The sequence below is a fragment of the Micromonospora sp. NPDC049047 genome, assembly GCF_040649135.1.
GTDB lineage: Bacteria > Actinomycetota > Actinomycetes > Mycobacteriales > Micromonosporaceae > Micromonospora.
Genome location: NZ_JBEZEY010000020.1, coordinates 64677 through 122347, shown reverse-complemented (window position 1 = coordinate 122347; position 57671 = coordinate 64677). Strand labels below are relative to the sequence as shown.

Below are 57671 nucleotides of genomic sequence, written 5' to 3'. Positions count from 1 at the left end.
TGCGGGCGGAGTGGAAGATGTCGAGCGCGCCGAGGCTGACCATGTCGTCCTTGGCGCCCATCCCGACCACTGTCACCACTCCCCCACGTCGGGTCAGCCGCCAGGCGGCGCGGATGGTGGCGGCGCGGCCGACGCACTCGAAGGCGTGGTCCACGCCCCGGCCCTCGGTGCGCGCCCGCACCTCCTTGGAGAGCCGGTCGTCGGAGAGCAGGAAGTCGGTCGCCCCGGCGGCGAGCGCCAGGTCCCGTTTGGCCTCGGCGACGTCGACGGCGAGGATCGTGGTGGCGCCGGCCCGGCGGGCGGCGGTGAGCACGGCGAGCCCGACCCCGCCGAGCCCGATCACCGCCACCGAGTCGCCGGACGCCACCCGGGCCGTGTTGTGGACCGCGCCGACACCGGTGAGCACCGCGCAGCCCAGCAGCGCGGCCCGCTCCGGTGGCAGACCTGCGGGGATCGGGATGACGGCGTTCTCGGGCACCACCACCGCCTCGGCAAGCGCGCCGAGGCCGAGGGTCAGGTGCAGCGGGAGGCCGTCGTCGGTCTCGCCGCGCGGCACCGTCGGCGCGGTGGTGTCGGCGCAGAGCCACGGCTCGCCGTTGCGGCACCACCAGCAGGCCCGACAGGCCGGTGCCCAGTTGAGCACCACCGGGGTGCCGACCCGCAGGGCACTGCCCGGCCCGACCTCGGCGATCACGCCGGTCGCCTCGTGCCCGAGCACCAACGGGAACCTCGCGGCGATGGTGCCGTTCACCATGGACAGGTCGGAGTGGCAGACGCCGGCGGCCCGGATCGTCACCCGGACCTCGCCGGGGCCGGGCGCGGACAGCCGGATCCGCTCGATTCGCAGCTCGGCGCCGGCCCCACGCGCGACAAGCGCGCGGACCGTGACCGGCTCCCCGCCGCCCGGCCCGGCCGGGTTCGGCGCGGCGGGGCGCGGCGGCCCGGCCGGGAACGACCCGGGGGCGCTCATCGCTGGATCGCCTTCAGCTCGCAGAACTCGGCGAGCCCGTGCACGCCCAGCTCCCGGCCCAGGCCGGACTGCTTGTAGCCGCCGAACGGGGCGAGCGGATTGAACGGGGCGCCGTTGATGTCGACAGCGCCGGTGCGCAGCCGCCGGGCCACCGCGAGCGCGGCCTCGGTGTCGGCGGACCAGACCGCCCCGGCCAGCCCGTAGCGCGAGTTGTTGGCGATGGCGACCGCCTCGTCGGTGTCGTCGAACGGTAAGACGGCGAGGACCGGGCCGAAGACCTCCTCCTGGGCGAGCGCGCTGTCGGGGTGCACGTCGGCGAAGACGGTCGGGGCGACGAAGTGCCCCTGGGCCGGCACCGGGGCCTCGGGCCCGCCGACGACCAGCCGGGCGCCGTCGGCGAGGGCTCGGTCGATGTGGCCGCGTACCCGCTCGGCCTGCGCGGCGGAGACCAACGGGCCGAGGCGGGTGACGGGGTCGAACGGGTCGCCGAGCCGGTAGCCGGCCACCGCCGCGGCGACCAGGTCGAGTGCTTCGGCGTACCGGTCGCGGTGCACGAGCATCCGGGTCCACGCGGTGCAGGTCTGCCCGGAGTTGAGCAGGGCGTTGCCGACGCCCACCTTGACCGCGGTGGCCAGGTCGGCGTCGGCGAGGATCACGTTCGCGGACTTGCCGCCCAGCTCCAGCGCGACCCGGGCGATCCGGTCGGCGGCGACCCGCATGATCCGCGCGCCGGTGGCGGTGGACCCGGTGAACGAGACGAGGTCGACGTCGGGGTGTGCGGCCAGGGCCTCGCCGACCACCGGCCCGGTGCCGGGGACCAGGTTGAGCACCCCCGGCGGCAGCCCGGCCTCGGTGACCGCGTCGAAGAGCAGGTACGCGGTCAACGGGGTCAGCTCGCTGGGCTTGAGCACCACAGTGCAGCCGGCGGCCAGCGCGGGGGCCAGCTTCGCCAGCACCTGGTGCAGGGGGTAGTTCCACGGGGTGATCGCGCCGACCACGCCGATCGGCTCGCGGACCACGAGGGAGTTGCCGATGCTCTCCTCGACCGGCGGGCGCGCCGCGAGCGTGACGTGGTCGCGCAGGACGGTCAGTGGCAGCCCGACCTGCACCCGGGTGGCGAGCTTGAGCGGTGCGCCCAGCTCGACGGCGATGGTGCGGGCCAGGTCGTCGGCGCGGGCGGCGAGCGCGGTGTGCAGCCGGTCGAGGTGCGCGGAACGCTCGGCGGGAGCGGTAGCGGCCCAGCCGGGGAAGGCGGCGCGGGCCGCGGCGACGGCACGATCCACGTCGGCCGGGGTGCCGGCCGGCACCTGCCCGACAGGTGCGCCGGTGCTCGGATTCTCCACATCGAGCAACTCGGTCCCGGCGGGAGAGGTCCACTCGCCGCCGATGTGCAGGTGACGCCGGAGGCGCAGGGTGTCGGGCAACTGCGACGGCGGGGCGGCGAGGTCCATGGCGTCCCTTCGGGGGTGGGCGACGGGTGGGGGCGACGGGTGGGGGCGACGGATCGCGGCGGACGATGAAACTAGCGCTGGGAGTTTGGACGCTACCCGCTCGGCCGGGCGGACTCCACCGGCTCGACGGTGCGGGCGTACTCGGCGGCCAGGCCGTGCAGCAACGCGTCCAGGCCGAGGGCGAAGGCGCCCTCGTCCACGCTCTGCTGGTGCTCGGCGAGCCGGTGCGCGTCACGCAGGTGCGGGTAGTGCGCGGCGTACAGCTCGGGGTCCTCCACGAAACCGCGCGCGAACGAGCCGAGCGCCGACCCGGCCACGAAGTAACGCAGGGCGGCGCCGATGTGGGTGGCCCGGGCGGGCGGCCAACCGGCGCGGACCAGGCCGCCGTAGACCGCGTCGGCCATGGCGAGGGCGGCCGGCCGACGGCCCGGTCCCTGCGCCAGGTACGGCACGATGTTCGGGTGCGCGGTGAGCGCCCGCCGGTACGACCAGGCCCAGTCGCGCAGCGCGGTGGCCCAGTCCCGGCCGGCGAAGCCACTGGTGTCGACCGCGCCGGTGACAGTGTCGGCGACCGCGTCGAGGATCTCGTCCTTGGTGGCGAAGTGGTTGTAGAGCGAAGGGCCCTGCACACCCAGGGCGGCGGCGAGTCGGCGGGTGGAGAGCGCGCCGAGCCCGTCGGCGTCGATCAGCGCGAGCGCCGTCTCGACGATCCGGTCGCGGTTGAGCAGAGCCCGTCGGGGGCGCGGCACGGTCAGCCCTCCCCGGTCGATGGTGTCACAGTGACGCCCGCACCCGGGACCCCCGCCTCGGCGAGGATCCCCTCGATCATTTCGATGGGCAGCTTGCGGTTACCGGCTGCCGCGCCGGCTGTGGCGGGATCATCCAGCAACTCGGCCACCCGGTCGGGGCCGAGGCGGGGATCGGCGGCTGTCCAGGCCCGAACCCCGTCGTCTGGATCGCGGCTGAGTCGGTCGATGAGTTCCGCAGGGGCGTCCGGGTCGTACCTGACGAGCCTGCGTGCCCGAGGGTCGGCCGAGTCGGCCAGCCGGGCCAGCCCGACACGCGGGAAGTTCGGCCGCTGGATCAGCATGCCCGCGGTGATCACCCGTGCTTGCAGGTAGGTGGCGAGCAGCACCTCCCCCGGAACCGCGTCGTGGTTCTCGCAGAGCAGCAGCCGGACCGCGAAGTCCTCGTCGGCGGCGAGTCGCGCGACCTGATCCGGCCGCAGGTGCCGGCTGTACGCGGCGCTGCGCCGCAGCCCGACGTGGGCCGAGCGGACGGCCTCGTCGAGCGCCTCGGGGTCGTCGAGGTGGGCGAGCACCCAGCGGGCCGGGGAGATCCGGTCGGTGGGACGCACGCGGTAGTCGATGGCTCCACGTTCGGCCTCGGTCAACCCCGGACGCACTGACAGCCGCAGCCGGACCTTCGGCTCGGGATCGACGGCCAGGGCGTCGACGAGGTCCGGGGGGAGGTGCGGGTTCTCGGCCACCGCCGCGCGCACCATCGGGTCCTCGTGGCGGGCCAGCCGTTCGGCCGACGCCCGGTCCAGGGGCGCGTCGACGGCCACGGCGGCCAGGTGCCAGCCATCGGACCACGTGGTGTCGAGCACACCGGGCAGCAGGCCGGGCCGCCGCCGGCAGGCGTGCCGGGCCACCACCCGGCGGACGCCCTCGTCCGGGTCGGCGAGCAGCCGGTCGGTGACCTCCTCCGGCGGGTCGGCCCACCGGGCGTACGCGGTGCTCCGCACCACCGGGTCGGGGTCGTCGGCCAGCCGGGCCCGGACCTGCTCCGGGCACTGCCGGGAGTCAGCCAGCGCCTCCCGGACCCGCCGAACGGGATCCGCGGCGAGGCGGGCGTACGCCGCTTCGGGCAGCGGGTCGGGCGTGCCGCGGAAGAGATCCGGACCGGCGGCGAGCGAGGTGCGGATCGTCGGCTCGGGGTCGTCGACCAGCAGGGCACGCTGCTCCCCGGTGGCGGATCCACAGTCCGCCAGGGTCAGCCGGAGCTGCCTGTCCGGATGCGCCGCCACCGCGCGGCAGACCTCGTCGGGCAACGCCCCGCGGAAGATCAGGACTGCCAGACCGGCCGGGCGGTGATCAAGCATCCGCACCAGCAGGTCCGGCGGCGTCGCCGGGTTGCCGGCGATGCCGCGTACCCGTTCCCGGACCAGCTCCAACAAGCCGTCCTCCCTCGTCGGAATCACCTGTTCGCGCACCCTATCCGGAACCACCTGCGGTCACCGCCTCACCACGGGTGGCGGAGAAGGGTCTGGACGGATGAAAACTTACACCGCTAGTTTATGAATGACCGCTGTGCCCGCAGCGGCGCACCGTCACGCACAACCAAGGGGGAACCGTGGACTTCGCACTGTCCGACGAGGAACGCGCCGTCCGGGACACCGTGCGCGCGTTCGTGACCCGCGAGGTGATGCCCCTGGAAGCCGAGGTGCTCCGCCGGGAACGGGCGCACCAACCGGGCCTGGACCACTCCGAGGTACGCGAACTGCAACGCAAGGCGCGCAAGTTCGGCTTCTGGGGCCTGGCCACCCCCGAGGAGTACGGCGGGATGAACCTGCCGGCCGTACTCCAGTCGTTGATCTGGACCGAGCTGGGCCGCACGTTCGTGCCGTTCCGCTTCGGCGGCGAGGCGGACAACATCCTGTTCCACGCCACCGAGGAGCAGAAACAGGAGTTCCTCATCCCGACGATCGAGGGCGAGCGGCGGTCCTGTTTCGCGATCACCGAACCGGGCGCCGGCTCGGACGCGGCCAACATCCGGCTCTCCGCCCGCCGCGACGGCGACGACTGGATCCTCGACGGCGAGAAGACCTTCATCACCGGTGGCCACGACGCCGACTTCGCCATCGTGGTCGCGGTGACCGACCGGGAGAAGGGCGCCCGCAACGGCGGGGCCACCGCGTTCCTGGTGGACCGGTCGATGGGTTGGCGGTCGGAGTTCATCCAGACCATGGGTGAGGGCGGGCCGGCGTCGCTCATCTTCGACGGCGTACGCGTGCCGCACCGCAACATCCTCGGCGAGGTCGGGCAGGGCTTCACGCTGGGCATGGAGTGGATCGGCAAGGGCCGATACACCATCCCGTCACACGCCATCGGCATCGCCGAGCGGGTCCTGCAGATGGCCATCGACCACGCCAACACCCGGGAGACGTTCGGCACGAAGATCGGCACCAACCAGGCCATCCAGTGGATGATCGCCGACTCGGAGACCGAGCTGGAGGCGGCCCGCTGGCTGGTGCTGCGCTCGGCGTGGACCGTCGATCAGGGCCTCGACCCGCGGCACGCGTCGTCGATGGGCAAGCTCTACGGCGCCGGGATGGTCAACCGGGTGGTCGACCGGGCGCTCCAGATCCACGGCGGCATGGGCTACACCCGGGAGCTGCCCATCGAGCGCTGGTACCGGCAGGTCCGGCTCTACCGGATCTTCGAGGGCACCGACGAGATGCAGCGGCTGATCATCTCGCGGGACCTGCTGCGCGGCTACACGAAGATCGGTGGTCACCTCGCCTGATCGGGGGTCACCCCGTCAACGCCGTCAACGCGTCGTCCACGTCGGCCTCGGTGGAGTAGACGTGGAACGAGGCGCGGACCCGCCCGGCGCGGACCGCCGCGCGGATGCCGGCCGCCGCCAGGCGCTGCTCCGCGTCCGGCACGTCCACGCTGACGATGGCGCTCTCCCCCGGCGGCCGGCCCAGCCCGGTCAGGAACCGGTTGGCAAGTGCCACGTTGTGCGCCCGGATCGCCGGCACGCCGATCTCGGCGACCACCTCCATCGCGGGCGCCGCGCCGACCCAGCTGAACCAGGCCGGTGAGATGTCGAACCGGCGGGCGTCGTCGGCCAGCCGCAACGGCGGGCCGTAGTAGGAGGCGTGCGGGTCGCGGCCCGCGTACCAGCCGGCGGCGTCCGGGCGCAGCCGGTCGCGCAGCGCCGGGGCCAGATAGGCGTACGCGGTGCCGCGCGGGTTCATCAGCCACTTGTAGCCCCCGACGGCCACCACGTCGGCCCGGCTCCCGTCGAACGGCAGCCAGCCGCACGCCTGGGTCGCGTCCACCACCACCAACGCGCCGTGTGCACGGGCCGCGGTCACGATCTCGTCGTACGCCGCCACCGCCCCGTCGGCCGACTGCACAAGGCTGAACGCGACAACGTCGGTGTCGGAGTCGATCGCGTCGACCACGCCGCCCACCGGCACCGTCCGGACCTTGACCCCGCGCTCCTCCTGCACCAGCCACGGGAACAGGTTCGAGGTGAACTCGACCTCGGGCACCACCACCGTCGCCCCGGCCGGCAGGGCCGCCGCGACCGGCGCGAGGATCTGCGACACGGCAGCGCCGACCGCGACGTCACCGGCCGGCACCCCGATCAGGTCGGCGAACGCGGTACGGGACCTGTGCACCGCCTCGCCCCAGCCCTCCCACGACGTGCGGCCGACCCGCCACGCCCCCAGGGCATCCTGTAGTGCCGTCCACGCCGGCTCGGGCGGCAACCCGTAGGAGGCGGTGTTCAACCAGCCGGGCTCCGGCTGCCACAACTTCTGCGCCTGCTCGATCTCCATTACGCCGACGCTAGGCGAGGCGGCGTCGAACGGGCACTACCAATCCGCGAGCGGCGGCCTGTCAGATCCGGACACAGTCCTGGCCGAGCGCCGCCGCAACCTGGTAGACGCACGGGCGTCCGGCGTCTCGACAACGGAGACGTCCAGGGCGCCGCGTCGACCGCCTTTCGTCACCGCACCCCGCGCCGGTCGCCCGGCTCGCTGTCGCCGGGCGGGTGGATCCGCCCAACACTGTTCGCGAGACCGGTGAGCCACCTGTCGACCTCCACGAGGTGCCGGACCGACCGGGAGTCCTTCTCCCCGAGCAGCGGACGGATCCGGACCAGGTCCTCGGCGCAGCCCGTCGGGTCGGGCCTCGGGCCCGCGGCACGGTCGTGCGCCACCTCGCGGGCGACGTCGTCGTACGCCGAACGCAGGCGCGCGGTGGAGTCGGTCAGCACTGCCGCTGCCGCCGGCCAGCCGGCGAGGCAGCCGGGCGGGTTACGACGCAGCAGCGACTCCGCGCCGGGCAGCACGTGGTGCCCGGCGCTCAGCACGGCGTCCCAGTTCACCTGCTGTCGGTGCGGATGGTGCCGCTCCGCGTGGTACTGCCCGTACGACGAGGCGACCAGGGCCATTCGACGCCGGACCCGGTCGAAGGCCCGCTCGGGAGGCGCCCCGCCGCCGAGGATCGCCTGCACGGTCTGCTCGACGGCGTCCGCGCTGGCCGCCAGGTAGCAGGTCGCGTTGTGCCGCAGATCGTGGCTCGCGCCGCTCGGCCACATCGCCACCCCGGCGAGCACGCCGATCACCGCGCCCAGCAGCACGTCGATGAGGCGGGTCTCGGCGAGCCGCCACCCTTCAGGGTTGAGCTGGGCGAAGACGACAGTCAGCAGCACGGTGAACAGCGCCTGCTGCCACACCGGACCGAGCAGCTGACCGACGCCGAAGGCCAGCATCAGGGTCAGCGGCAGGACGATCGCGTACACGATCGGCTTGTCGATGACGAGCATCAGCGCACCGCTGACGACGGCACCGGCGATCGTGCCGAGCACGGCCGGCCGCAGGGCGGTGCGCGTGTCGGCGGCCGAGGTACGCAGGACGGTGAGGGTGGCAAGCAGCACCCAGAAGCCGTGGTTCAGGTGCAGCAACCCGGCGGCGACGCGGGCGATGGCGAGCGCCACGGCCACCCGGAGCGAGCTGTGCAGGTGGGCCGAGCGGGGTGCCAGGTGCGAGCGGAACTGCCACCAGTACAGCCGCCACGGGCCGTGCCGCGCGTACTCGAAGAGTCCGGTGCGGGCGTCCTCGGTGCCGGGCCGCGACCCGGTGGCCACCCGGACGCCGACGGCGAAGGCCCGGGTGTGGTCGGCGAGGGCCAACGCCGTCGCGTCCCGGCACAACCGGGGCACGTCCGGCGGGTCGTGGCCGTCGCCCGTTCCGGCGTGGTACGCCGTCTCGGCCCGCTCGATCGCGGCGTCCAGGTCGTCGAGACCCACCTGCGGGGCACCCGATGTCAGGGTCCGGCCGGCGGCCCGGGTGGTGTCCGCGCAGGAGCGCAGCAGACCCGCCGCCGCCAGGTCTCCCAGCGGTTCGGGTGGCGCGTCCGTCGCCAACCGGTCCGCCTCGGCGAGTGCCTCGCGGAGCGCGGCGGCGCAGATTCGCAGCGCCCGGTCCTGGACGCCCGCCGCGCTCGGTGCCCACTCCGGCGGGTTGCGGCCCAGTTCGGCGGCGGCCACCAGCTCGTAGGCCCGCTCCCGCCGCGGGTCCCGACCGGCCGGGGCGGCGTGTGGGTCGGTCAACCGCTGGGCGGCGACATCGAGGAACGCCGCGACGCCGTCCGCCGCGGCAGTGAGGCGTTGCCGGTAGGTGACCGGTACCGGATCGGGCCAGAGGAGCACCTCCGTCGCGGCGAGCAGCACGATGGCGAATGTGACGCCGCCGAGTCGCTCCGGCAGGGTGCCCGGCTCGTACGGTGGGAAGGACGCCAGGATGTAGAAGAGTTGGAACGCGCTGGCCAACCCCACCAGACGTGGGTTGCCAACCCCGGCGAACGCCACCACGAACCCGATGACCAACATGCCGCCGGCCGCCGACCACGTGCTCCCCGCCAGCAGGGTGCCGGCGGCGATCAGCACCCAGACCGCCGGCAGTGCCGTGACGAGGATCCGCGCCCGTTGCGGCGCCGGGCCGGGCAGCTGCGCGAACGCCCCGGCGGCGATCGTGCCGAACAGGCCGTAGGTGGCAAGCGTCGAACTGCCCGCACCGTAGCGGCAGACGTAGAAGACGACGGACGCGACAAGTGTCAGCCGGGCCGCCCGCCGCAGCACGGCATCTCCCGGGTCCCGGCGCCGGAGGCGGGCGAGGATGCTGGTTGCGGGCACGCCTGCACCCCCGGTTCGTCGCAGCACCCCTTCCCGACCAACCATTCTCGCCCGGAGCCCGCTGGTGGTGGTGGGTTTCGCGGTGAATCACCGCGGCGAGGGCCGACCGGACATAGACGCTGCCCCCTACTGTCTAGTCAGGGTTCTGTCGGGAGGTCAACGCCATGCTGAACGTCGAGGATCTTCCACCGTTCCAGCGGGCCGTGTCCGACGAGTCGCAGCGCGGGCAGCGGATGTCCGCATGGCTGATGGCCCTGCGGCTGTCCCTGCTGCTGCTGGCCGCTGTCGCGGGAGTCGCCACCTGGACACTCGACGACCTCGTCCTGGGTCCGGCGCTGGCGGCCGGCGCCTTCGCCGCCACCTCGATCGTCGAGGTCTTCCTGCTCACCAACCGTCCCACCGAGCGGTGGTACGTCGGAAGGGCCCTCTCAGAGTCCATCAAGTCCCTGACGTGGCGGTTCGCCACCGCCGCGCATCCGTTTCCGCAGTCGCGCGGCGACGCGGAATGTGTTGACGACTTCACCAGTCGCCTGTTGGGCCTGACCGGGGACATGTCCGCCGCCGGGCTGGCGGCCCCCGCCGTCTCCGGCCGGCAGGTCACCGACGGCATGCTGGCACTGCGCGCCGCCTCGCTCGCGGACCGCCGGGCCGCGTACCTCACCGGTCGGCTGGAGGGGCAGCGGGCCTGGTACGCCGAACGGGCACTGTCGAACCGGGCCCGCGCGTCACGGTGGTCGGTAGGCATGCTCGTGCTGGAGATCGTGGGCGTGACCCTGGCGACGTCGAAGGCCGCCGGGCTCATCGATGTCGACCTGCTGGGCATAGCCGCGGCGGCGGTCGCCGCCGGTGCGGCCTGGACCCAGCTGCGCCAACATGGTGCGGTGGCGACGGCGTACGCCCTGGCCAGCCAGGAACTCGCCGCCATCGGGTCACTCGCCAGCCGGATCGCTTCGGACGCCGACCTGTCGCAGTTCGTCAACGACACCGAGACAGCGATCTCGCGGGAGCACACGATGTGGCGGGCCCGCCGCCGCTGAGCCCTACGCGGTGGTGCGTCGCCATTGTTGGCTGGTGCCGGTGCCGCAGGTCCACTGCACGGTCTGAGCCCCGTCCGCGGTGGCGGCGTTCAGCACGTCGAGGCACTTCCCGCTGTGGCGGGCGACGAGCCTGACGTAGCCGGTGCCGAGGTCCTCGACGCGCCACTGCTGGTTGGTGCCGCCGTTGCAGGCCCACTGGATGACCCGGACGCCGTCGGCGGTGGCACCCGCGCCGCCGTACACGTCGAGGCACTTGCCGCTGCTGATGCTTGTCACGGTGGCGTAGCCGTCACCGGTCTCCTGGAACCGCCAGCGCTGGTTGGGCTGGCCGTTCGCGCCCCACTGCACCACGTTGGCACCGTCCGCGGTGGACGCGTTGAAGACGTCGAGCAGCTTGCCACTGTGCCGCGCGGCCACCGTGTAGGTGGTCGGCGTGGGGGTGGTGGTGAGCGGCGCCAGCCGGTACAGCCCGCTGCCGTGGGCCGGGAGGGACCGGGTGAGCGTGCCGGTGGCGGTGCCGAGGCCGGTGCCGGACCACAGGTCGGTGACGGTGGCCGAGCCGATGCCCAGATTGGCCAGGTTCACCGAGACGTTGGCGGTGGCGCTCTCGCGGTTGAACAGGGCCACGTACCGGTGGTCGCTGCCGGGCACGTCGGCGGTCCACACCTGCCGGGTGCCGCCGACGAGCTGGCGGTTGTTGGCGCTGTTCTGGTCGACGGCGAGCACCGCCGGGTTCGTCATCAACGCCAGCTCGGCGGCGCGGTTCTCGACCAGGTTGCCGCCCCACATCAGCGGTGCCCGGTTGATCGCCCACAGGGTCATGAGCGTGCGCTGCTCGTCGGCGGTGAGCGCGGAGTAGCGGGGTGAACCGACCGGGCCGTACTTGGACAGCCGCCCGATCGGAATCATGTCTGGATCGGGCCAGGCGCCCGTCGTCCGGTACGGCGTCCAGTTGCGCAACTGGTCGAAGAGCGCGTCGAGCGACGACCAGTTGTCCCACAGGTCGTTGACGATCCGCCACATGTGCGCGTTGTCCCGCACGTGCCCGCCGCTGGCCAGCGGCGTCGCGCCGGGCGAGAGGCTCAGCACCATCGGCCGACCGCTGCGCTGGATCGCCGTCCGGTAACCCTCGACCTCGGCCTGCCGGTAGGTGGGCGCCGCGATGTCGTCCACCTTGACGTAGTCGACACCCCAGCCGGCCAGGAGTTGGAAGACCGAGTCGAGGTACGCCTGCGCGCAGGCGTTTGACATGTTCAGGCCCCACATCAGGTTGAGCCAGGCCGCGGTCGTGCTGTTGTTGATCTGGTTGGCTCGGCAGTTGGTGCCGAGGATGGGCACGTTGTCGGCGACCGCCTGCCGTGGGATGCCGCGCATCAGGTGGACGCCGAACTTCAACCCCTGGGCGTGCACGTAGTCGGCGAGCGGCTTGAACCCGTTGCTGCCCGCCGCCGAGGGGAACCGGGTGGTGTCCGGCAGCAACCGACCGTTGGCGTCCATCCGCAGTCGGGGGTTGAGGTTGGCGTCCTGGTTGGGGCTGTTGTTGTGCTGGCCGGGGTAGTACCAGGCCCAGTCGATGACGACGTACTGCCAGCCGTGCTGGCGCAGGTTGTCGCGCATGTAGTCGGCGTTGGCCCGCACGTCCGCCTCGGTGACCCGCCAGTTGAACGAGTCGTAGCTGTTCCACCCCATCGGTGGGGTGTCCGCCGTGCCGTTGTCCCAGGCCGCCGCCGGCTTCGGGGAGATGGCCGAGAGGCCGACGCTGAGCACCACGATCAGAGCCGTGAGCCCGGCTATCCGCCGTACGGTGCAACGCGCGAGGACGAGCGTCATCGGACCTCCAACGGGAGCGCCGACCAGTGCGGCAGGTAGTGGTGGTTGTCGATGTTAACGCTCACACATCGCCTGTCAAGTACAGCCGACACCCGGGCTCCGCCGGTCAGCCGTGGAGGGCCGACCGGCCGAGCCGTGGATCACGATGAGTCGGTGCTCACCGGCGCTCGACCGGATCGCGTCATGCTCGGGTAGACGCGAACGGCCGACCGCTTCCTACCATTCGATCCACCCGAAGTTGTAAACGGCGTAGTAGTAAATCGATGCGTTGGATTTGCACTTCCCTACATCCCGCGCACGCTGGGAACAGAGTGCGTTCATGTCATAGCGGAAGGTGCTGTCGATGGCCTCCTTGTTGCCCCAGGTGGAGTGGTTGCGGTACCCGAAGTCATGCCGCTGGCAAGCCTGGAAGAAGAAGTCGTCCCCATACGTCAGGTCCGGGAGCCGATCCGGGCTGCTGCAGCCGTTGTCTTCCCAGTCGAACCCGTACGGCATCTCTGGGCCCGGGTTCGCGTTCGCCTTGTGGAATTCGCTGGAGGATTCGACGGTCGGCTGGGTGAAGTAGTGATATTGATCAGCCTTGTGACGTTTGGGGACGACCCCCACCACCGCACTCGACGTCTGACCGGTGAAGTTCAGCGCTATCACCCGGAGGTCGTATCGGTCACCACCCTTGAGCCGAATGGTGTTGTGGAACAGATCGGTTCCCGAGTAGAGCTTCGTCCACGAACCCGACGCCGACACGTTGCGATAGTGGACCTCGTACCAGACCGCGGTGTTTGTCACCTTGCTCCAGGACAGGCCGACCCAGCTGTACTCGCCACCGTCGGTCACCCAGGTATTGACAGCGAGGTTCGTCGGCGCGTTCGGAAGCGGCGCCATGGGCTTGGCGGAGGCGATGTTGCTGCCCGACGCGGTGCCGGCCACATTTGTCGCCAGCACCCTGAAGTCGTATGTCGCCCCGTTGGTGAGCAGGTTGAGCGTGAAGGAGCAACATCCGACCGGGTAGGGCAGTCGCTGCCAACCGCCACCGTTGGCGCGCATCTCGATGTAGTACTGCACGCCACTCGTCGCGCTCGCGGTCCACCTCAGGCTGACCTTGGCGTCACCTGCGGTGGCGGTGAGACCCGACGCGTTCGACGGGAACGGCGGCATCGGCCGGGCCGACGCGACGTTCGTGGTCCCGGACTCCCCGGCCAGGTTGGTGGCCCGGACCCGGAACTCGTACGTGGTGCCGTTTGTCAGCAGCGTCTGGGTGAACGTGCAGCAGGTGGTCACCGGGTACGGCAGCCGCTGCCAGGAGCCCCCGACCGGCCGGTACTCGATCAGGTACCAGACATTGCCGGTGTTACTGGCCCCCCAGTACAGCGAGACCTTTCCGTCGCCGGCGACGGCCTGGAGGCTGGTCGGCGCCTGCGGCACCGGCGGCATCGGTTTCGCCGAGACCACGTTGGAGGGGGAGCTGTCTCCGGTCAGGTTGTTCGCCCGGACCCGGAACTCGTAGGTGTGTCCGTTGTTCAGATAGCTGATGGGCATGGCCGTCGCGTCGACCGGGTCCTTCAGCCTGGTCCAGCCCTGCCCCGCAGTGACGTCACGCATCTCGATCCAGTACCACACGTTGGCCGTGGCGCTGGCCGTCCACCTGAGATTGACCTTGCCGTCTCCGGCGGTGGCGGTCAGCCCGGAGGGAGCCTGCGGTGACGGCGGCATGGGCTTCGCCGACGCCGTGGCGGTGGGTGCGCTCTCGGCACCGGCGTTCGAGGCCGCCACCCGGAACTGGTACGTGTGCCCGTTGGTCAGGTATTCCATCGCCTGCGACGTCGCGGTGGTGGGATACGGCGTCCGCTGCCAGGACTGACCGTTCGTGGCGTCGCGGTAGTACACGACGTACTCCACGTTCGCCGTCGGGCTGGCGGCCCAGGCCAGGGTGGCCCGACCGTTGCCGGCCGTGGCGGTCAGGTTGGTCGGCGGCGCGGGCACGCTGTATCGCGCCGTGACCTGGATCGATGCCGAGGTCGGCCCCTCACCGCCGGCGGTGAGCCCGGCCACCTTGTACTCGTAGACGTGGGCGTGCTGGAGGTACTCCATGGTGATCGACGTCTCGGCGGTCAGGTATTCCACCCTGGTGAAGGTGGTCTGGCCGGCGGTGACGTCACGCCAGTAGATCGCGGAGTAGGCACCCGCCGCGGGTGCGTCCCAGCTGAGTCCGATCTTGCCGTCGCCCGCGGTGGCACCCCGGAGGTTGGTGGGTGCCGAGGGCGCCGCGATCCTGGCAGTGGCCCGAGCCGCCGCACTGGACGGGCCCTCGCCGCCGGCATTCGTCGCGGCCACCTTGAACTCGTACACGTGCCCGTTGGTCAGGTACTGGGCAAGCGCGGTGGTGCCCTCGGTGACCGGCAGCGGCCACTTGGTGAAGGTCGACTCGCCGGCGGTCACGTCCCGCTGGTAGATCACGAACCACACATTCGGGCCCGGCGCCTGCCAACTCAGCCCGATAGTGCCGTCGGCCCGCGCGGTGGCGGTGAGGTTGTTCGTCACTGCCGGCTTCGGCGGTACGGGGGTGACCCGGACGGTGTTGCTTGCCGTGCCCTCACCGGCCTGGTTCGTCGCGGCGACCTTGAACTCGTACTCGTGCCCGTTCACCAGGAGGGTGGCCGTCGCGCTGGTGCCCGTGGTCACCGGGTAGGGCCACGCGGTGAACGTCGTCTCCCCTGCCGTCACGTCCCGCTGGTACACCCGGTGCCAGACGTTCGGCTCGCCGGCGGTCCAGTTGAGGGTCACCTGGGCGTCACCTGCGGTCGCGGTCAGCCCGGACGGCGCCCGCGGCAACTGGTAGCCGGCGGTCGCACGGGCGGTGTTCGATGCGCTGGACTTGCCCGCGTAGTTGCTGGCGACCACCCGGAACTCGTACTCGTGCGCATGGGTCAGGTATTCGGCCACCGCACTGGTGCCCTCGGTGACCGGGTACGGCCAGGCGGTGAACGTCTGCTCTCCGGCGGTCACGTCCCGCTGGTAGATCTCGTGCCATACCGGGCTGGCGGGCGACGCCCAGGCCAGCTTGACCGTTCCGTCGGACTGCGCGGTGGCGCTCAGGCCACTCGGGGCCGCCGGCACCGGGTGTGTCGACGTCGCACGGGCCAGGCCGGAGGCCGCGGACTCGCCTCCCTGGTTGGTGGCGGTCACCTTGAACTCGTACTCGTGCCCGTGGGTGAGGTACTGAGCCACCGCGGTCGTGCCCTCGGCCACCGGCAACGGCCACGCGGTGAACTGCGTCTCCGCGGCGGTGACATCCCGCTGGTACACCCGGTACCAGACCTGACCGGCCTGGCCGGTCGGAGCTGTCCAGGACAGCTTGATCGAGCCGTCGGCCTGGGCCACAGCGGTCAAACCGGACGGCGCACCCGGCAGGGCGTAGCTGGCGGTGGCGCGCGCCAGGTTCGACGGAGGCGACTCCCCACCCAGGTTGGTGGCAACGACCTTGAACTCGTACTCGTGGCCCGAATCGAGGTACTGAGCCACCACTGAGGTGCCTGCGGAGACCGGGAACGGCCAGACGGTGAACTGCGCCTCGCCGGCCGTGACATCCCGCTGGTACACCCGATGCCAGACCTGACCGGCAGGGGCCGTCCAGGACAGCTTGATGGTGCCGTCGGCCTGGGCGAGGGCGGTCAGGCCGGTCGGCGCAGCCGGCACGGCGTAGACCGCAGTCGCGCGGACCAGGCTCGATGTCGCACCTGGCCCCGCACCGCCCACCGCCCGGACCCGGAACTCGTACACATCTCCGTTGACCAGTTGTGTAACGGTGAGGTTGGTCTTCGACCCGTTCGGGTGGGCGACCGGGGAGAACTCGGTCTCTCCGGCCGTGACGTTGCGCTTTTCCACCTCGTAGTACCAGGCCAGATCGACGGCACCCCAGGTCAGGCGCACGTCGCCGACCGTGCCGGCGGTCGCGGTCAGGTTGCCGGGCGCTGCGGGCGGTGGCACCGAGGCCGTCGCCGAGGCCACCGCCGAGGCAGTGCCTTCGCCAACCGCGTTCTCTGCCCTGATCTGGTACTGGTACACACGCTGATTCCGCAGCCCGGTCAGATCTATCGAGGTCTGGGCCGTCGACTGCGGCAACCGCGCCCACTGCATCTGCCCGGCCGTCGTGTCCTTCTGGTAGACCCAGTACTTGAGGTTGGCCCCCGACGGGGCGGTCCAGGAGAGCCGGACGCCGCCCACCTGGTTCGCGACAGCCGCCAGGTTGCCGGGTGCCGACGGAAGTTGGGACTGGTCCGGTTGCGGGCGCGGCCAGTCCACCTCGATGAACCGCGGGCGGTAGATCGAGGCGTCATCCAGATTGTCCTGGAAGTTCAGGCTGTTGACGTTGTAGGAGATCAGCAGCTTTCCGTCACGCGCCAACTCCTGGTGCAGGTCCGCGTCATAGACCATGATCGGCCGGCTGTCGTTGACCTCGGGCGCGCGGGCCAACTCGATCGGCCCGCCGAAGGGCCCGGTCAGGGCACTCGCCGTGTAGGCGACCACAGCGGAGTTGAAGGGCAGGTGCCCCTCGACAGTGACCAGGAGGTAACGCCCATCGATCTTGTGTACGGCGAAGGCCGTGCCGACACCGCTGGCGATCCGCGTCGAGGCGCCCTCCTGGCTGGACCAGCCCGAGCCCGTCCAGAATTGCCACTGCCCGGCCAGGCCACCCTCGGGCACCCTGGCCAGGTGCACGAACTTCATGTCCTGCGCGTGCTCTGATCCGTAGATGTAGGTGAACCCGCCCTCATTGACGAGCTCCTGCCCCCAGGTGATCGACGCGCCCAGCGGCAGTTGCTGGACGCTCTGCACGGACAGCGCGGGAAGGGACAACGTGACAAGCGCGGAGCCGGTGGGCTTGACATCCAACGCACCCGGGCCGGTCGACGCGTAGTTGTTGACCAGGACCCGCACGGTGGAGCCGTCGACTATCGCGTCGGCCACCCAGCAGCCGAGCCCCACGCTGTCGTCACACATGAACGATGTGGGCTCCGTCGGCGTGCCGCCGTAGCGGGTTTCGACAAGCCCGCTGTCGTCCTGCACCACCAGAGCGTTGTGGATCATCGCGCTGGGCGGGCGGGAGCCATCCCCGTTCACAGTGCCGAGGTAGGTGTCCGAGAAGAGCCAGGCCACCCGCCCGTCGGGCAGTGCCACGGAAACGGTGCGGTCACCACCGGTCCAGTGGCGGCCCGCCGAGTTGCCGTAGGCAGTCCACATCGCGTTGGCCCCGGCTGCCGACATCGGCGCGACGGTCGACACGGCCCGGGCCGGCGCCGCTGCCGTCAGCATCAGCACGAGGCTCGCCACCACCGACGCGGCGGACACCCCTCGCCCCAGGCCACCGCGCGTCCAGCCGCGGCGTCGACGACCGGTCAACCGACGACGCCAGGCTTGGGAACCACGTCCGGATGCGAAGGGCGGCATCAGGTCTCCTAGATCAGGGCACGGCAGTGCGACCGCTCCCGGGATGGGAGACGACGTGAGGCGGGAACAGGAAGACGTTGGTCCATGATGGACAGTGATCTTTCTAGGGCCATCGTAACTGTCGACGCCGGACGTAGCTGCCCCGTTTACCTGGCTCTTTTGCGGACACCTGGGCAACGCGCCCGGGATTGACGGGGATCGGCTACTTGCCTCGTTAGCCGGAAGTGGACGGCTTGCAGCCGACATAAGCCGGCGAACGGGACGCTCAGGTCACAGCGCGCCCCATGACAATTCGTGTGCCACCAATCCGTCCGGGTCCGGCTGTTGTGGTCGATAAATGGCACCCGCCCTCCTGCTGGGCTATCCGCGCGGTGTGGCGCTCTCCGTGCCGGCGGGGTGGTGGGTCGGTTCGCCAACGAGTCGCCCCCTGCCCCGCGACAGGGGGCAGGGGGCTCGGCGTATCCCCGGCTCGGTCGCCGCCGTACCTCAGGCGGACGACCCGGCCGGCGCGGGCGTCTGCGCACCCGAACGCGGCGCGTCCGCCTCACTCTCGTCGCCGTGCTCGTCCAGCATGGTGGCCTCGTCGAACGGGTCGTCGCCGCGCATGACGCCGAGCGCCCGATCCCTGTCGAACTCGCCGGTCCACGTGCCGACCAACACGGTCGCCACCGCGTTGCCGGCGAAGTTGGTAAGCGCCCGCGCCTCCGACATGAACCGGTCGATGCCCACGATCAGCCCGACCCCGTCCACCAGGTCCGGCCGGTGCGACTGAAGGCCACCGGCCAGGGTCGCGATGCCGGCGCCGGTCACGCCCGCCGCACCCTTCGACGCGATGATCATGAACAGCAGCAGCGAGATCTGCTCGCCGATGGAGAGCGGGTTGCCGAGCGCGTCGGCGATGAACAGCGACGCCATGGTCAGGTAGATCGCCGTGCCGTCCAGGTTGAACGAGTAGCCGGTCGGCACCGTGATGCCCACCACCGGCTTGCTCACCCCGAAGTGTTCCATCTTCGCGATCAGCCGGGGCAGCGCCGACTCCGACGACGAGGTCGACAGGATCAGCAGGAACTCCCGGCCCAGGTAACGCAGCAGCGAGAAGATCGAGATCCGGGCCACGAACCAGAGCAGCGCGCCGAGGAACACCAGCACGAAGATCAGGCAGGTCGCGTAGAAGCCCAGCATGATCTGCGCGAGGCTCTTGAGGGCGTCCACGCCGGTCGCCCCGACCACGGCGGCCATCGCACCGAACGCGCCGACCGGCGCCAGCCACATGATCATGGCGAGGACCTTGAACACCACCCGCTGGATGACGGCGATCGCGCCGAGCACCGGCTCACCGCGCCGGCCCATGGCCTGCACCGCGAAGCCGACAAGCAGGGCCACCAGCAGCGTCTGGAGCACCTCGCCCTCGGTGAGCGCGGAGAGCATCGTGGTCGGGATGATGCCGAGCAGGAACTCCGCCGTACCGGCGGCTTCGTCGCCGGCGGCGGCCTTGCCCGCGCCCGCGAGGTCCGCGCCCAGGTTCAGGCCGGAGCCGGGGTGGATGAGGTTGCCGACCACCAGGCCGATGGCGAGCGCGACTGTCGACATGGTGAGGAAGTAGCCGAGGGCGAGGCCGCCGACCTTGCCGACCTTCGCGGCCTGCCGGACGGAGCCGACGCCGAGCACGATAGTGCAGAAGATGACCGGGCTGATCATCATCTTGATCAGGTTGACGAAGCCGGTGCCGATCGGCTTGAGTTCCTTGCCGAAATCGGGGGCGACCAGGCCAACCACGATGCCGGCGAGCACGGCCACGATGACGGCCAGGTAGAGGTAACGGGTACGGTCCCGGCGGACCGCCGGTGCCGGTGTGGTGGCGGATGCGGTGGTGTCCATGCCGACAATGTGAAGCGCATCTCACCCGTTGACAGCCTTGCGGTCATTCTGTTCACCGCGAACGACAACGGCAGCGACGCACGAAGGAGGTGGTGGAAGGTGGCCCGACGGCAGTGGAGCATCGCGGGGCAGCTCTTCGCCCTCCAGGCGATGGTGGTGACGCTGCTCGTGCTGGCCGGAGCGGCGGGCGCGTTCTGGCTGGCCCGCAGCGACTCCCGCCAGGCCGCCCAGGAGGAGGTACTCGCTGTCGCGCAGACCGTGGCCGGCTCCCCCGACGTCCGCGCGGCCCTCACCACAGCCGACCCGACCAGCATCCTGCAGCCGTACGCCGAATCGACCCGCGAGGCGACGGGCACCGACTTCGTGGTGGTGATGGCCCCCGACCGCACCCGGTACTCCCACCCCACTCGGGAGCGGATCGGCGAGCCGTTCGTCGGCGACATCGGGCCCGCCCTGGCCGGCCGTCCGTTCACCACCACGAACGTCGGGACGCTCGGCGAGTCGGTGCGCGCTGTCGTTCCCGTGTACGACGAGCAGCGGCGGATCGTCGGCCTGGTCTCGGTGGGCATCAGGACCCGCGCGATCGACCGTAAGTTGCTCGGCCAGCTGCCGGTGCTGCTGGGCGTCGCCGCACCGGCGCTCGCGCTCGCCGCCACCGGCTCCTGGCTACTCAGCCGCCGCCTGCGCCGCCAGACACACGGTCTCGGTCCGGCGCAGATGACCCGGATGTACGAGTACTACGACGCGGTCCTGCACTCGGTGCGCGAGGGTCTGGTGGTGCTGACCACCGACCGGCAGGTGGCGCTTGTCAACGACGAGGGCCGCCGCCTGCTGGGGCTCGACGCGGACGCGCCGGTCATCGACCAGCCGGTCGCCGGGATCGACCTGCCGCCCGCGGTGGCCGAGCTGCTCGACTCCGGGCGCGACGCCCGCGACGAGCCGATCCTCGCCGGTGACCGGGTGCTTGTCGCCAATCAGCGGACCACCCGTTTCGAGGGCGCGGTGCTCGGCACCGTGTTGACCCTGCGCGACCAGACCGAGCTGCGCACCCTGGCCAGCGAGCTGGACTCGGTGCGCGCGCTGACCGAGGCGTTGCAGGCGCAGACCCACGAGTCGGCCAACCGGCTGCACACGGTGCTGACGCTCGTGGAGTTGGGCCGCCCCGACGAGGCCGTCCGGCTCGGCACCCGGGACCTGGCCCTCGCCCAGCAACTGACCGACCAGGTGGTCGGCGCGGTGACCGAACCGGCCCTCGCCGCGCTGCTGCTCGGCAAGTCGGCACAGGCCGGCGAGCGTGGGGTGGACCTGGTCGTCGAGCCGGACTGCCGCCTCGACGACAGTCCACTGCCGACCAGCGACCTGCTCACCGTCGTCGGCAACCTGGTCGACAACGCCCTGGAGGCGGTGGCGGGCACGCCCGCGCCACGGCAGGTACGGGTCTTCGTCGGCGAGGTCGACGACGAGTTGCTGGTCCGGGTGGCCGACAGCGGCCCCGGGCTGGCCCCGGAACGGGTGGCCGACGCGTTCCGGCGCGGCTGGTCCACCAAGAGCACCGGCCGGGGCCTCGGGCTGGCGCTGGTCGGGCAGGTGGTCCGGCGGCACGGCGGCAGCTACGACGTGAGCCGCTCGGACGACGGCGGCAGCCTGTTCACAGTCCGTCTGCCGAGTGGAGGTGAGCGCTAGTGACCGGAATCCGGGTGCTCGTCGTCGAGGACGAGCCGCTGCTCGCCGAGGCGCATGCCGCGTACACCGAGCGGGTTCCCGGTTTCGTGGTGGTCGGGATGGCGCACACCGCGCGGGCGGCGATGGCGGCCCTGCGCGCCAACGACGGCGGCGACGTGGACCTCGTACTCCTTGATTTTCGGCTGCCCGACCTGCCCGGCCTGGACGTCTGCCGGGCGCTGCGGGCGGCCGGCAGCAGCGTCGACGTGCTGGCGGTGACCTCCGCCCGGGACCTGGCGGTGGTGCGTACCGCGGTGTCCCTCGGGGTGACCCACTACCTGCTCAAACCGTTCACGTTCGCGGCGTTCCGCGACAAGCTGGAACGCTACGCCGACTACCGCGCCCAGGCGCTCGCCGACGGTGAGGTGGCCGCCCAGCACGACGTGGACCGGATGTTCGCCACCCTGCGCGGCACCGCCGGAAACAGCCTGCCCAAGGGGCTCGACGCGCAGACCCTCAATCGGGTACGCGGGGCGCTGGCCGACGGATCCGACCCGCGGGCGGGGTTGTCCGCGACCGAGGTGAGCGCGGCGACCGGCATCTCCCGGGTGACCGCCCGCCGCTACCTGGAGTATCTGGTCACCATCGACCGCGCCGTCCGCACCCCCCGCTACGGCACCCCCGGCCGCCCCGAGGTCGAGTACCGTCCGCGCTGAGCCCCCTACCCCGTCGATCATGGAGTTGTGGTGCCTGACGAATGGTGCGTTCAGGAACTTATCGACCGCCACAACTCCATGATCGACGGCGTGGGCCGGGAACCCGGTGGCGGGGTGAAGATCCGTTGTTAGACTTGGCGCGTTGGGTTAGCGGTACGACAAGGGAGACCAGACATGGCGGGTGACGACGACATCTCCGGGTGAGACCGGACATGTTCGGCCATCGGTTCGGCGCGTGTAGGCGCCGCCACCGTGGCCATGCCGTCGTTCCCCAGGTCCCCGTGTCGTCGGGCGGCTTAGGCACGCCCACCCCACCCTCTGAGGTCACTCGCATGTCTGATGCGTTCATTGTCTGCTCGAACCTGTCCTTCTCCTGGCCGGACGACACCCCGGTCTTCTCGGAGCTGTCCTTCACCGTCCCGGGCGGTCGCACCGGGCTCGTCGCGCCCAACGGCGCCGGCAAGAGCACCCTGCTGCGGCTGATCGCCGGGGAACTGCGACCCACCGGCGGCAGCGTCACCGTCGACGGACTGCTCGGCAACCTCCCGCAGACCCTCCCGCTCGCCGGCGACCTGACCGTGGCGCAGGTGCTCGGCGTCGCCGAGCGGATCGCGGCGCTGCACGCCATCGAGGCCGGCGACGCCAGCGAGGCGCACTTCGCCACCATCGGCGACGACTGGGACATCGAGGAGCGCACCGGCGCCGAACTGGACCGGCTCGGCCTCGGCGACCTGGAACTCGACAGACGACTGCACACCCTCAGCGGCGGCCAGGTGGTCTCCCTCGGGCTGGCGGCGCAGCTGCTGCGCCGCCCGGACGTACTGCTGCTGGACGAGCCGACGAACAACCTGGACCTGGCGGCCCGGCACAAGCTCTACGACGTGCTCACCGACTGGTCGGGGTGCCTGCTGCTGGTCAGCCACGACCGGGAGCTGCTGGACCGGATGGACCGCATCGCCGAGCTGGAACGAGGCGAGATCAACTGGTACGGGGGCAACTTCACCGCGTACACCGAGGCGGTGCAGGCGGCGCGGGAGGTGGCCGAGAGCAACCTGCGCAACGCCGAGCAGGAGGTCAAGCGGGAGAAGCGGGAGATGCAGCAGGCTCGCGAGCGTGCCGACCGGCGGGCCAGCAACGCCGCCAAGAATCTGAAGAACGCCGGTCTGGCCCGGATCGTCGCCGGTGGGCTCAAGCGCAGCGCGCAGGAGTCGGCGGGAAAGGCGCAGGAAACGCACGCCGGCCGGCTCGGTCAGGCCAGGGCCCGACTCGACGAGGCCGGGCGGGCGGTCCGCGACGAGGACCGGATCACAGTGGATCTGCCGGACACCACCGTCCCGGGCGGGCGCACTGTCTTCTCCGGCCAGGGGATGCGGGCCCGCTTCGACGACCGGGAGCTGTTCGGCGGCGACGGCGCTGACCTGGTGATCCGAGGGCCGGAACGGATCGCGCTCACCGGGGCGAACGGCGCCGGCAAGTCGACACTGCTGCGCCTGATCAACGGCGACCTCGAACCGTCCGGTGGCGAGCTGAAGCGCGGCGACGGGCGGATCGCGTACCTGTCGCAGCGGCTGGACCTGCTGGACCTCGACCGCTCGGTGGCGGAGAACTTCGCCGCGTACGCGCCGAGCCTGCCGGACGCCAAGCGGATGAACCTGCTGGCCCGGTTCCTGTTCCGGGGCAGCCGGGTCAACCTGCCGGTCGGGGTGCTCTCCGGCGGGGAGCGGCTGCGCGCCACGCTCGCGTGTGTGCTCTGCGCCGAGCCGGCGCCGCAACTGCTGCTGCTCGACGAGCCGACGAACAACCTGGACCTGGTCAGCGTCGCCCAACTGGAGAGCGCGCTGTCCGCGTACCAGGGTGCGTTCGTGGTGGTCAGCCACGACGAACGGTTCCTCGCCGAGATCGGCGTGCAGCGCTGGCTGCGGTTGGCCGACGGCCAACTGCGGGAGATCAGCGCCCCCGACCGGGCCTGAGCCGCAAGCCCCCCACCAGCTCCGTCGATCATGGAGTTGTGGTGCCCGTTAAGCGCAACGATGGGCGCTTTGTCACCCACCACAACTCCATGATCGACGAGGCGCGCCGGCGGCGACGGGCCGGGGCCGTGGCCTGGTCAGCCCACGTTGGCAGGGCCGAGGACGCTCTTGAGGTCGCCCATGAGCGCTGTGGTCGCCGCCACCCGGAACGGACCCAGCCGCAGGGTGGTGGTACGGCCGCCGTTGAGCAGCTTGACGTGCACCTCGGTGTCGCCGGGGTGCAGCACAAGCGTTTCCTTGAGCTTCTCCATCAGCGGCGGCGTGCAGCGGTGCACCGGGATGGTGAGGGTGACCGGCTTGTTGGTGGCGCTGGTGCTGACGTCCGGCATGGACATGTCCATCGCCATGATGCGCGGGGTGTCGTCGCGGCGGTCCACCCGGCCCTTGACCACCACGATGGCGTCCTCGGCGATGTACTGCCCGATCACCTCGTAGGTGTTGGGGAAGAACAGCGTCTCCACACCACCGGCCAGGTCCTCCAGGGTGGCCGACGCCCAGGCGCGGCCCTGCTTGGTGACCCGGCGCTGCACCCCGGAGAGGATGCCGGCCAGGGTGACGACAGCCCCGTCGGGCACCGCGCCGTCCTCGGCGAGGGACGCGATGGTGGTGTCGGCCGCCGCGCCGAGGATGTGCTCCAGGCCGAACAGCGGGTGGTCGGAGACGTACAGGCCGAGCATCTCCCGCTCGAACGCCAACTTGTCGCGCTTGTCCCACTCGCTGTCGCCGATGGTCGGCATCACCGTGGTGCTGCCGGTGTCGGCGTCACCGAAGCCCGCGCCGAACAGGTCGTACTGGCCGACCGCCTCCTTGCGCTTGACATCGGCGTACGCGTCGATGGCGTCGGCGTGCACCGCGAGCAGCCCCTTGCGGGGATGGTTGAGCGAGTCGAACGCGCCCGCCTTGATCAGCGATTCGATCGTCTTCTTGTTGCAGACCACCGCGTCCACCTTGGACAGGAAGTCGTAGAAGTCGGTGTAGTCGCCCTTCTCCTGGCGGCACCGCATGATCGAGGCGACCACGTTCGCGCCGACGTTGCGCACAGCGGCCAGGCCGAAGCGGATGTCCTTACCGACCGGGGTGAACGGCCCGGCCGAGGTGTTCACGTCCGGTGGCAGCACCTGGATGCGCATCCGGCGGCACTCGGACAGGTAGAGCGCCATCTTGTCCTTGTCGTCGCCGACACTGGTGAGCAGCCCGGCCATGTACTCCGCCGGGTAGTGCGCCTTCAGGTACGCCGTCCAGTAGGAGACCAGACCGTACGCGGCGGAGTGCGCCTTGTTGAAGGCGTAGCCGGCGAAGGGCACCAGGACGTCCCACACCGCCTGGATCGCCTCGTCGGAGTAGCCGCGCTCGCGGCAGCCGTCCCGGAACGGGATGAACTCCTTGTCGAGGATCTCCTTCTTCTTCTTACCCATGGCCCGACGCAGCAGGTCCGCCTGACCGAGGGTGTAACCGGCGAGGATCTGCGCGGCGCGCTGCACCTGCTCCTGGTAGACGATCAGGCCGTGGGTGGGTGCCAGGATCTCCCGCAGCGGCTCCTCCAGCTCCGGGTGGATCGGGGTGATCTCCTGGAGGCCGTTCTTGCGCAGCGCGTAGTTGGTGTGCGAGTCGACGCCCATCGGACCGGGCCGGTACAGGGCCAGGACGGCGGAGATGTCCTCGAAGTTGTCAGGCTTCATCAACCGCAGCAGCGAGCGCATCGGCCCACCGTCGAGCTGGAACACGCCAAGGGTGTCACCGCGGGCCAGCAGCTCGTACGCGGCCGGGTCGTCCAGCGGTAGGGCCAGCAGGTCGAGCTTCAAACCGTGGTTCAGCTCGATGTTCTTGACGGCGTCGTCGATGATCGTCAGGTTGCGCAGGCCGAGGAAGTCCATCTTCAACAGCCCGAGCGACTCGCACGTCGGGTAGTCGAACTGCGTGATGATCGCCCCGTCGGCGTCCCGGCGCATCAACGGGATGTGCTCGATGATCGGCTCGGCGGACATGATGACGCCGGCGGCGTGCACACCTGTCTGCCGGATCAGCCCCTCGATGCCCTTCGCGGTGTCGATCACCTTGCGGACGTCCGGGTCGGAGTCGTACAGGCCGCGGATCTCGCCGGCCTCGGCGTAGCGGGGGTGCTTGGCGTCGAAGATGCCGGTGAGCGGGATGTCCTTGCCCATCACCGCCGGCGGCATCGCCTTGGTGATCCGGTCGCCGACCGCGTACGGGAAACCGAGCACCCGAGCCGAGTCCTTGATCGCGGCCTTCGCCTTGATCGTGCCGAAGGTGGCGATCTGGGCGACCTTGTCCTCACCCCACTTGTCGGTGACGTACTTGATCACCTCACCGCGCCGACGCTCGTCGAAGTCGATGTCGACATCCGGCATCGAGACCCGCTCGGGATTCAGGAACCGCTCGAAGATCAGACCGTGCTGGATCGGGTCGAGGTCGGTGATGCCCAGCGCGTACGCGACGAGCGAGCCGGCGGCCGAACCACGGCCCGGACCCACCGAGATGCCCTGGCTCTTGGCCCACTGGATGAAGTCGGCGACCACGAGGAAGTACGACGGGAAGCCCATCTGGTTGATGACGCCCAGCTCGTACTCGGCCTGGACGACGTGCCCCTCCGGGATGCCGTTCGGGTAGCGGCGGCCCAGCCCGGCGAAGGTCTCCTTGCGGAACCAGGACTCCTCGGTCTCCCCCTCGGGCACCGGGAAGCGCGGCATCAGGTTGTGGAACTCGAACATGCCCTTCGGGTCGACCTTCTCGGCGACCAGCAGGGTGTTGCGGCAGCCCTGCTGCCACAGCTCGGAGGAGTCGACAGCGCGCATCTGGTCGGCGCTCTTGACGAAGTAGCCGCCACCCTCGAACCGGAACCGGTTGGGGTCGTCGATGTTGCTGCCGGTCTGCACGCAGAGCAGCACGTCGTGCGCGGTGGCCTGCGCCTCGTGGGTGTAGTGCGAGTCGTTGGTGACGACCGGTGGGATGTCCAGCTTGCGGGCGATCTCGGTGAGCCCCTCACGGACCCGGCTCTCGATGGAGAGGCCGTGATCCATGATCTCCAGGAAGTAGTTGTCCTTGCCGAAGATGTCCTGGTAGCTCGCCGCGACCTTGAGCGCCTCGTCGAACTGACCCAGCCGCAGCCGGGTCTGCACCGCCCCGGACGGGCAACCGGTGGTCGCCATGATCCCCTCGGCGTGCTCGGCGATCAGCTCCATGTCCATCCGGGGCCACTTGACGTAGTGCCCCTCCATGGACGCCCGCGAGTTGAGGGTGAACAGGTTCTTCAGGCCACGCGCGTTCTTCGCCCACATGGTCTTGTGGGTGATCGCGCCGTTACCGGAGACGTCGTCGCTCTTCTGCTCCGGCCGACCCCACTTGACCCGCGCCTTGTGATAGCGCGACTCCGGCGCCACGTACGCCTCGACGCCCAGGATCGGGGTGATCCCGGCGGCCATCGCCTGGTTGTAGAAGTCGTTCGCGCCGTGCATGTTGCCGTGGTCGGTGATCGCCACCGCCGGCATGCCCAGCCGGTTGGCCTCGGCGAACAGGTCCTTCAACCGGGCCGCTCCGTCGAGCATCGAGTATTCGGTGTGCACGTGCAGATGCGCGAACGAATCGGCCATGCCTGGCGCCCCCCGGCGGTGTGGATCTTGGTGGTCGGAGCCGACCGGGACCTACCCTACCGAGGTGATCTCGGCGGCTCCACCGTCCGCGCCGACGGTCGTGGCCCTCGTCTCGTCCAGCGATCTTCACGACCGCTCCCGGCTCGCCGGCACGAACCCGCGGGCGGCTCCGCGGCCCTGACGGCAGACGTTCGGCCATGATCGATTAGGGTGCGACCCTGGCGACGTGGCAGCGCACCTACGGCGGTACGGGTGGCAGGGGCCGCGTCCGTCGCGCCCGGTCGCATGTTCGGCGAACTGCGCTGAGGAGCGGCAATGAGCGGTTGGGACATTTCGGTCCATGCGGCATATGCGGGCGGGCTCGCCACGCGCGTGGCGGAGCTACGGAGACGCTTCCCGGACGCTCTGCTGACATGTGACCTCCACGACGAGCGTCCCGGCCCCGAACTCATCTGTTGGGACGGGCATCCGCAGGAGATCTGGGTGTGGATCTTCGAGCCCGATGAACCGGCGGGAGCGCGACGTGCCCAGAACCGGCTGGAGCAACTCCTCGCGAATCCGTACGAGTTGGTCCGCATCGTGGACAAGCCCGTGGTGGCCGGTCCCAACGGCATCTTCGAGCAGGACTGCGTCACGGCGTCCAGCTTCATCGACGTGGACGGGCGGATCGAGGTCCGCAGCGGCCCTGACGACGGCATCCAGCTGTACCGGGCGTTCGGCATCGACCGCGAGGATGACTTCGAGGAACGAGTGGCCATCAACCTGGCGCTCGGTGACGCCTTCGAGGCGGACCGCGACTCCCGAAAGGCACTGGGTTTCCAGGACGAAAGCGAAGACGCTGCCGACCAGCCGTCCTCGCCCAGGGCCAACTCGGATGGCCGGCCCTGGAAACGGCCGGAAAGCGTCGACCTCCTGCTCACCATCGACCTCCCCGACGGCGACAAGGAGAAGGGACGCGTCGTCCAGGAATGGTTCGAATCAGCTCGGAACTTCTTTGCCGAACTCCTGCCATCCGATGCGCTCGCCGGGGCAGCTCGCGGAGGCACCTGTGGGATCGAGGCGGTCATCGGGGCGGCGGACGGCGACGAGCAGCGCTCATGGCAACTCCCCTCCTTCAGCGACGAGGAATGGCAGTCGTTCGTCGGGCAGGTCGACTGGCGGACGCACGACTTCCAGTACCTGCGTGTCGGTTCCGCCGACGGTCAAGGGACCCCTGGGGTGGCTGTGCTCGACGAGGGGTCACTCGGTGTGGAGTTCTGGCAGTACCCGATGGACGGCCGGCGACGGGCGGTCCTCGGGATCACGCTGCCCCGGGCCGTCTTCCTCAGGTTCAGCGAGCGGGCGCACGCGTTGTTGCGTCGGGCCGCCGAGCACGGTGCGCTTTTCGGCATGGTCGGCATCAGCTACGGCACGAGTTTGATGACCGGCCTTGAGTACGCGCTTTACCTGCACCCGTGGGAGACGGTGCGGTCCGTGGAGCATACCCTGCGCGGTTATTCATGGATCACCATCATCTCGGAACCAGTCGCACAGCGCCTGGGTGGCGCCGAACGACTGCGCAGGACCGGCGCGTTCGTGCGGGTCGACCACCTCGCCGGTGGCGGCTGGTGGCTGCAGGCAGCGGAGACCTTCGATGACTACACCGACGTCGCAGCCGAGCAGGTCTACTCGGTGCTGCGCCCGGCACTGCCCGAGGGCACCTACCCGTCCACCTTCAAGGACGAGTGGCGCGACTGAGCGCGGTCACGGCATGTCAACTCTCGATCATCTGGGCAGGACTCCGCGGACGGCCTCGGTGGCCTGGCACACCACTTCGGGCCAGGGCTTCACCACTCCTCCTCCGGGAAGTGGGTCGAACCGAGGAACAATCCTTCATTCAGCAGAATTAGCTGATACTCACCAGATCCCTTCATGGCTTCGTAGAGACGGACCGCAATTGACTTTCCGGCCACATCATCGGCCGAGTCGACGATGATCTCGTAGGGATGACTCTGGTAAGGCTCGGTGGGCTCGTCGACGCCGTTCACATCGAACTCGTCGTTCACATAGACGCGGTGATCACCCAACTCGCCCCAGAACCGGCGACTACCCTCGGGCATCTCCCGAAGGCGGACGCCCAGAGTCTCCCCCACCTCCTCAAGCAAGCGAGGCAGATCGACAGCACCCTCCACCCGACCCACCAGAATCCCGAAGTCGCTCATCGGTCACCGACCCATCCATCCACGACCTGGCAGTGCTCGACGCTGGGATCGCAAGATAGCGCTTCCTTCCGGCTTCCTGGCGGGCACCGGTCGCCTACCGCGAACCCCGCCCAGGATCCACCCCGGGCCCTCGTCCGGTCCGCACGAAGAATGCGCCTAGGCTCGCAACATGGCCAGGTACTACGACGTGCACCCGGAGAACCCGCAACCCCGGATCATCGGCCAGGTCGCCGACCTGATCCGCGGCGGTGGGCTGGTCGCCTACCCCACCGACTCCTGCTACGCGCTCGGCACCCAACTCGGCAACCAGGACGGGCTGGACCGGATCCGCCAGATCCGCCAGCTCGACGACCGGCACCACTTCACGCTCATCTGCCGGGACTTCGCGCAGCTCGGCCAGTTCGTCCAGATCAGCAACTCGGTCTTCCGCCTGGTCAAGGCGTCCACCCCGGGCAGCTACACCTTCATCCTGCCGGCCACCCGGGAGGTGCCGCGCCGGATGCTGCACCCCAAGAAGCGGACCGTCGGCGTCCGGGTGCCCCGGCACACCGTCACCCAGGCGCTGCTGGCCGAGCTGGGCGAGCCGCTGGTGTCCAGCACGCTTGTCCTGCCCGGCGACGACGAGCCGATGACCCAGGGCTGGGAGATCAAGGAACGGCTCGACCACCAGCTCGACGCGGTGCTCGACGCCGGCGACTGCGGCATGGAACCGACGACCGTGATCGACCTGTCCGGGCCCGAGCCGGAGATCCTGCGCCGGGGCGCCGGCGACGTGTCGCGCTTCGAGTAGGCGCGCCGGTCCGGGTCGGGTGCCGGACCGTACCGGGGCACAACGGCCGCACCGGTCGTACGCTCGGGGATCGGCACCGGCGAGCATTGGACACCCGGCATGCCCGACGCGAACGATATCGACGCGCTGGCCTGGTCCGCCGCACGCGGCGACCCGGCGGCTCTGGACGCCCTGCTAATCGCGGTACGCCCCGAGGTGTTGCGGCTGTGCGCCAGGTTCCTGCCCAACCGGGAGGACGCCGAGGAGGCCTGCCAGGACACCCTGCTGGCGCTGGCCAACGGCATCACCCGGTTCGAGGGACGCTCCTCGTTCCGCACCTGGCTGCACCGGCTGACCGCCAACCGGGCCCGCTCGACGTACCGCGCGCTGCGCCGCCGCTGCCGGCTGGAGGCCGGCGGGGTGCCCGTCCCGGACCGGGCCGACCCGCGGCGGACCAGCGTGGTCGCCGGCACCCGCCTCGACCTGCTCGACGCCTTCGACGCGGTCCACCCCGAGCTGGCCGAGGTGGTGGCCCTGCGCGACGTCCTGGGGCTGAGCTATCCCGAGATCGCCGCACTCATCGACGTGCCGGTGGGCACTGTGAAGTCCCGGCTGCACCTGGCCCGCCGGCAGGTGCGGCAACGGCTCGGCGTCGACCAGGGCTGAGCCGGTCGGTCGGCGGTGATGACCAGGGAGCGGGCCGCGATGATCTCGCTGCGCCGTGCCGTCACCGGTGCCGTCATCGCGGTCGCGGCCACCGTGGCGGTCACCGCCTGCGGCAGCGACGCGGTCTCGCCGCTGCCCGTCCAACCCGGCCGGCCGCCCCCGTCGACGTCAGCGTCGACACCACCGAAACCGGCGACGCCGATGACGACACCTCCGGCGACATCCCACCCCGTCGGGTCGCCGTCCCGGCCGCCGTCGACAGCCGGGCGGCCCGTGCCGATGCCGCCCACACCGACGATCGGGAGGGGTACGCCCCGAACGACTCCCCCGTCGACCGACGCGCCCGCCGCGTGTCAGGGCGCGGTCCGCTACGACCTGCCACTTGCCGAGACCGAGCTCAGCCTGTTGGGCTCGCTCTGCTTCGCCACCGGCGCGGTGCTCCGGATCCAGGGCATCGGCCCCGGCCTGGTAACTGTGGACCGTCCGGAACTGGTCAGCCAGCACTACGAGGCAGGGGTGGTGGACATCAGGTTCGTCCGCCCCGGCACTGTCGACGTCACGATCCCGCAGCCGGACCGGGCGTACACCATCACGGTGGTGGTCCGCTGACCCGGGGATGGTGCCACCGGTCACCGGCTCATGATTCTCCGCCACCGGGACAGCTACACACCTGCGGCGGCCGGGCGCGTTCAGCCGCACCTACCGCAGGCGTACGCCGGCGAGCAGAACGTCCACGAAGTCGGGTGCACCGTCCACGGGTGGCACGATCTGCGCGTACAGCAGAGCGGCGCGGCGGGGATGCCGCCCGGCGGCCTCGACGATCCGCGGCCGGCCCCGGTCGCAGCGGTAGGTCACCACTGTCCACTCGACGCCGGCCTGCCGGGTGGTGCGCGCCGCCGTGTCGGCGCAGTCCCCGTGCGTGCGTTCGGCCAGGAACCCGGCGGGTGTGGTGCGCGCGGCCACGCTGACGGAGACGCCGACGAACGCGCCGGGCACCCGGGGATCGGCGGCCCACCGGCGGGGCTGCGGCGACATCACCAGAGCCGGATCCGCTTCGCCGTCGGCGCCGTACTGACCGGCCCAGGCCGTACCGGTCGCCGACCAGCCGTCCGGCAGTGTCACGCTGAGCGGTCCGGCGGTGTACGTGCCACCACCGGGCGGCCCGGCCCCGACGCCGCCCGGCTCGGGACCCACCACCACGACGGCCGCCACCACCGCCACGGCCAGCGACAACCGGTGGCGGCGACGGGTCACCGGTACCGGTCGCGGCGACTGCCGCACCGGGTTGGTGGCCCGGTTCAGCGCGGCGTGCAGCGCTGCGGCGTCCGGGTACCGGTCGGCCGGCCGGTGGGCGGTGGCCCGCAGGAGCACCGCCGCCACCGGTGCCGGTACGCCGGCGCGCAGTCGCAGGACGCCGCCCGGTCGGGGCGGGTCGGGCGGGACGCCGTGGGGATCGGCGGCGAGCAGCCGGATGCCGAGCCGGCCGAGCCCGTACACGTCGGCGCGGGCGTCGACAATCGCGCCCGGATCGTCCTGCTCCGGTGCCATGTAGCCGGGGGTACCGGCCGGTGCGGTGAGGCCGGAGGCCGTGGCCAACGCCTTGGCGAGACCGAGGTCGGCGATCAGGACGCGCTCGGTGCCGGTGCCCGCGCCGGTGGAGTGGAACAGGATGTTGCCCGGGGTGAGATCGCGGTGGACGACGCCGTGCCGGTGCAGCACTGTCACGCCCGCGCAGACCTCGCCGAGCAGGCGCAGCGCCGTCGGGCCGGGCATCGGGCCGCTGGCCAGCCGGTCCCGCAGGCTGCCCCCGTCCGCCCAGGCCAGCACCGCGTACGGCCGGCCGTCGGGCAGTTCACCGACGGCGTGTACCCGGACCAGCCGCTCGTGCTCCAACTGCCGCAGCAGTCGGGCCTCGTCGCGGAAGCGTTCCCGGACCCGCAGGTCGTGGCTCCAGTTCTCGGCCAGGACCTTGATCGCCACGTGCGCGTCGAGCGCCGGGTCGTAGCCCAACCAGACGGTTGCGAACGAGCCGACGCCCAGCAGCCGTTCGACGGCGTAGGGCCCGATCCGCAGCGGAGCGGTCACCGTGTCACCCCCGCCGCACTGTCGGTAGGCGTTTCTCTGCACAGTAGACCGGCTCGGTCGGCAACCCGACGAACCATTGGCCACCGCGCGGTGACTAACAGGGCAGGAGACCCATCACCGAAGGAGCCACCATGAACCGTCTCTGGATCGTCCTCACCGCCACCGCCGCGCTGGCGTCCGGCACACTTACCGTCGCCGGTCCGGCCCCGGCGGCAGCGGCGGCCGGCAACACCGCGCCAGCCTCGGCGCGTGCCCCGTACGCCGCCGCGATGACCACCGAGCACGGTCACCCGCGGGTGCTCGGCGTCGGCGGCGCCGGGGTGTACCGGATCGGCGCCAGCCTGGCGGCGTTGACCGCGGCCGGGCGGATCGACTGGACCGCCCCGGGCTGCGCCGGAGTGGTGAACGCCGGCGTGGCCGGTTCCTGGGCCGGCGTGCTCCTGCTGGCCTTCCGCGACGGCCGACTGGTGGAGGTCGGCACCGCCACCGCGCCGCCGCGCTCCCCCGCCGGGGCCTCGGTTGGTATGTCCTTCGACGAGTTGGAGGCGATCTACGGATCGCGGGGCGCGCTGATCCGCAACGACGCGGGGACCGCCGAGGCGTACCTGGTCCGGTTCGGTTCGCGGGTGGAGCTGTTCACCGGGCACCCGATCCGGCCGGGTGTGGGCTACTTCCAGGTCGGTCTGGCCAGCTACGTCGAGCGGAACTTCCGGCAGGGCGGGACCTGCTGAGCAGCGTCTGGGGCGGGGCGTCCGGTGTCGACCGGGCGCCCCGTTCGCGCATGCCGCGCCAGATACGTTGTTATCGGCGTAGACAACACCGTGTGGCACACAGTATGGTGTGACACATGGTTAGCGAGGACGTTCTACGGACGCACCTGCAGGAGTTGCGTCGAGGCACCGTCGTGGTGGCCAGCCTGGTCGCGCTACGCCGACCGGACTACGGCTACGCACTACTGCAACGGCTCACCGACCACGGCTTCCCGGTGGACGCCAACACGCTCTACCCGCTGCTGCGCCGGCTGGAGGACCAGGGGCTGCTGACCAGCGAGTGGAACACCGAGGAGAACCGGCCGCGCAAGTTCTACCGGACCAGCGACGAGGGCGAGTCGATGCTGAGCCGGCTGCTCGACGACCTCGCCACCGTGCAGGCCTCCATCGCCGGGCTGATCCAAGGAGTGAACCGATGAACACCCTGACCAACCGCTACCTCGCCGCCACCCTGCGCTCGGTGCCCGCCCAGCGTCGCGACGAGATCGCCACCGAGCTGCGGGCCTCCATCGACGACATGATCGAGGGCCGGACCGACGGTGGCGCGGACCCCGCCACCGCCGAACGGGAGGTGCTCACCGAGCTGGGCAACCCCGACGTGCTGGCCGCCCGGTACGCCGACCGCCGGCTACAGCTCATCGGCCCGACCTACTACCTGCTCTGGCTGCGACTGCTGAAGCTGCTGCTCAGCTTCATCCCGGCGCTCGTCGGCACGATCGTCACAGTGGTCGAGGCGGCCGAAGGAAAGGGCTTCGGGGCCATCGGGCCGGGCATCGTCGCGGCCATACAGGTGGCCGTGCAGATCGCCTTCTGGCTCACCCTGACCTTCGCCATCATCGAGCGCACCCAGACGGCGGTGGACCTGCCGGAGTGGACTGTGGACCAACTGCCCGACGCCCCGGCGCACCGGCGCATCCCCCTCGCCGACACCATCGCATCGGTGGTCATGTTGGTGCTCACCATCGGCTACCTGCCCTTCCAGCACTACAACTCCTGGGTGCACGAGACCGACGGCGGCAACATCCCGATCCTCGACCCGGCGCTGTGGTCCTTCTGGCTGCCGGCGCTCATCGTCGTGCTGGTCGCCAGCGTGATCTTCGAGGTCGTCAAGTACCGGATCGGGCGCTGGACCTGGGCCCTGTTCGGCACCAAGCTGCTGCTCGACCTGGCGTTCACGGTGCCGGTGGCGTGGCTGGCGCTCTCCGACCGCCTGCTCAACCCGGCCCTGGCCGAGCGCCTGAGCTGGGTGGCGGAGGCGGACAACCGGCACTCCCTCGGCCTGGCCATCGCGGTGGGCGCGGTCGCGATCGTGGTCTGGGACCTGGTCGACACCGCCCGGAAGACCCGCCAGCAGACGACCTCATGAGCGACACCAGAGCAGGCGGCCCGGCGCGTACCCGCGTCGGGCCGCCGCCCGCTCACCGGACCCGCCGGCACGGGTCGCCCGCTCGACCGGCGGCGCGGGCGGCGTGGCATCGTTCCTGGATGACCGTGGCACCGCGAGACGACTGGCGCCGACCGGGCCCCACCACCCAGCAGCGCCGCAACGACCTGTGGATCGGGCTGGCGGTGACCGGGTTGGCCCTGGTCAGCCTCACCCTGGCGCGCAGCACGGGGGCGTTCCTGCTGGGCCCGCCGCCGTCCGGGCCGGAGCAGTTGTTCTGGACCGTCACGGTGACGCTGCCGCTGGTCTGGCGACGACGCTGGCCGGTCGCCACCCTGCTGGTCGTCGCCCTGGTGTTCATCGCCGCGCAGGCACGCTCGGCCCCGGAGACCCAGTTCTCCGCCTGGGCGCTGTTCTGCGCGCTCTACACCGCCGGTGCCTGGGGCACGGATCATCAGCGGGCCCGCCAGGTGCGGCTCGGCGTGATCGCCACCATGTTCGCCTGGCTGGGCATCTACTACGCCGTGATGATCGACCACATTCCCGCCGACGCCTTCGACGAGGCGGTCGGTCCGGTGCCACCCGTGCTCGCCGCCATGGTCACCGGAGTGCTTGTCAACCTGCTGACGCTCGGTTTCGCGTACTTCTTCGGAGAGACCGCCTGGGTGGCCGCGCGCCGCGAACACGAGCTGCGTACCCAGGCCGAGGACCTGCGTCGGTCGCAGGCCGAGTCCCGGGAACGGGCGGTGCTCGGCGAACGGGTCCGGATCGCCCGGGAGCTGCACGACGTGGTCGCCCACCACGTGTCGGTGATGGGAGTGCAGGCGTCCGCCTGCCGCCGGGTGTTCGACCGCGATCCCGGCAAGGCCCGCACCGCGCTCAGCGCCATCGAGCAGAGCGCCCGCACCGCTGTCGACGAGCTGCGCCGGATGCTCGGCGTGCTGCGGACCCCCGGCGCGGCCGACGCCGGGCCGCCGGCCGGCGGCGACGTCGACCGGATCGGTGAGCTGGTCGAGCGCGCTCGGGCCGCGGGCCTGACGGCAACCCTCGGGGTGTACGGCGCACCCGTCACGCTGCCCGAATCGGTCTCCCAGGCGGTGTACCGGGTCACGCAGGAGGCGGTGACCAACACCCTGAAGCACGCCGGCGCGGACCTGCTGGACGTGCGGGTCCGCTACCTGGCCCGGGAGGTGGAGGTCGACGTGACGGACAACGGGCGAGCCGGCGGCCGGGTCAACGCCGTCGGGCTGGGCCTGATCGGGATGCGCGAACGGGTAGGCGCGCACAACGGCGACCTGGAGGCCGGGCCCCGAGCCGGCGGCGGATGGCGGGTACGCGCCCGCTTCCCGCTGGCGACGGCCGAGCCGCTGGCCGACGCGGAACGGGAGCCGCACCACGACCGGGAGCCAGCCGTCGTGCGGGAGCCAGCCGTCGGCACGGGACACGCGGCATGAGCGCCACGCCAGCCCACCAGAGGTCGGGCCCGGGTCAGCCCATCCGGGTGCTGCTCGCCGACGACCAGCACCTCGTCCGCACCGGCTTCCGGGTCATCCTCGAGGTGGAGGACGACATCGAGGTGGTCGGCGAGGCCGCCGACGGTGAACGGGCCGTCGCCATGGCCCGAGCCACCCGCCCCGACGTCGTACTCATGGACGTGGAGATGCCCCGGATGGACGGCCTGGAGGCGACCCGGCAGATCACCGCCGACGGGCCCGGTGGGCCGGCGGTGCTGATCCTCACGACCTTCGACCGCGACGACTACCTGTTCGCCGCGCTGCGGGCCGGGGCCAGCGGGTTCCTGTTGAAGAACGGCACACCGGAGGAGCTGATCGAGGCGATCCAGGTGCTGGCCAGGGGCGATGGTCTGCTCGCTCCGGAGATCACCCGGAGGGTGATCTCCACATTCGCCCGACCCGGAGACCCGGCGGGCACCGCCCACCGGGGGCCGGAGGCGGACGCCGCGCTGGCCGGGCTGACACCACGGGAACGGGAGGTGCTTGTGCTCCTCGCCGCCGGATCGAGCAACGCGGAGATCGCCACCGCCATCCACCTGGGCGAGGCGACGGTGAAGACCCACGTGAGTCGGGTGCTTGCCAAACTCGGCCTGCGCGACCGGGTGCAGGCGGTGGTGTTCGCCTACGAGAACGGGGTGGTCCGGCCCGGCGGCTGAGCGCCGTCCGTCGCGCGGCGGACCCGCCGCTCACCCACCGGGCGGACGGCGGGGCCGGAGATTCGATCTAGCGTGGGTGCGTGACCAGAACGCTTCGTCTCGACGGCATCGACCGCAGCTTCGGCGACCGGCAGGTGCTCAAGAACGTGTCCTTCGAGGTGGCCGCCGGCCGGATGACCGGCTTCGTGGGCGCCAACGGCGCCGGCAAGACCACCACCATGCGAATCATCCTGGGCGTGCTCGCCTCCGACGCCGGCGAGGTGAGCTGGGGCGGTGCCCCGCTGACCCGGCAGGACCGGCGACGCTTCGGCTACATGCCGGAGGAACGCGGCCTCTACCCCAAGATGACCACTCGGGAGCAGGTGACCTACCTGGGCCGGCTGCACGGCCTGGACGCACCCGCCGCCCGGCGGGCCACCGACACCCTGCTGGACCGGGTCGGTCTCGGTGAACGCGGCGACGACCTGCTGGAGACGCTGTCGCTGGGCAACCAGCAACGCGCGCAGATCGCGGCAGCGCTTGTGCACGACCCCGAGGTGCTGGTGCTCGACGAGCCGTTCTCCGGCCTCGACCCCCTCGCCGTCGACACCGTCGTCACAGTGCTGCGGGAACGGGCCTCGGCCGGCGCACCGGTGCTCTTCTCCAGCCATCAGCTCGACGTCGTGGAACGCCTCTGCGACGACCTGGTGATCATCGGGGACGGGGTGATCCGGGCCTCCGGCAGCCGACAGCAGCTACGTGACTCGTACACAGTGCCCCGCTACGAGCTGGTGGTGGCTACCGACGCCGGTTGGGTACGCGACCAACCCGGGGTGACCCTTGTCGAGCTGGACGGCCCGCGGGTCGTCTTCGACCTACCGGCCGACGCCGACGAACAGACAGTGCTACAGGCCGCCCTGGCGCGCGGTCCGGTCCGCGCGTTCCGCCCGGTCAGCCCCTCCCTCACCGAGATCTTCCGAGAGGTCACCCAGTGAACATCACCCAGGCCACCCGGCTCGTCGCCGAACGGGAGATCCGGGTCAAGCTGCGCGACCGTACCTTCCTGTTCGGCACCCTCTTCTTCCTGCTGATCGCGGCGGCGGGCACCATCCTGCCGCCACTGCTCTCCGGTAGCCCGGACACGGTGGCGGTCACCCAGCAGGCCGCCGGGCCGCTGCGGGACGCCGGACTCGACGTCCGCGTGGTGGCCGACGACCGCGCCGCCGAGCAGGCCGTCCGCGACGGTGACGTGGACGCGGCGGTGGTCGCCGGTCCGAAGGTCCTCGCGATGGACGAGCCCCCCACCGACGTGGTCCAGGCGTTGAGCAGCTCGCCGCCGGTGCAGTTGCTCGACCCGGACGCGGTGGACCCGGTGGTGGCGTTCCTGGTGCCGTTCGTCTTCGCGTTCGTCTTCTTCATCACCTCGCAGACGTTCGGTCTGCAGATCGCGCAGAGCGTCGTCGAGGAGAAGCAGACCCGGATCGTGGAGATCCTGGTCGCGGCGGTGCCGGTGCGGGCGCTGCTGGCCGGGAAGGTGGTAGCCGGCGCCATCCTGGCGTTCGCGCAGATCGCGTTGATCGCGGTGGTGGCGGTGATCGGGCTCCAACTCGGCGACAGCGGCGGTCTGCTCTCCCTGCTCGCCCCGGCGATCGGCTGGTTCGTGCCGTTCTTCCTGCTCGGTTTCGTGCTGCTCGCGGCGATGTGGGCGGCGGCCGGGGCACTTGCCAACCGGCAGGAGGACATCTCCGCCGTCTCCACGCCGGTACAGCTCGCTGTCATGCTGCCGTTCTTCGCGGTGATCTTCCTGAACGACAACGACACAGCGATGCGGGTGCTGTCCTACCTGCCGTTCTCGTCGCCCACGGCCATGCCACTGCGGCTGTTCACCGGTGACGCGGCCGGCTGGGAGCCGTTCGTCTCGCTTGTCATCCTGCTGCTCGCCGCCGGGGCGTTCGTGCTCGCCGGGGCTCGGGTGTACGAGGGGTCGCTGCTGCGCACCAATGGCCGGACCTCCCTGCGGACCGCCTGGCGGGAGCGGGAGACGATCGGCTGAGCCGACGGTTCGGCCGCGGGCGTCGGTGTCCTGATCGGACGCCGACGCCCGTTCGGGCTCAGCGGGCGGGCGGCACCCGGTCCCAGCCGGCGGGCAGCGGCGGCGCCGACCAGGAAGGGTCCGGCTGCCACTTCGCCCACGCCGGGTCCCACCAGCGCTCGCCCGCGTCGAGCAGCGCCGCGATCCGGTCACCCTCGGCCCGGATGGCGTCGCCCATGCCCGGGTAGCGGCCCTCGACGAGACGCTGGGCGAAGATCTCCACGTCCTTCCAGACATACCGGTCGGCATCCGCGCCCCACCACAGGTCCAACTCGTGGTCGAGGGTGTCCACCCCGATGGCCGTACGCCGTACCGGGTCCTGGAGGTTGAAGTACCAGCCGGCGAAGTCGCGCCCGGGGCCGGTCCAGAAGACGTCGACGGAGTGCGCCTCGCCGGGGCGTTGCAGCATCAGCTTGCCGTGCCCGGACCAGGAGCGGTGCCCAGCGGTCTCCCACGGGTGACGCCCGCACGGGAAGACACCCGCCGTCGGGAAGCCGAACTCGGCCCCCGGTGGGAGGTAGAGGGCGAGCAGGTCGGGTGAGTCCTCGACGACGATCGTCGGGCAGCCGAACCACACCTCGCCGCGCAGCACCTCCCGCCGCACTACCGCGTCGCCCGGCGCGAACCGGTGCACCACCATTTCCGCCGGCACGTCCTCGCTCACCGAGGCAGCGTACCCGCTGGCGGGGTGCCAACCCGGCGTGGGCGCTCGGGCGGGATGAGTGGGAATTCCGGGGACGACCGTGCGACATCAGCTGTCATAGCATCCCCGGGTGACAGCTCATATCGTGCCCGAGGGCCGGTCCGCACGATCCACGAAGGAGGCCTGGTGGAGCCGATGCGCGACCCTCGGGCGGCGCTCAACCACATCACCGAGGCGCTCGTCTTCGGCTACCGATGGGACCAGCAGCGCCGGACGTTCATCCTGGTCACCGAGTTTCCGGTGCGGTCGGCGGGCAGCATCCGAGAGTTCGCCGCGTTCGTCTTCACGGACGTCGATGTCGAACGCCTGGCCGGGGACCTTCCCGCCTACCAGCGGTTTCAGGAGGCGTACGACGGTGTCGGGCCCGGCGGCATGGTCGTGCAGGACGTCCAGCAGCGCGACGTCGAGCCGGATCGGCACCAGGTAGAGCTGTGGTTCGGCGACAACTTCGGCGGCGTGGTCGTCGTCTTCGGCGCGCTGGCCGGCTACACCCGCGGGTCGACGGCCGAGCAGGTCGGGCCGCGCCAGTGGGTCTACCGGGACGTCCACACCGACGAGCGCTTCGACATCGACTTTCCGTTCCCGGCCCTGGTCGGCCCGACAGCGCGCGGCGGGGGCCGCTGACGTCCACCGGACGCCCGGCCCGGCGGACGGCAGCGGCAACCGCGCGGGTCAGGCGTCGACCGCCGCCATCACGTCGTCGCTGACGTCGAAGTTCGCGTAGACGTTCTGCACGTCGTCGCAGTCCTCCAGGACGTCGATCAGCTTGAAGATCTTGCGCGCGCCCTCCTCGTCCAGCGGGATGTTCATGCTGGGAACGAGAGACGACTCGGCCGACTCGTACTCGATGCCGGCGTCCTGCAGCGCGGTCCGCACCGGGATCAGGTCGGTCGGCTCGGACACCACCTCGTACGCCTCACCGAGGTCGTTGACCTCCTCGGCACCGGCGTCGAGGACCGCCATCATCACGTCGTCCTCGCTGGTGCCCTCCTTGGGCACGATCACCACGCCCTTGCGGGAGAACAGGTACGACACCGAGCCGGCGTCGGCGAGCGAACCGCCGTTGCGGGTCAGCGCGGTGCGCACCTCGGTGGCCGCCCGGTTGCGGTTGTCGGTGAGGCACTCGATGAGCATGGCCACGCCGTTGGGCCCGTAGCCCTCGTACATGATCGTCTGCCAGTCGGCGCCGCCAGCCTCCAGGCCGGAGCCACGCTTGACGGCGCGGTCGATGTTGTCGTTCGGCACCGAACTCTTCTTCGCCTTCTGGATGGCGTCGAAGAGCGTCGGGTTACCGGAGGGGTCGCCACCGCCGGTCCGCGCGGCCACCTCGACGTTCTTGATCAGCTTGGCGAACATCTTGCCGCGCTTGGCGTCGATGACGGCCTTCTTGTGCTTGGTCGTCGCCCACTTTGAGTGGCCGGACATCTTCTACCTCCGTTGCTACCCGCCGTCTGCATCGACCGCACCGCGCACGCCCCGCTTCCGCCGGCGCACGCGGAGGCGCCGGTCAGCCCTGGTGGAAGCCGTGGCGGGCAGATGGCCCTGCCGAATCTCCGCAATCCTACCGACGTCCCCGGGGTCGCTGTCATGCACCGCGCGCCACCGCTTTCCCCACACCCGCCCGAAACGGGCAGAAACGAGGAAAAGCGAATCAGACCGCGAAGCCGTACGACCCAGCACCGTGCACTCGACCACCGAGCGCTCGTCGCATCGGTCATCCAGCCCGGCCCGGTAGCGCTGGAACGACTCCATTCCGGGCAGCGGGCCGGGCAGGTCCGGGCCGGTCGGCCGAGCGAAGTGCTCGGGACCAGGTCACGACCTCGGCGAGCATCCTCGACAGCTCCGCCTCCCTGCCGTCACCGGGCGCGAAGCGGCCGGCGTTGCGATCACCAGGGTCGGCCCCGGAGAAGTCGAAGTCGGTGAAGATCGACAGTGCCACTCCCGTCGGCACCACCACGCAGCGCACCTCGGTCAGAATCGCCCCAAGGTGGTCGGCGGCCCGGTTGCCGCCCTGCACGCCGTAACTCAGTACCCCGGCCACCTTGTCGGCCCACTCCGCGTACAGGTAGTCGATGCCGTTCTTGAGCGCGGCCGGTATCGAGCGGTTGTAGTCCGGGGTGACGAAGACGAAGGCGTCGCAGGCGTCCACCACGGCCGCCCACCGCCGGGTGTGCGGACGCCGGTAGTCGCCGAACAGCGCGGGCACCGGCTCGTCGAGCAGCGGCAACTCCTGCTCCGCGAGGTCGACTAGCGTGACGACGGCGTCCCCTGCGCGTACCATTTCGTGCCGCTCGGCCACCTCCATCGCCCAACGGCCGATCGCGGCGCCGCGCCGGCCAGGACGGGTGCTGCCGACGATCAGACCGATCCGCAGTGGTCCTGTGCTCTGTGCGTTAGTCATGACCACGATCCTCTGGGCGACGGGACGGGCCGGGGAGACCGCGGCGAGGATGGCCTTGCCAGGGCCACCCACCGGCCGGTGCCGACTGCCAGACTGGGTCGATGATGGACGGAGAGCTGGGCGCGTTCCTGCGCAGTCGCCGCGAGGCGCGACGGCCGGCTGAGGTCGGCCTCGCCGAGGGCCCACGCCGGCGTACGCCCGGGCTGCGCCGGGCCGAGCTGGCGACGTTGGCGCAGGTCAGCGTCGAATACCTGACCCGGCTGGAGCAGGGCCGCGACACCCGCCCGTCACCGGAGATCCTCGCCGCCCTCGCCGACGCCCTGCTACTGGACAGCGCCGACCGGGCACACCTGCGGCAGCTCGCCTCGGCCCAGCACGCCCGGCAGCTCTGCTCGGGCGACCGGCCAACGGTGTCCCGCACCGTCCGGCCGACCGTCCGCGCCGTGCTCGACGCGCTGCGCGACACCCCGGCGTACGTGCTCAACCGGCTCGGCGACGTGCTGGCCTGGAACGAGCCGTTCGAGCTGGTGGCCCGCCCACTGGGTCTCCTGGACGGGTCGCGACCGAACCTGGTCTGGTACGTGCTGACCGACGCACGCGCCCGCGAGCACTACCCGCAGTGGTCGGCGCTGGCCGACCAGCAGGTCGCGGACCTGCACCTGCTGCGCCATGGCGACTCCGCCACCGACGTCTTCGCCGAGCGGCTGGCCCGCACCGTGGGCGCGCCGTTCACCGACCGGTGGCAGCGGCGACCGGTGGGCGCCACGCGTACCGGACTGTTGCGGATCCACCATCCGGCGGTGGGTCCGCTGAGCCTCAACTACGAGACGGTGGAGCTGGCCGAGGCCGACGCGCAACGGTTGGTCGTACACCTGCCCGCCGACGCCGCCACCGCCACCGCGCTGGACCGGTTGGCGGGCCGCCGCCCCGGCCACCTGCACGCGGTCGCCGGCTGACGGACCGTCACCTGGCGGTGCGGACCAGGTCCACGAAGTACGCGTGCACGCGCAGGTCACCTGTCAACTCCGGGTGGAACGAGGTGGCCAGCAGGTTGCCCTGGCGGACCGCCACGATCCGGTCGGCCGCCGGCCCGCCGGTCACCGACCCGATCACCTGAACGCCGGCACCGACCCGCTCGACCCACGGCGCCCGGATGAACACGGCGTGGAACGGCTCCCCCGGCACCCCGGTGATCTCCACCGGCGCCTCGAACGAGTCGACCTGCCGGCCGAACGCGTTACGCCGCACTGTCATGTCGATGCCGGTAAAGCCCCGCTGGTCTTGTCGCCCGTCGAGCACCTCGGCCGCCAGCATGATCATGCCCGCGCAGGAGCCGTAGACCGGCATACCGTCGGCGATGCGTTTGTCGATCGGCTCGCGCATCTCGAAGATGTCCGCGAGTTTGCTGATGGTGGTGGACTCGCCGCCGGGGACGACCAGGCCGTCCACGGCGTCCAGTTCCGCCGGACGGCGGACCGGGCGGGCGTCCGCGCCCGCCGCGGCCAGCGCCGCCAGGTGCTCCCGGACGTCCCCCTGGAGCGCGAGCACACCGATCACGGGTGCCGTCATGGTCCCCTACCTCACCAACCGCGTTCGGCCAGGCGGTGCGGCTGCGGGATCTCGTCGACGTTGATGCCGACCATGGCCTCGCCGAGACCACGGGAGACCTTCGCCAGCACGTCCGGGTCGTCGTGGAAGGTGGTGGCCTTGACGATCGCGGCGGCCCGCTGGGCCGGGTTGCCCGCCTTGAAGATGCCCGAGCCCACGAACACGCCCTCGGCGCCGAGCTGCATCATCATCGCCGCGTCGGCCGGGGTGGCGATCCCGCCGGCGGTGAACAGCACGACCGGCAGCTTGCCGGTCTCGGCGACCTCCTTGACCAGCTCGTACGGGGCCTGCAACTCCTTGGCCGCGACGTACAACTCGTCGGCCGGCAACGACGACAGCCGGGCGATCTCCTGGCGGATCTTGCGCATGTGGGTGGTGGCGTTGGAGACGTCGCCGGTGCCCGCCTCGCCCTTGGAGCGGATCATCGCGGCACCCTCGGTGATCCGGCGCAGCGCCTCGCCCAGGTTGGTCGCGCCACACACGAACGGCACGGTGAACGCCCACTTGTCGATGTGGTTCGCGTAGTCGGCCGGGGTCAGCACCTCGGACTCGTCGACGTAGTCCACGCCCAACGACTGCAGGATCCGCGCCTCCACGAAGTGGCCGATGCGGGCCTTGGCCATCACCGGGATGGAGACCGCCGCGATGATCCCGTCGATCATGTCGGGGTCACTCATCCGGGAGACCCCGCCCTGCGCCCGGATGTCGGCGGGCACCCGCTCCAGGGCCATCACCGCTACCGCGCCGGCGTCCTCAGCGATCTTGGCCTGCTCGGCGTTGACCACATCCATGATCACGCCGCCCTTGAGCATCTCGGCCATGCCACGCTTCACGCGGGCGGTGCCGACGACGGGGGCGCTACCGGTGTTCGAGGCGGTGTTTTCGGGCACGGGTCATCGCTCCTTGGACGTGCGCTGGGGGTGACGGCGAAAATGCTACGCGTGCGACAACGCCGCACCGACAGCCAATCAGACCCCCGGTGGCCTGCCCTGTGGCCCTGATCACCGGCCAGTCCGACGGGCCGCGCCGGGGGCCGGCGCGGGGGGACGGGTCAGGTGGCCGGGACGTCCGCCGGGACGGTGAGTGTCGGGTCGTCGATGTCGAAGTAACGCGGCCACTCCCGGCCCCGTCCCATCCGGAACAACCGCACCAGCGGCCGGCTCCGCGCCGAGCGGGCGTCGCGGACCAGGTCGGTGTGCACCTGCCGGGACAGCGCGAGCCGGCGACTGGCGGCGATGACCGCCCCACAGTCCGCGTCGCCCGGGTCCAACTGCACGCCCCGCAGCTGCCGGGTCAGGTCGTTCTCCGCCGCCTCCCGCTCGTCCGGGCCGGCGTCCAGGGCGATCCGGGCCGCCGCGTACAGCTCCACACCGAAGCGCCGCTCGGCCAGCACGGCGGCCGCCGCGGCCCGGCGCAGCAGGTGGGCGTCGAGGGCCCGGGCCGCCAGCTCCGCGCGGCCCTGCAATCGCTCCACCCGGCCGGCGGTCCAGACGAGGTACGCCGCGACCAGCCCCAGGACCACGATCGCGGCCACCACCCACCACATGTGCGGCATCGTAGTGCTGCTCCGTTTCGCCTCCGATTGGGCGCGGCCCCACACCGGTCACCCCGGTCGTCGTCCGCACCGTCCGTCACCCCGGCTCAGCCCAGCCCCACCCACTCCTGGTCGATGACCCGCCCGTCGGTCGCCTCGATCGCCGCTGCGTATACCTCCAGAACACGGCGAGCAACCACCGGCCAGTCGAAATTCGCCACCACCTGATCGCCGCACGCGCTCAACGCGGCCCGCCCGGCCGAGTCGTCGAGCAGCTCGGTCACGGCGTCGCGCAGCCCCACCGGGTCACCTGTGGGAAAGAGCCGACCGGCCCGGCCACCGTCGAGGACCCGCCGGAACGCGTCCAGGTCGCTGGCGACCACCGTGGTGCCCGCGGCCAGCGCCTCGGTGAGGATCATGCCGAACGACTCGCCGCCGGTGTTCGGTGCCACGTAGAGGTGCACGCTGCGCAGCATCCGTGCCTTGTCCGGTTCGGTGACCAGGCCGAGGAACGTGATCCGCTCGTGCAACTCGGCCGGGAACTGGTCGAACAGGTCGTCCGGGTCCCCCGGGCCGGCGACGAGCAGCCGCAGCCCGGGCCGGTTCGCGGCCAACGCCACGAACGCGTCACGCAGCACCGGGAAGCCCTTGCGTGCCTCGGTGAAGCGGCCCAGGAAGCCCAGGGTGCCGCCGCTGCCCGGGGCGCACTCCCCCGGCCAGCCCGGCAACGGCTCGGCGTCGGCGAACTTGGCCACCGCCACCCCGTTGGGGATCTCCACCGCCCCGCCGTCCATGTGCTCGACCTGCACCTTGCGGGCCAACGCGCTGACCGCGATGCGGGCGGTGATCCGCTCCAGCACGATCTGCAGCACGCCCTGGGCGGCGGCCAGCACCCGGGAACGGGTCATCGCGGTGTGGAAGGTGGCCACCACCGGGCCGCGCGCCGAGAGCACGGCCAGCAGCGACAGGCTCAGCGTGAGCGGCTCGTGCACGTGCAGCACGTCGAAGTCGCCGTTGATGATCCAACGCCGGACCCGGGCGGTGGAGACCGGGCCGAACGCGATCCGGGCCACCGAGCCGTTGTACGGCAGCGGCACGGCCCGACCGGCGGACACCACGTACGCCGGCAGCGGCGAGTCCTCGTCGGCCGGGGCGAGCACGCTCACCTCGTGGCCGAGCGCGATCAACGCCTCGGCCAGGTCCATCACGTGGTTCTGCACCCCACCTGGCACATCGAAGGAGTACGGGCACACGATGCCGATCCGCATGCGTCAGCGCCCCCTGTCCGTGATCGTGGGACACCATCCCACAGTGCCCATCACCCCTCAGGCTGGCCGGCGGCCGGGGCTGGCGGCGTCGTGCCGTCCCCCGACCTCCGCTGGTCCAGCCACATCCGCTGCAACATGTGCCAGTCTTGCGGATGTCGGGCGATACCCGCCGCCAGACGGTCGGCGATCAGCTGGGTCAGCGACCGGACCCGCTGGTCCAGCGGCCCGGACTCGGGCCCCGGCACCGGCAGCGGGCCGGCGAGCGACGCGCACGCCGCATCCGATTCGTACCACATCGAGGCCACGTAGAGCGGCGCACCGGTGTGCAACGCGAGCAGCGCCGGCCCGGCGGGCATCCGGGTCTTCCCGCCGAAGAAGTCCACCTCGACCCCACGGGCGGACAGGTCCCGGTCGGCCAGCAGCGGCACCACCGCACCGGCGCGTAACCGGTCCAGCAGCACGTCGAACGCCGGACGCGCCCCACCGTGGGTCGGCAGGATCTCCATGCCGAGGACCTCGCGGAACGCGAAGAAACGCTTGTACACGCCCTCCGGTTTGAGCCGCTCCATGACCGTGGTGATCGGCCAACCGGTGGCCGCCACCCAGGCGCCCGCGGCGTCCCAGTTGCCGGCGTGCGGCAGCGCCACCACGGCACCCCGACCGGCGGCCACGTCGGCGGCGAGCAAGTCCGCGCCGTCGAGTCGGAAGCCGGCCAGGATCTGCGCCCGGCTCAACGTGGGCAGCCGGAACGCCTCCATCCAGTACCGGGCGTACGAGCGCAGCCCCCGCTTGACGAGGTCCTCCAACTCGGCGTCGGGCAGCTCCGGCCCGACCACCCGGCGCAGGTTCGCGCGCAGTCGGGCCGTACCCCCGCCCGGGCGGCGATAGGCGCGGTCCGCGCCCGCCTGGAACGCCGCTGCCACCAACGGCCGAGGTAACGCGCGGACCACCCGCCAGCCGGCGACGTAGCCGAGCTCGGTGAGGTTCACGCGGCCCGGCCGCCGATCGCCACCGCGGCGCTCACGCCTGACCGTCCGGCTGGCGCTGCTGGGCCTGGCGGTAGACGTGCGCCATCCGCTGCGCCACTGTGAAGATCGACACCGCGGCGAGCAGCCAGAGCGCGATTTCCAGCGCCGGCTTCACGTTCAGGCCGGTGAGGATGCCGCCGACCCCGACGATCAGCAGCCGTTCGGTGCGCTCGGCGATGCCGACGTTGCAGGTCATGCCGAGCCCCTCGGCCCGCGCCTTGACGTAGGAGACCAGGCTGCCGGCGGCCAGGCAGATCAATGCCGCCGCCACCCCGGAGTGGTCACCCTGGGTGGCCAGCCAGTACGCGACAGCGCCGAAGACGGCGCTGTCGGCGACCCGGTCCATGCTTGAGTCGAGGAACGCCCCGAACCTGGTGGAGCCGCCGCTCATCCGGGCCATCGTCCCGTCGAGCAGGTCGGTGAGCGCGAAAACGGTCACGATCAACGCGCCCGCGACCAGGTGGCCGCGGGCACCGAAGCCGAGCGCGCCGACGAGCACACCAACGGTGCCCGCGACGGTGACGGCATTGGGGGTGACGCCCGCGCGCAGCAGGGCGCGGGCAATCGGCTCGACGACGCGGGTCATCCCCGCGCGGGCCGACACTTGGAAGATCTTCGCCATGGCGGTCCCCACGATAACGGTCCGCCCAGGTCCGGCGATACGGCCGCCCCTGCGACCCGCCCGGGAGAGGCTTGTGCCTACCCGACAACGGGTGTGAGATCGAACCGGAAGGTGAGCCAGCTCACCCGCCAACCCGTCCCGTTCCCGTTGTGCACGAGACCACCGGAGGATACTGCCGCGCACTCGCCCCGGGCCGCTTACCGTCGCGCGGCGGTCGCCACCCACCACCGGCTGAGGGAGGTGCGCCCCATGGCGCAGAAGCATGAGAAGGGTTCCACCGGCGGCACGCCGGTGGTGACCGAACCCGCGCGGGTTCGCAACGTGGTGCTCGTCGGGCACTCCGGAGCGGGCAAGACGACACTTGTCGAGGCCCTGCTCGCGGCGACCGGCACGATCGGCCGGGCCGGCGCCGTGGTCGACGGCACGACTGTCGGCGACCACGACCCCGCGGCCGTACGCCAACAGCGGTCGGTCAGCCTGTCCTGCGCGCCGCTGCTGCACAACGGCATCAAGGTGAACCTGCTGGACACCCCCGGGTACGCCGACTTCGTCGGCGAACTGCGCGCCGGACTACGGGCCGCCGACGCCGCCCTCTTCGTCGTCTCCGCCGCGGGTGGCATGGACGCGGCCACCGTCGCGCTCTGGGAGGAGTGCGCCGCTGTCGACCTGCCCCGGGCGGTCGCGGTCTCCCGACTGGACCAGCCCCGCGCCGACGTCGACGAGACGGTGGCGCTCTGCCAGCGCCTCTTCGGCGACAACGTGATGCCGCTCTACCTGCCGATGCTCGGCGACGACGGGGTGTCCACCGAGGGCCTGCTCGGTCTGATCACCCGCCGGGTGTTCGACTACAGCGCCGGTCTGCCCGCCGACGTCCGCGACCCCGACCCGGAGCACCAGCGGGCCATCGACGAGTCCCGTGACGAGCTGATCGAGGGGATCATCGCCGAGAGCGAGGACGAGACCCTGATGGACCGCTACCTCGACGGCGAGGAGATCAGCGACGAGGTGCTCATCGACGACCTGGAGAAGGCCGTCGCCCGGGGGCACTTCTACCCGGTGGTGCCGGTCTGCGCGCAGACCGGGGTCGGGTTGGACGTGCTGCTGGAGGTGCTCACCGCCGCGTTCCCGTCGCCGCTGGAGCACGAGTTGCCGGCGGTGACCGGCGTGGACGGCTCGCCGCGTCCGCCGCTGACCTGCGACCCGGACGGGCCCCTCGTCGCCGAGGTCGTCAAGACCACTGTCGACCGGCACGTCGGTCGGGTCTCACTGGTCCGGGTCTTCTCCGGGACGCTGCGCCCCGAGCAGACGGTGCACATCTGCGGGCACGGGATGGCCGAACGCGGCCACCCCGATCACGACGCCGACGAGCGGGTGGGGCACATCTACACCCCGCTGGGCGCCAGCCTGCGGGAGGTGCCGCTCTGCGTGGCAGGCGACATCTGCGCGATCACCAAGTCGGGCACCGCCGAGACCGGCGACACCATCGCGGCCAAGGACGACGCGCTGTTGATCGCCCCCTGGGAGATGCCGGAACCGCTGCTGCCGGTGGCGGTCGTCGCCCACAGCCGCGCCGACGAGGACGCCCTGGCCCGCAACCTGGCCCGGCTGGTCGCCGGCGACCCCACCCTGCGGCTGGAGCGCAACCCGGAGACCCACCAGCTGGTGCTCTGGTGCATGGGCGAGGCGCACGCCGACGTGCTGCTCGACCGGCTGCGTGCCGGCGGTGTCGAGCTGGACACCGAGCCGGTCAAGGTGTCACTGCGCGAGACGCTCACCGTCCCCGCGAAGGGGCACGGCCGGCACGTCAAGCAGTCCGGCGGGCACGGCCAGTACGCGGTCTGCGACATCGAGGTCGAGCCCCTACCGCAGGGCGGTGGCTTCGAGTTCGTCGACCGGGTCGTCGGTGGCGCGGTGCCGCACACCTACATCCCGTCCGTGGAGAAGGGCGTCCGCGCCCAACTGGAGCGCGGCCTGGTGGCCGGCCACCCGGTGGTGGACCTGCGGGTGACCCTGGTCGACGGCAAGGCGCACAGCGTCGACTCCTCCGACGCGGCCTTCCAGACCGCCGGCGCGCTGGCCCTGCGGGATGCCGCCGACCGCGGTCAGCCCGCGCTACTGGAACCGATCGACGAGGTCACCATCCGGGTGCCGGACGGCTCGGTGGGTCCGGTGCTCGGCGACCTGTCCGGCCGTCGCGGCCGGGTGCTCGGCACCGAACCCGACCCGGACACCGACGGCCGCACCCTGGTCCGCGCCGAGGTGCCGGCCACCGAGCTGCTGCGCTACGCCGTCGAGCTGCGCTCCCTGACCGCCGGCATCGGCACCTTCCGCCGGCAGTTCGTCCGCCACGACCCGATGCCCGCCCACCTGGCCGACCAGTTCCGCAAAGAACAACTCCCGTAACCCCGCCCTCCCCGCCCCGCCCCGCCCGCCCCTCCCCGGTCGACCCTCCCCGGTCGATCATGGACTTGTGGTGGGCGGTACAGGAGGATGTGACCCTTTTGCGGGCACCACAACTCCTTGATCGACCGCGGGGGGGGAAGGGCGGGAAGGGCGCGGGGTGTTGGGGTGGGGCAGGGGTGGGTGGGTCAGGGGTGGATTTTGGGGTGGGTGGGGCTGGGCCAGTGTGGGCGGTCGGCGTCCCGTAGGGCGGCGGTACGCAGGGCTGCCAGCTGGCGCTCCACCTCGACGAACTGGTCCGCCGGCAACGGACCCCACCGCAGCGCGGCGGCGTTCTCCTCGACCTGGGCGACAGTACGGCAGCCGGGGATCGGGATGGTGCGGCCGCTGCGGGCCCAGATCCAGCCCAGCGCACCCTGGGCGAGGGTGCGCCCGTCGGCGGTGAGCGCGGCACGGACCGCGGCGACCCGACGCAGCCACTCCGGCGCGGGCCGACCGCCACGGAACCACTCCAACCAGCCGGGGGTCAGCCCGCGGACGTCGTCGCGGGGCAGCACCGACCCGGCCACGTACTTGCCGGTGAGCAGCCCCATGCCCAGCGGGCCCCGGTTGACGCTGGCCAGGTCGTACTTGTCGCAGACGGCGAGCAGCTCCGGAGCGTCCCGCAGCACGGACAGGGTGTGTTGCACGGCGGTGCCACAGGTGGCGGAGTGCCCGAACGCGGTGGCCCGGTCGGGACGGTCGGTGCTCCACCCGTACGCCCGGATCAGGCCCTCGGCGACCAGGTCCTCACAGGTGCCGATCAGTGCCTGCGCCCGCGGCACCGACAGGTCGGCGAGGTGCAGCTGGTAGAGGTCGATCCGGTCGGTGCCCAGCCGGCGCAGCGAGTCGGTCACGGCCCTGCGCAGGTACCCGGGCGACGCGTCCTCCCCGGTGGCCTGTCGGCTCGCCTCGTCGAAGGTGTAACCCCACTTGGTGGCGATCACTGCCTCGTCCCGGCGGCCGGCGAGCGCCCGGCCGAGGACCCGCTCACTGTGCCCGGCGCCGTACGTGTCGGCGGTGTCGAAGAGGGTGACGCCCTCCTCGAGCGCCCGGCGGACCGTACGCACCGACTCCTCGTCGTCGACAGCACCCCAGCCCAGCGGTTGGGTGCCCTCCGCCCAGGGGCCGCCGATCGCCCAGCAGCCCATACCGAGGGCGCTGACCTCGATGCCGCTGCGTCCCAACGTCCGTGTCGTGACTGCCACCGGCCGATCGTGCCACCTCCACGGGCCCGGACGTAGCAGATCCCGAGGCCGAAATCGCGGATGCGAGCCGACCCGCCCGTACGGCATGATCGGCCGCATGCGGAGGCTGGGCGTGGACATCGGTGGCGTACTCATCGAGCCGGCCGACGAGGACGCCGACACCTCGTTCTTCGGGGCGCACTACCTGCGTACACCTGCTGTCGACGGGGCGTTCGACGCGCTCGCGGCGCTCGGCCCGGCGTTCGACGAGGTGCACCTGGTGTCCAAGTGCGGGGAGAGCACCGAACGCCGGACCCGGGAGTGGCTGGCCCACCACGACTTTCCGGCGCGCACCGGCATCCCGGTGGAGCGGGTCCACTTCTGCCGTACCCGTCCGGCGAAGGCACCGATCGCCCAGCGCCTCGGGCTGACCCACTTCGTTGACGACAAGCTGGAGGTGCTCGGCTACCTGGAGTCGGTGCCGCACCGCTTCCTGTTCCGGCCCCGCCCGGCGCAGGTCGCCGCACGCGCGGCGCTGCTGCCGCTCGTACACCGGGTGGAGAGCTGGCCGGAGCTGACCCCGCTGCTGCGCGCCGACTAGCCGGACCGGCGCGGGCCCCGCGTGTCGCCGACGGTCAGGACGGCCAGGCCCGGGCCAGCAGGTCGCGGGTGTCGTGCAGCAGTTGCGGCAGGACCTTGGTGCGGCCGATCACCGGCATGAAGTTCGCGTCGCCGCCCCAGCGGGGCACCACGTGCTGGTGCAGGTGGGCGGCGATGCCCGCGCCGGCCACCCCGCCCTGGTTCATGCCCAGGTTGAAGCCGTGCGCGTTGCTGACCTTGCGGATCACCCGCATCGCGGTCTGCGTGTACGACGCCAGCTCGGTGGTCTCCGGCAGGTCCAGGTCGGTGTAGTCGGCGACGTGCCGATAGGGGCAGACCAGCAGGTGCCCAGGGTTGTACGGATAGAGGTTGAGCACCACGAACACGTGCTCGCCGCGGGCCACCACCAGGCTCTCCTCCGGTGGCAGTTGCGGGGCCCGGCAGAACGGACAGCCGGTCGGCTGCTCGTAGCCCTCGGCCGGGCGGTCCTCACCGGAGATGTAGGTCATCCGGTGCGGCGTCCAGAGCCGCTCCAGGCCGTCCGCCATGCCGCCGCTGTCCGTGTGCCGTTCCGCCCCTGTCACGAGCCGATCCTACGGAGCCGGCCAGGCGGGCCGCGACACCCGTCGCCGGGAAAACCCGTTGCTGCAAGTTCTTGACGGATCAACGCCGAAACATGAAGATTCCATGCATCCAAGAACTTCCATGCATTGATGGAGGGCTCCATGATCCGACGGCTCGGCCGGCTTCTCGCGGCACTAGCCCTGACCGCCGCCACCACAGTGGCCGGCGTCACAGTCACCGCCGGCGCCGCACAGGCGGACGGCTGCTACACCTGGGGCCGGACCCTGGCCCAGGGGGCGTCCGGCGAGGACGTCCGGCAACTCCAGATCCGGGTCGCCGGCTATCCCGGCTACGGCGCGGTGCTCGGCCTCGACGGCGCGTACGGCGCGGCCACCCGGTCGGCGGTGATCCGCTTCCAGCAGGCGTACGGGCTGCCCGCGGACGGGATCGCCGGACCGCAGACGTTCAACCGGCTCTACGCCCTCCAGGACGACGACTGCACACCTGCCAACTTCAGCTACGCCGAACTGAACAAGTGCAACAGCGACTGGTCCGGTGGCGCGGTCTCGGCGAGCACCGCACGGTTCAACGCGCTCGTCTCGATGTGGAAGCTCCAGGCCATGCGACACGCCCTCGGTGACGTGTCGATCGCGATCAGCAGCAGCTTCCGCAGCTACTCCTGCAACAGCGCTGTCGGCGGCGCGTCGAACAGCAGACACCTCTACGGCGACGGGGTCGACCTGGTCGGGTCCCCGTCGTTCTGCCGGCTGGCCCAGCAGGCCCGCTACCACGGCTTCGGGCAGATCCTCGGCCCCGGCTACCCGGACCACAACGACCACACCCACGTGGCGGCGGTCGGCGGCTGGTCGGCACCGAACTGCGGCATCTGACAACCCGGCGTCGTCGCCGCCACTGCGTGATGATCGCGCTCGAACATGGAAGTAGTGGCCTCCCGGCGTCGGGAGGCCACTACATCCTGGATCGAGCACGATCAAGCGGGCGGGGAGCCCGTGCGGGCTACTCCGCGGCGGCGGAGGGGCCGACGTTGGTGCGGGAGCTGACCACGTCCAGGATGTGGGTCACCGCCTCGGCGACCGGCACCCCGTTGCGCTGCGAGCCGTCGCGGTAGCGGAAGGACACCGTGCCGGCGGCCACGTCGTCGTCACCGGCGATCACCATGAACGGGATCTTCTGCTGCTGCGCGGTACGGATCTTCTTCTGCATCCGGTCGTCACCCGCGTCCACCTGGGCCCGGATCCCCTCGGCGCGCAGCGCCGCGACGAAGCCGTGCAGGTAGTCGGTGTGGTCCTCGCGGATCGGGATGCCCACCACCTGCACCGGCGCCAGCCAGGCCGGGAACGCCCCCGCGTAGTGCTCGGTGAGCACCCCGAAGAACCGCTCGATCGACCCGAACAACGCCCGGTGGATCATCACGGGTCGCTGCCGGGTGCCGTCGGCGGCCTGGTACTCCAACCCGAACCGCTCCGGCTGGTTGAAGTCGACCTGGATGGTGGACATCTGCCAGGTCCGGCCGATCGCGTCGCGCGCCTGCACGGAGATCTTCGGGCCGTAGAACGCCGCGCCACCCGGGTCCGGCACCAGGTCCAGGCCGGAGGTCTCGGCGGCGGTCCGCAGCGCCTCGGTGGCCTCCGCCCAGTCCTCGTCGGCGCCGATGAACTTGGGCGAGTCGTCCCGGGTCGACAACTCCAGGTAGAAGTCGTCCAGCCCGTAGTCGCGCAGCAGGTCCAGCACGAAGCTGAGCAGCGTGGACAGCTCACCGGCCATCTGCTCGCGGGTGCAGTAGATGTGCGAGTCGTCCTGGGTGAGGCCGCGCACCCGGGTCAGGCCGTGCACCACGCCGGACTTCTCGTACCGGTAGACGGTGCCGAACTCGAACATCCGCAGCGGCAGCTCCCGGTACGACCGCCCGCGCGCCCGGAAGACCAGGTTGTGCATCGGGCAGTTCATCGCCTTGAGGTAGTAGTCCGCGCCCTCCAGCTGCATGGGCGGGAACATGGTGTCCGCGTAGTACGGCAGGTGACCGGAGGTCTGGAACAGCTGCGCCTTGGAGATGTGCGGGGTGTTGACGAACTCGTACCCCGCCTCCTCGTGCCGCCGCCGCGAGTAGTTCTCCATCTCCCGACGGATGATGCCGCCCTTGGGGTGGAAGACCGCCAGGCCGGAGCCGATCTCGTCGGGGAAGCTGAACAGGTCGAGGTCCGCACCGAGCTTGCGGTGGTCGCGGCGGGCGGCCTCCTCCAACAGCTTCAGGTACGCCTTCAGCTCGTCGCGGGTCGGCCACGCGGTGCCGTACACCCGCTGGAGTTGGGGGTTCTTCTCCGACCCGCGCCAGTACGCGGCGGCCGAGCGCATCAGCTTGAACGCGCCGATCAGTCGGGTGGTCGGCAGGTGCGGGCCCCGGCACAGGTCCGACCAGCAGACCTTGTCCTCCTTGGCGTCGAGGTTGTCGTAGATGGTCAGCTCGCCGCCGCCCACCTCCATCACCTCGTCGGTGTCCAGGCCCTCGCCCTTGACCTCGATCAACTCCAGCTTGAACGGCTCGTCGGCCAGCTCGGAGCGCGCCTCGTCCAGGCTGCCGAAGCGGCGACGGCGGAACCGCTGCCCGGACTTGATGATCTCCTGCATGCGCTTCTCGAGCTTGCTGAGGTCATCGGGCTGGAACGGCTTGTCGACGTCGAAGTCGTAGTAGAAGCCGTTCTCGATGGGCGGGCCGATGCCCAGCTTGGCCTCGGGGAAGACGTCCTGGACGGCCTGGGCGAGCACGTGCGCGGTGGAGTGGCGCAGCACGTTGAGCCCGTCCGGCGAATCCAGGCTGACCGGCTCGACGGTCGTCTCCTCGGCCGGCGCCCAGTCCAGGTCGCGCAGCTGACCCTGCGGGTCGCGGACCACGACGATCGCCTTGGGGCCGTTCGCGGGCAGTCCGGCCGCGGCCACCGCGTCGGCCGCCGTCGTCCCGGCGGCGACGACGACGGGGTCGGCCACGGCGGGGGTACGGGGTGCGGACACGATGACTCCTCCAAGCGGTACGAAACGGTGCCGGTCCTCGGCTCCTGCCGATGCTATCGGTCGCGGCGTCGCCGCCTTCCGGACGGCTCGCGTTGAACCTTTCGCGCCCCGCAGCCGAACTACCAGGTGTGGCCGGAAACCGGTGCCGGCCACGCGGACACGGATGGGGGCACGAGATGGCGAGCAGGCACGGTGGCGGACGTCCGCGGCGGATCGCGGCGGTGACGGCGCTGACCGCCGCCGGGCTGCTGCTCTGGCCCGGCGCGGCACGGGCGGCGGACGTGAGCACCACCCCGACGGAGGCGCGGCAGGGCGACGCCGTACGGCTGGAGTTCACAGTTCCGGAGGAGCGGGCCGGCACCAGGACCACCCAGATCGAGGTCCGGATGCCTGTCGACGCGCCGATCGGCGAGGTCTACCCGATGTCCGTGAACGGTTGGGCGCCCCGGATCAGCTCCCGCACCCTGGACAAGCCGGTGGCCGGCATCCACGCCTCCGGGGTGAGCACTGTGACCACCGCGGTGACCTGGGTCCGGGTCGGCGAGAGCGACCCCGGCCCGGCCCGGTTGGCGCTGTCCATGGGACCGATGCCGCAGACCGAGCGGCTCACCTTCGAGGTCGTCCAGACGTACGCCGACAAAACGGTGGTCCGGTGGGCGGACGCCGCCGGACCGCACCGGGCTCCGACGCTGACGCTGCTGCCGGCGGCCCCGGGCGCCGCCGGACCGGCAGCGCACGGCGGCGGCCACGGTGCCCCGGGCGCCGGGGCACCGGGCGGCGGCGCGCCCGCCGACGGTGGCGGAGTCGACGCCGACCCGGCCGCACGCGCGGACGGGGACGTCGAGGAGTCCGGCAACGCCGACGGGTTGCTGGCCGCCGGCCTGCTCGCCGGACTCGGCGGCGGCGCGGCCATCGGCTGGTTGCTCAGCCGGTGGCGCCGACGCGACCCCGACGAGGCCGCCGCGCTCGCCGAGGTCACCGGCGACCACGCCGCACCCACGACCCTGGCCGAGG

The 57671-nt window shown here is 71.3% G+C and carries 46 protein-coding genes (1 of these 46 only partly in view); 22 read left to right on the top strand and 24 right to left on the bottom strand.

Annotated elements, in window-relative coordinates:
- From AB0B86_RS26125 to AB0B86_RS26110, 4 genes are all read right to left on the bottom strand, one after another.
- Nucleotides 1–970 carry the 5' portion of a zinc-binding dehydrogenase gene (locus AB0B86_RS26125; protein WP_357420017.1) on the bottom strand. Its footprint begins 191 nt before the window's first position, so 970 of the gene's 1161 nt are visible here — the first part of the coding sequence; its start codon is at nucleotides 968–970; its stop codon lies beyond the left edge, outside the window.
- Nucleotides 967–2421, bottom strand: coding sequence for an aldehyde dehydrogenase family protein (locus AB0B86_RS26120; RefSeq protein ID WP_357411911.1), 1455 nt, complete (start codon nucleotides 2419–2421; stop codon nucleotides 967–969). The genes AB0B86_RS26125 and AB0B86_RS26120 overlap by 4 nt, the downstream gene beginning before the upstream one ends.
- Nucleotides 2422–2513: 92 nt before the next feature.
- On the bottom strand, nucleotides 2514–3170 hold the full coding sequence (locus tag AB0B86_RS26115) for a TetR/AcrR family transcriptional regulator C-terminal domain-containing protein (protein WP_357411910.1): 657 nt from the start codon (nucleotides 3168–3170) through the stop codon (nucleotides 2514–2516).
- Nucleotides 3171–3172: 2 nt separating this feature from the next.
- Nucleotides 3173–4600, bottom strand: a complete 1428-nt coding sequence (locus tag AB0B86_RS26110; RefSeq protein WP_357420016.1) for a hypothetical protein — start codon at nucleotides 4598–4600, stop codon at nucleotides 3173–3175.
- Nucleotides 4601–4776: 176 nt separating this feature from the next.
- Here AB0B86_RS26110 and AB0B86_RS26105 point away from each other — a divergent pair, with 176 nt between their 5' ends.
- Nucleotides 4777–5949, top strand: a complete 1173-nt coding sequence (locus tag AB0B86_RS26105) for an acyl-CoA dehydrogenase family protein (RefSeq protein WP_357411908.1) — start codon at nucleotides 4777–4779, stop codon at nucleotides 5947–5949.
- Between the two features lie 7 nt (nucleotides 5950–5956).
- Here the strand turns inward: AB0B86_RS26105 and AB0B86_RS26100 are convergent, their stop codons facing one another.
- Both AB0B86_RS26100 and AB0B86_RS26095 read right to left on the bottom strand, forming a co-directional pair.
- Nucleotides 5957–6994: an aminotransferase class V-fold PLP-dependent enzyme gene (locus tag AB0B86_RS26100; protein WP_357411907.1), complete on the bottom strand. Its 1038-nt coding sequence runs from the start codon at nucleotides 6992–6994 to the stop codon at nucleotides 5957–5959.
- Nucleotides 6995–7164: 170 nt separating this feature from the next.
- Nucleotides 7165–9354: an FUSC family protein gene (locus AB0B86_RS26095; RefSeq protein ID WP_357420015.1), complete on the bottom strand. Its 2190-nt coding sequence runs from the start codon at nucleotides 9352–9354 to the stop codon at nucleotides 7165–7167.
- Between the two features lie 164 nt (nucleotides 9355–9518).
- Between AB0B86_RS26095 and AB0B86_RS26090 the strand changes: the two genes are divergently transcribed.
- A complete protein-coding gene (locus AB0B86_RS26090; protein ID WP_357411905.1) occupies nucleotides 9519–10391 on the top strand; it encodes a DUF4231 domain-containing protein in 873 nt (290 codons plus the stop codon).
- 3 nt (nucleotides 10392–10394) lie between these two features.
- Here the strand turns inward: AB0B86_RS26090 and AB0B86_RS26085 are convergent, their stop codons facing one another.
- The 3 genes from AB0B86_RS26085 to AB0B86_RS26075 all read right to left on the bottom strand — a co-directional run bounded on the left by AB0B86_RS26085 (nucleotide 10395) and on the right by AB0B86_RS26075 (nucleotide 19544).
- Entirely contained in the window at nucleotides 10395–12221 is a 1827-nt protein-coding gene (locus tag AB0B86_RS26085) for an alpha-galactosidase (RefSeq protein ID WP_357420014.1), read from the bottom strand.
- 216 nt (nucleotides 12222–12437) lie between these two features.
- Complete coding sequence (locus AB0B86_RS26080; RefSeq protein ID WP_357420013.1) at nucleotides 12438–17531, bottom strand: phospholipase A2; 5094 nt, start codon at nucleotides 17529–17531, stop codon at nucleotides 12438–12440.
- Between the two features lie 621 nt (nucleotides 17532–18152).
- On the bottom strand, nucleotides 18153–19544 hold the full coding sequence (locus tag AB0B86_RS26075) for a cation:dicarboxylase symporter family transporter (protein ID WP_357411902.1): 1392 nt from the start codon (nucleotides 19542–19544) through the stop codon (nucleotides 18153–18155).
- 99 nt (nucleotides 19545–19643) lie between these two features.
- On the opposite strand from AB0B86_RS26075, the gene AB0B86_RS26070 reads away from it, so the two are divergent.
- From AB0B86_RS26070 to abc-f, 3 genes are all read left to right on the top strand, one after another.
- Complete coding sequence (locus tag AB0B86_RS26070) at nucleotides 19644–21227, top strand: sensor histidine kinase (RefSeq protein WP_357420012.1); 1584 nt, start codon at nucleotides 19644–19646, stop codon at nucleotides 21225–21227.
- On the top strand, nucleotides 21227–21922 hold the full coding sequence (locus AB0B86_RS26065) for a response regulator (protein ID WP_357420011.1): 696 nt from the start codon (nucleotides 21227–21229) through the stop codon (nucleotides 21920–21922). The genes AB0B86_RS26070 and AB0B86_RS26065 overlap by 1 nt, the downstream gene beginning before the upstream one ends.
- A 332-nt stretch (nucleotides 21923–22254) precedes the next feature.
- Nucleotides 22255–23892 (top strand): ribosomal protection-like ABC-F family protein, encoded by a 1638-nt coding sequence (abc-f, locus tag AB0B86_RS26060; protein ID WP_357420010.1) that lies wholly within the window; start codon nucleotides 22255–22257, stop codon nucleotides 23890–23892.
- 137 nt (nucleotides 23893–24029) lie between these two features.
- On the opposite strand, the gene dnaE is transcribed toward abc-f, so the two are convergent.
- Nucleotides 24030–27560, bottom strand: coding sequence for a DNA polymerase III subunit alpha (gene dnaE, locus AB0B86_RS26055; protein ID WP_357420007.1), 3531 nt, complete (start codon nucleotides 27558–27560; stop codon nucleotides 24030–24032).
- A 483-nt stretch (nucleotides 27561–28043) separates the two neighbouring features.
- Between dnaE and AB0B86_RS26050 the strand changes: the two genes are divergently transcribed.
- The gene (locus tag AB0B86_RS26050; RefSeq protein ID WP_357420005.1) at nucleotides 28044–29297 is read left to right on the top strand and encodes a hypothetical protein; all 1254 of its coding nucleotides are present in this window, start codon (nucleotides 28044–28046) and stop codon (nucleotides 29295–29297) included.
- A gap of 89 nt (nucleotides 29298–29386) precedes the next feature.
- On the opposite strand, the gene AB0B86_RS26045 is transcribed toward AB0B86_RS26050, so the two are convergent.
- A complete protein-coding gene (locus tag AB0B86_RS26045; RefSeq protein WP_357420003.1) occupies nucleotides 29387–29761 on the bottom strand; it encodes a hypothetical protein in 375 nt (124 codons plus the stop codon).
- A 169-nt stretch (nucleotides 29762–29930) separates the two neighbouring features.
- On the opposite strand from AB0B86_RS26045, the gene AB0B86_RS26040 reads away from it, so the two are divergent.
- From AB0B86_RS26040 to AB0B86_RS26030, 3 genes are all read left to right on the top strand, one after another.
- On the top strand, nucleotides 29931–30551 hold the full coding sequence (locus tag AB0B86_RS26040) for an L-threonylcarbamoyladenylate synthase (RefSeq protein ID WP_357420000.1): 621 nt from the start codon (nucleotides 29931–29933) through the stop codon (nucleotides 30549–30551).
- Nucleotides 30552–30650: 99 nt separating this feature from the next.
- Nucleotides 30651–31196 (top strand): RNA polymerase sigma factor, encoded by a 546-nt coding sequence (locus AB0B86_RS26035; RefSeq protein WP_357419998.1) that lies wholly within the window; start codon nucleotides 30651–30653, stop codon nucleotides 31194–31196.
- 18 nt (nucleotides 31197–31214) lie between these two features.
- Nucleotides 31215–31805 carry a hypothetical protein gene (locus tag AB0B86_RS26030; protein WP_357411893.1) on the top strand — a complete coding sequence of 197 codons (591 nt, stop codon included), beginning with the start codon at nucleotides 31215–31217 and terminating at the stop codon, nucleotides 31803–31805.
- Nucleotides 31806–31895: 90 nt separating this feature from the next.
- On the opposite strand, the gene AB0B86_RS26025 is transcribed toward AB0B86_RS26030, so the two are convergent.
- Nucleotides 31896–33281: a serine/threonine-protein kinase gene (locus AB0B86_RS26025; RefSeq protein WP_357411892.1), complete on the bottom strand. Its 1386-nt coding sequence runs from the start codon at nucleotides 33279–33281 to the stop codon at nucleotides 31896–31898.
- 131 nt (nucleotides 33282–33412) lie between these two features.
- Between AB0B86_RS26025 and AB0B86_RS26020 the strand changes: the two genes are divergently transcribed.
- From AB0B86_RS26020 to AB0B86_RS25990, 7 genes are all read left to right on the top strand, one after another.
- On the top strand, nucleotides 33413–34012 hold the full coding sequence (locus tag AB0B86_RS26020) for a hypothetical protein (RefSeq protein ID WP_357419995.1): 600 nt from the start codon (nucleotides 33413–33415) through the stop codon (nucleotides 34010–34012).
- Between the two features lie 116 nt (nucleotides 34013–34128).
- Nucleotides 34129–34470, top strand: a complete 342-nt coding sequence (locus AB0B86_RS26015; protein ID WP_357411890.1) for a PadR family transcriptional regulator — start codon at nucleotides 34129–34131, stop codon at nucleotides 34468–34470.
- Nucleotides 34467–35417 carry a permease prefix domain 1-containing protein gene (locus tag AB0B86_RS26010; RefSeq protein ID WP_357411889.1) on the top strand — a complete coding sequence of 317 codons (951 nt, stop codon included), beginning with the start codon at nucleotides 34467–34469 and terminating at the stop codon, nucleotides 35415–35417. The genes AB0B86_RS26015 and AB0B86_RS26010 overlap by 4 nt, the downstream gene beginning before the upstream one ends.
- A gap of 119 nt (nucleotides 35418–35536) precedes the next feature.
- A complete protein-coding gene (locus AB0B86_RS26005) occupies nucleotides 35537–36889 on the top strand; it encodes a sensor histidine kinase (protein ID WP_357419993.1) in 1353 nt (450 codons plus the stop codon).
- Nucleotides 36886–37605 (top strand): response regulator transcription factor, encoded by a 720-nt coding sequence (locus AB0B86_RS26000; RefSeq protein ID WP_357411887.1) that lies wholly within the window; start codon nucleotides 36886–36888, stop codon nucleotides 37603–37605. Before AB0B86_RS26005 ends, AB0B86_RS26000 begins: the two co-directional genes overlap by 4 nt.
- An 80-nt stretch (nucleotides 37606–37685) precedes the next feature.
- A complete protein-coding gene (locus AB0B86_RS25995) occupies nucleotides 37686–38579 on the top strand; it encodes an ATP-binding cassette domain-containing protein (RefSeq protein ID WP_357419991.1) in 894 nt (297 codons plus the stop codon).
- The gene (locus AB0B86_RS25990; RefSeq protein ID WP_357419990.1) at nucleotides 38576–39637 is read left to right on the top strand and encodes an ABC transporter permease; all 1062 of its coding nucleotides are present in this window, start codon (nucleotides 38576–38578) and stop codon (nucleotides 39635–39637) included. Before AB0B86_RS25995 ends, AB0B86_RS25990 begins: the two co-directional genes overlap by 4 nt.
- Nucleotides 39638–39695: 58 nt before the next feature.
- Here AB0B86_RS25990 and AB0B86_RS25985 read toward each other — a convergent pair whose 3' ends face one another.
- Nucleotides 39696–40340: a DUF402 domain-containing protein gene (locus AB0B86_RS25985; protein ID WP_357411884.1), complete on the bottom strand. Its 645-nt coding sequence runs from the start codon at nucleotides 40338–40340 to the stop codon at nucleotides 39696–39698.
- 165 nt (nucleotides 40341–40505) lie between these two features.
- Between AB0B86_RS25985 and AB0B86_RS25980 the strand changes: the two genes are divergently transcribed.
- Nucleotides 40506–41003, top strand: a complete 498-nt coding sequence (locus AB0B86_RS25980) for a hypothetical protein (RefSeq protein ID WP_357419988.1) — start codon at nucleotides 40506–40508, stop codon at nucleotides 41001–41003.
- Between the two features lie 48 nt (nucleotides 41004–41051).
- Here the strand turns inward: AB0B86_RS25980 and AB0B86_RS25975 are convergent, their stop codons facing one another.
- Nucleotides 41052–41804 (bottom strand): YebC/PmpR family DNA-binding transcriptional regulator, encoded by a 753-nt coding sequence (locus AB0B86_RS25975; RefSeq protein WP_357411882.1) that lies wholly within the window; start codon nucleotides 41802–41804, stop codon nucleotides 41052–41054.
- A 289-nt stretch (nucleotides 41805–42093) separates the two neighbouring features.
- Nucleotides 42094–42780, bottom strand: a complete 687-nt coding sequence (locus AB0B86_RS25970; RefSeq protein WP_357419986.1) for an NADPH-dependent FMN reductase — start codon at nucleotides 42778–42780, stop codon at nucleotides 42094–42096.
- A gap of 101 nt (nucleotides 42781–42881) precedes the next feature.
- On the opposite strand from AB0B86_RS25970, the gene AB0B86_RS25965 reads away from it, so the two are divergent.
- Nucleotides 42882–43736 (top strand): helix-turn-helix transcriptional regulator, encoded by an 855-nt coding sequence (locus AB0B86_RS25965; protein WP_357419984.1) that lies wholly within the window; start codon nucleotides 42882–42884, stop codon nucleotides 43734–43736.
- A 7-nt stretch (nucleotides 43737–43743) separates the two neighbouring features.
- Here AB0B86_RS25965 and pdxT read toward each other — a convergent pair whose 3' ends face one another.
- The 6 genes from pdxT to pgsA form a co-directional block, all read right to left on the bottom strand.
- Complete coding sequence (pdxT, locus tag AB0B86_RS25960; RefSeq protein WP_357419982.1) at nucleotides 43744–44349, bottom strand: pyridoxal 5'-phosphate synthase glutaminase subunit PdxT; 606 nt, start codon at nucleotides 44347–44349, stop codon at nucleotides 43744–43746.
- Between the two features lie 11 nt (nucleotides 44350–44360).
- Nucleotides 44361–45278: a pyridoxal 5'-phosphate synthase lyase subunit PdxS gene (gene pdxS / locus AB0B86_RS25955; RefSeq protein WP_357411878.1), complete on the bottom strand. Its 918-nt coding sequence runs from the start codon at nucleotides 45276–45278 to the stop codon at nucleotides 44361–44363.
- Nucleotides 45279–45439: 161 nt separating this feature from the next.
- Nucleotides 45440–45943, bottom strand: a complete 504-nt coding sequence (locus AB0B86_RS25950) for a hypothetical protein (protein WP_357419980.1) — start codon at nucleotides 45941–45943, stop codon at nucleotides 45440–45442.
- Between the two features lie 86 nt (nucleotides 45944–46029).
- A complete protein-coding gene (locus tag AB0B86_RS25945; RefSeq protein WP_357419979.1) occupies nucleotides 46030–47190 on the bottom strand; it encodes a glycosyltransferase family 4 protein in 1161 nt (386 codons plus the stop codon).
- A 50-nt stretch (nucleotides 47191–47240) separates the two neighbouring features.
- Nucleotides 47241–48179, bottom strand: a complete 939-nt coding sequence (locus AB0B86_RS25940; RefSeq protein WP_357411875.1) for a phosphatidylinositol mannoside acyltransferase — start codon at nucleotides 48177–48179, stop codon at nucleotides 47241–47243.
- Nucleotides 48180–48210: 31 nt separating this feature from the next.
- Nucleotides 48211–48840, bottom strand: a complete 630-nt coding sequence (gene pgsA, locus AB0B86_RS25935) for a phosphatidylinositol phosphate synthase (RefSeq protein WP_357411874.1) — start codon at nucleotides 48838–48840, stop codon at nucleotides 48211–48213.
- 249 nt (nucleotides 48841–49089) lie between these two features.
- Here pgsA and AB0B86_RS25930 point away from each other — a divergent pair, with 249 nt between their 5' ends.
- The gene (locus tag AB0B86_RS25930; protein WP_357419976.1) at nucleotides 49090–51243 is read left to right on the top strand and encodes an elongation factor G-like protein EF-G2; all 2154 of its coding nucleotides are present in this window, start codon (nucleotides 49090–49092) and stop codon (nucleotides 51241–51243) included.
- Between the two features lie 185 nt (nucleotides 51244–51428).
- Here the strand turns inward: AB0B86_RS25930 and AB0B86_RS25925 are convergent, their stop codons facing one another.
- Complete coding sequence (locus AB0B86_RS25925) at nucleotides 51429–52487, bottom strand: aldo/keto reductase (protein ID WP_357419974.1); 1059 nt, start codon at nucleotides 52485–52487, stop codon at nucleotides 51429–51431.
- A 97-nt stretch (nucleotides 52488–52584) separates the two neighbouring features.
- Here AB0B86_RS25925 and AB0B86_RS25920 point away from each other — a divergent pair, with 97 nt between their 5' ends.
- On the top strand, nucleotides 52585–53067 hold the full coding sequence (locus AB0B86_RS25920) for a hypothetical protein (protein ID WP_357411871.1): 483 nt from the start codon (nucleotides 52585–52587) through the stop codon (nucleotides 53065–53067).
- Between the two features lie 34 nt (nucleotides 53068–53101).
- Here the strand turns inward: AB0B86_RS25920 and AB0B86_RS25915 are convergent, their stop codons facing one another.
- A complete protein-coding gene (locus AB0B86_RS25915) occupies nucleotides 53102–53614 on the bottom strand; it encodes an HIT domain-containing protein (RefSeq protein ID WP_357411919.1) in 513 nt (170 codons plus the stop codon).
- Between the two features lie 177 nt (nucleotides 53615–53791).
- On the opposite strand from AB0B86_RS25915, the gene AB0B86_RS25910 reads away from it, so the two are divergent.
- Nucleotides 53792–54520 (top strand): D-Ala-D-Ala carboxypeptidase family metallohydrolase, encoded by a 729-nt coding sequence (locus tag AB0B86_RS25910; protein ID WP_357411870.1) that lies wholly within the window; start codon nucleotides 53792–53794, stop codon nucleotides 54518–54520.
- Nucleotides 54521–54647: 127 nt separating this feature from the next.
- Here AB0B86_RS25910 and thrS read toward each other — a convergent pair whose 3' ends face one another.
- Nucleotides 54648–56657: a threonine--tRNA ligase gene (gene thrS / locus AB0B86_RS25905; RefSeq protein ID WP_357411869.1), complete on the bottom strand. Its 2010-nt coding sequence runs from the start codon at nucleotides 56655–56657 to the stop codon at nucleotides 54648–54650.
- A gap of 176 nt (nucleotides 56658–56833) precedes the next feature.
- On the opposite strand from thrS, the gene AB0B86_RS25900 reads away from it, so the two are divergent.
- The coding region (locus AB0B86_RS25900; RefSeq protein ID WP_357419971.1) for a DUF1775 domain-containing protein at nucleotides 56834–57671 on the top strand (838 nt) is incomplete at its 3' end.

What these genes read in the sequence shown, in the direction of transcription:
- dnaE (WP_357420007.1), bottom strand. Translation starts at nt 27,560, where the DNA reads ATGGCCGATTCGTTCGCGCATCTGCACGTGCACACCGAATACTCGATG.
- AB0B86_RS26010 (WP_357411889.1), top strand. Translation starts at nt 34,467, where the DNA reads ATGAACACCCTGACCAACCGCTACCTCGCCGCCACCCTGCGCTCGGTG.
- AB0B86_RS25945 (WP_357419979.1), bottom strand. Translation starts at nt 47,190, where the DNA reads ATGCGGATCGGCATCGTGTGCCCGTACTCCTTCGATGTGCCAGGTGGG.
- AB0B86_RS26090 (WP_357411905.1), top strand. Translation starts at nt 9,519, where the DNA reads ATGCTGAACGTCGAGGATCTTCCACCGTTCCAGCGGGCCGTGTCCGAC.
- AB0B86_RS25915 (WP_357411919.1), bottom strand. Translation starts at nt 53,614, where the DNA reads ATGGCGGACGGCCTGGAGCGGCTCTGGACGCCGCACCGGATGACCTAC.
- AB0B86_RS25975 (WP_357411882.1), bottom strand. Translation starts at nt 41,804, where the DNA reads ATGTCCGGCCACTCAAAGTGGGCGACGACCAAGCACAAGAAGGCCGTC.
- AB0B86_RS25965 (WP_357419984.1), top strand. Translation starts at nt 42,882, where the DNA reads ATGATGGACGGAGAGCTGGGCGCGTTCCTGCGCAGTCGCCGCGAGGCG.
- AB0B86_RS25970 (WP_357419986.1), bottom strand. Translation starts at nt 42,780, where the DNA reads ATGACTAACGCACAGAGCACAGGACCACTGCGGATCGGTCTGATCGTC.
- AB0B86_RS26045 (WP_357420003.1), bottom strand. Translation starts at nt 29,761, where the DNA reads ATGAGCGACTTCGGGATTCTGGTGGGTCGGGTGGAGGGTGCTGTCGAT.
- AB0B86_RS26040 (WP_357420000.1), top strand. Translation starts at nt 29,931, where the DNA reads ATGGCCAGGTACTACGACGTGCACCCGGAGAACCCGCAACCCCGGATC.
- AB0B86_RS25950 (WP_357419980.1), bottom strand. Translation starts at nt 45,943, where the DNA reads ATGCCGCACATGTGGTGGGTGGTGGCCGCGATCGTGGTCCTGGGGCTG.
- AB0B86_RS26000 (WP_357411887.1), top strand. Translation starts at nt 36,886, where the DNA reads ATGAGCGCCACGCCAGCCCACCAGAGGTCGGGCCCGGGTCAGCCCATC.
- AB0B86_RS25920 (WP_357411871.1), top strand. Translation starts at nt 52,585, where the DNA reads ATGCGGAGGCTGGGCGTGGACATCGGTGGCGTACTCATCGAGCCGGCC.
- AB0B86_RS25930 (WP_357419976.1), top strand. Translation starts at nt 49,090, where the DNA reads ATGGCGCAGAAGCATGAGAAGGGTTCCACCGGCGGCACGCCGGTGGTG.
- pdxT (WP_357419982.1), bottom strand. Translation starts at nt 44,349, where the DNA reads ATGACGGCACCCGTGATCGGTGTGCTCGCGCTCCAGGGGGACGTCCGG.
- AB0B86_RS26100 (WP_357411907.1), bottom strand. Translation starts at nt 6,994, where the DNA reads ATGGAGATCGAGCAGGCGCAGAAGTTGTGGCAGCCGGAGCCCGGCTGG.
- pgsA (WP_357411874.1), bottom strand. Translation starts at nt 48,840, where the DNA reads ATGGCGAAGATCTTCCAAGTGTCGGCCCGCGCGGGGATGACCCGCGTC.
- AB0B86_RS26030 (WP_357411893.1), top strand. Translation starts at nt 31,215, where the DNA reads ATGACCAGGGAGCGGGCCGCGATGATCTCGCTGCGCCGTGCCGTCACC.
- AB0B86_RS26080 (WP_357420013.1), bottom strand. Translation starts at nt 17,531, where the DNA reads ATGCTGACGGCAGCGGCGCCGGCCCGGGCCGTGTCGACCGTCGCGCCG.
- AB0B86_RS26120 (WP_357411911.1), bottom strand. Translation starts at nt 2,421, where the DNA reads ATGGACCTCGCCGCCCCGCCGTCGCAGTTGCCCGACACCCTGCGCCTC.
- AB0B86_RS26020 (WP_357419995.1), top strand. Translation starts at nt 33,413, where the DNA reads ATGAACCGTCTCTGGATCGTCCTCACCGCCACCGCCGCGCTGGCGTCC.
- AB0B86_RS26085 (WP_357420014.1), bottom strand. Translation starts at nt 12,221, where the DNA reads ATGACGCTCGTCCTCGCGCGTTGCACCGTACGGCGGATAGCCGGGCTC.
- abc-f (WP_357420010.1), top strand. Translation starts at nt 22,255, where the DNA reads ATGTCTGATGCGTTCATTGTCTGCTCGAACCTGTCCTTCTCCTGGCCG.
- AB0B86_RS26015 (WP_357411890.1), top strand. Translation starts at nt 34,129, where the DNA reads ATGGTTAGCGAGGACGTTCTACGGACGCACCTGCAGGAGTTGCGTCGA.
- AB0B86_RS26035 (WP_357419998.1), top strand. Translation starts at nt 30,651, where the DNA reads ATGCCCGACGCGAACGATATCGACGCGCTGGCCTGGTCCGCCGCACGC.
- AB0B86_RS25910 (WP_357411870.1), top strand. Translation starts at nt 53,792, where the DNA reads ATGATCCGACGGCTCGGCCGGCTTCTCGCGGCACTAGCCCTGACCGCC.
- AB0B86_RS26005 (WP_357419993.1), top strand. Translation starts at nt 35,537, where the DNA reads ATGACCGTGGCACCGCGAGACGACTGGCGCCGACCGGGCCCCACCACC.
- AB0B86_RS26075 (WP_357411902.1), bottom strand. Translation starts at nt 19,544, where the DNA reads ATGGACACCACCGCATCCGCCACCACACCGGCACCGGCGGTCCGCCGG.